This window comes from Bacillus sp. 103mf (genome assembly GCF_900116295.1).
In the GTDB taxonomy this organism is placed as follows: Bacteria; Bacillota; Bacilli; order Bacillales; family Bacillaceae_G; genus Bacillus_A; species Bacillus_A bruguierae.
The window spans coordinates 994269-1050827 of sequence record NZ_FPAF01000001.1 but is presented as its reverse complement, the minus strand read 5'-3'; the positions used below and the strand labels follow the sequence as shown (position 1 = coordinate 1050827).

Here is a 56559-nt window from a genome sequence, read left to right as displayed (position 1 = left end):
GGAGAAAGCCAAGATTCTGCGTGAAGAAGGTCGTTGGAATACGCCTAGCGGTGGTGTTGGTGATAAGTGGCAAGATGAAATGAAGAATCAGCAATAAAACAACGCATTTATCGAAACTTATTATAATTGGAAAGCCCGGCGATTTTACGAATTGTAGTAGCGTTTAAATACGGAAAAGTCATCGAGAAGTTTGCGTTTATTGAATGAAAGTAATGTAGAGTATTGTATTGTGTCGAAGTAATTACCAGTTGACTAATTGAAGGGGAAAAGCCGCATTAACACCACATTATTACGGACGCCACACGTAATAGAATCGTATAAATGCGCCATAGTATCGCTCACCACAAGCAATAACGACAATATGCTATAATACGAGCGGAAGATTATAGCAAGAGAAGGCGCAAGGACTAACCTCCCTGCGTCTCCTTTTTTTATACCTCTTACATCGTTTATTTAAACGATGTAAGAGGTTTTTATTTTGTTTAAAAGTTAAAGTAGGTTACTTTTTCTGCTAATGGAGCAGGGTATTTGAATAAGGAACAAAATATTTATTAGTAGCAGAAATATCAAATAGAAAAAATTGTAGTTGTAACAACGGTTATGATAATAGGGATTTTAGGACTTATAGGTTATATTCTTACAAGAGATGGGTTTGATATTAAGGTGAAAAATTAAACGAATAAAGAAGTATCGGGTGTATATTTGACCTATAATAATATTAAATCAGATATTAAGATACCTTTAATTGCATCTAGTAAAGAATATACACTCAACGTAAATCCAGTTGAGAACGCTACTAAAGATTTTGTTAAGGGCGCAATAAAACTTCAATATAAAGATACACAAGGGAATTTATACATAAAATACGTGATTGGATATTTTAAAAAAGGTTATTCTGGAAATGCTGTAATAACTATTAAATCTGTTGATGCAGATGGAAAACTTGATATAAAAATGAAAGGGAATACATCTTTGCATTAGAATGAGCAATTTTCCATTTGCTGAATAAAATAACCGTCTTCTCGTTGTGCAGATGTAGGATGATTGAACAAAGTTGTGATAACTTTTAGAGTATGACGACGGTGATTATTTATAAGGTAATCACTTTTGTTGTTATATCTAAATAGTCAAAGAAAGCGGTGGAACGAAAATATGCTAGGTAACTACGGTGGAATGTTAATAGAGCATGCGGATTTATTCTTAGTTTATTGTCCTAGATGTAATAGTTGTGCGAGGGTTTTTACCCCTGATAACGCAAAAGGAAAAGATGAGTCTAGATATATAGGTCATGAATCTAAACGGTTATTATGTGGTAAATGTGGATTAACAAAAGACATTCACCCTAAAAGAAGATGGGATAATTCATGGGCATTTAATCATGAATTATCTAATGAAAAACATGGTGTTGATTGGTACTTTGGTTTACCTTTATATTTGCAAAAGGAATGTTGTGGTCATACTCTTTGGTTCTTTAATCTTGAACATCTTCATCGTGTAGAAGATTATGTTCAGAAACGCTTAAGGCCATTTAGACCATATTATTTAAGTATTGAAAGTAGACTTCCGAAATGGATAAAACTTTCAAAGAATAGAAATGAGATTCTTAAGACAATAGAAAAGTTGAAGTATACGATTTAATTTAGATTGTGAGGAGAGACTGGTGTTTTAAATTGATTTTTCTGAAATGAAAAAGACACAAAAGAAACTTCCTTGAAAGCAGAATTTCAAGAAAAATTTAAACTACATAGTGAATAGTCTTTTTTGAATTATTCCAATTGTTGTTGTCAAGATGATACGTTTAGTGATATTTATGCCGAGTTAATCGAATATGATGATTTTGTAGCAGGGTTAGTATCGAGTTTCTTGGATGGAAGAAAGATTAAGTGGGATTTATTTAAAAAAGTACATTCAAAAACAGAGATAGTTGGCAAGAGCTTTTTGGCTACAGTAAGAGACTAGAGGGCCTTTTGGAAGTGCTTGAAGAAAACAATACTTAATACGTCTTATAGAACTGACAGATTAATATAGAAAAAAGAGGAAAGCGCCGCAAAGACTGCTTTCCTTTTTCGTAATGTACATTAATTGTTAATAAACTTCTCAAATACAAATCCGAAATCTTTTACATTGTATTGTTTCTTCGTATCAACAAGCCAGTTGAATGCAATCTGATTAATTTCTTTAAACTGTGCGGCAAGATCTAATTCAGCATTTCTTACATTACTTAATGTAGAAGATGCCATTTCCAGGCTTTTATGTGCGTATTGCGTTGCGATGTCATTTTCGTGAGTAATTTCAGCAATTTTTAGAAGTGCTTTATATAAATCTTTTACTTCTTCAATATGTTTTTTATGTATATCAATGGAGTAATGCTCCCCGCCCATAGTAAATTTAATTTCAATATCTAAATCGACAGTACCAGCCGTTTCGAGCAGGACGTTAGAAATTTTATGAGTGTTGTATTTATAACGGCGAAGTGTACGTTTCTTACTTACGGCACTCGTTCCGTCAACGTGAATAAGAGCTGTATTTGTAAAGCAATATTCGTCTGTTTTTGATTTGATTAAAAAATAAATTTTTTCATTTTCTTCATGCATGACATAATCATCAGCATCTACTTTATCGTAATCAGCAGGGGTAATGACGGTTCCAATATCACTTAAGCCAAGCATATCAGCTGCTACTTTTTTGAACATAGTGAATCATCCTTTCGTTATTAATTTCAGAATCATCGCAATAGTATTATATCATTTATGCAGAAAGAAATGTTAAATATAAGAAGGAAGAAACGAACAGTGAAATGAAACTTTATAGTGTATATTGTCCTCAAACCGATTTATGTTATTATTTCAATCCTAAAGTCTTTCAGAAATCAATTCGTTTAAGAGTTAAAGCTCCTAAAAATTATCAAGAAAAGAATATAAATTTTGTAGATGAATATAGAGAAATTTCATAGAACTCCCCCAGTGTATGTTAACTGAGGTGGTATTTTTTGAGGAATCTTACAATTCTGTAAGGTATATGTAAGGTAGTTCGATGGTAACTATTTTTAAACATTTTATAATAAAGGTAACAAAGACGAATCGAGGAGGAAAAAATGATGAAAGGATTAGCTGTAGCAGCTTTAACGATTGCTTTTGGAGTTATTGCGTATGATAAACTGACTCACATGATTGAGGTTGTAAAACAGTTAATAGCATAAATAAAGACTTAAGGGGACAGAGAATGGAATGGCTATTAGGAATGATTGGAGTTTGTAGTGTAATCTTATTATTCATGTTTCCAAGTGGATTATTAAGCTCAAGTGTAAGTATATTTTTCATCTGTTTAATCATCGGTACAATCATAATTATTATGTTGTTAATGAAGCGTAGTAAGCTTATTGTCTTTTTTAGCATCATCGTGATGACGTTTATTGTTCTTCAAATGATAACCCTCTTTATATACCCTACTATTATAAAAGCTTTCCATTAGACTCTCCGCATCGGCAGCAGAGAGTTTTTTGTTTTATTTATGAAATTTCTGCTTTCATATTTCCCGCTGATATGTTCAATTTTTTGTATAACAGAAATCGGCATTTTCTCAATAAAAACGAACAGATGTCAATTATTGTGTTCCGAACTGTCATTTGTTATATTAACTTTAAAGTGTATTGAAAATCTAAAAAAAGAGGCGAGCGTATGGATAAAAAAGAAAGTACGGTCGTATTGTTTCCGCAATTGTCAGCGCGATTTACCGATGAAGGATTTATTGCATTGCGCGAGCGTCGGTTTGAAGATGCGTTAAAAAACTTCGAAATGTTGCGCCAATACGGTGCGCAGACAGAGCAATCAGAATTAGCTTCAGTTATTTGTTTGCTAGAATTAAAGGAAATGAAAGAAGCAAAAGAGCGATGCGAGAAATTGCTTGAAACAGGTGAGTTCTTATTTCAAGATATTCTCGAAACGTATATTACGATTTTAGTGCAAATAAATGATTATGAAGGTATTATTGAAACGGTGCAGTCTGTTTTGCAAACGAAAGAAATAACAGTAGAGCAAAAGGAAAAATTAGCACAACTTGCTTTGTTTGCAAAGAGTATGCTAGAGAGTGAAGAAGTAGTAGAGATAGATGACGGTTTATCTTTTGATGAACCTGCGTTTGCGGATGCCTTGCTGACTGGTGACTACGGGGAGCAACTGCGCGCGGTGAATCGTCTTGCGACTAAACATGTCGAGAAGGCGTTGCCGACGTTGCGTACATTTTTATTAGATGAAACGAAACACCCGTATATTAAAACTTCTATCTTATACGCATTGATGGAATTTGGAATGCAAGAAAAGATAGATGTAGAAAAATTTGGTGAGATAATAACAGTTATACCGGCTAATTTGGCTTATAATCAATATGATACAGGAGAAGTGTTACATATATTATCTGAACGATTAGAGCATGATAATCCATCGATGTATGGGGCAATGATTACATATTGGAAAGAAATGCAGACAAGTCTCTTCCCGTTTCCTCTATTAACAGACAAAGACGAGTTATGGGCAGCTGTTTTAGAGAGAGTTGGAAGGAAGCGCTTTGGAATGCCAATCGATGAAGAGAAGCTTCTTCGTGAATATGATATTACACTGGAAGAATACCATATCGCATATCAGTGGTTTTTACGTATTGAGAAAGAAGGGTTTATGCCAGTATAATGAAAAAGAATGTTTCAGTTATTGAAACGAGAGTATTCTATGTTATAATGTAAGGGTTGCAAAAGGCTTAAATCTGCCTTTTTATAAGAGAATAGAAACAAATATTCTCTTACTTATATGTTTCATATTATTCTCGAACAAAATATACCGTATTTGTCTTTTGGGCAAATAGTAGATTGAGAAGTATATGTCCCAAGTTTTTTATAGTGGATAGAAGGCTGAATTTATCAGTTTGCGTTTGTTGTTTCTTTTTGAGAAACGATAAAGGCCTCGATCTCTAAAGGTATGTGCATACATTATTATAGTTGGAGGGAAAGAATAAATGGCTGCAAAATGGGAAAAATTAGAAGGAAACGTTGGCGTTTTAACAATTGAAGTTGATGCGAAAGAAGTAAACAACTCTTTAGACGCTGCGTTCAAAAAAGTAGTAAAAACAATTAATGTACCGGGCTTCCGTAAAGGGAAAATGCCTCGTCCGCTATTCGAACAACGCTTCGGTGTAGAATCTTTATACCAAGATGCTTTAGATATCATCTTACCAAAAGCATACGGAGAAGCAATCGATGAAACTGGTATCTTCCCAGTTGCTCATCCTGAAATCGACATCGAGAAATTCGAAAAAGGTCAAAACTTAATTTTCACTGCAAAAGTTACTGTAAAACCTGAAGTGAAATTAGGCGAATACAAAGGCTTAACAGTAGAGAAAATGGATGCTACTGTAACTGACGAAGATGTAGAGAATGAATTAACATCTTTACAAGAGCGTCAAGCTGAGCTTGTAGTGAAAGAAGAAGGTACTGTAGCAAACGGTGATACAGCTGTAATCGACTTCGAAGGTTTCGTTGATGGCGAAGCATTTGAAGGCGGACAAGGCGAAAACTACTCTTTAGCAATCGGTTCTGGCACATTCATTCCAGGCTTTGAAGAGCAATTAGTTGGTCTAAAAGCTGGCGAACAAAAAGACGTGGAAGTATCATTCCCAGAAGAATACCATGCAGCTGAACTAGCTGGTAAACCAGCTACATTTAAAGTAACAATTCATGAAATTAAAGTGAAAGAACTTCCTGCTTTAGATGATGAGTTCGCGAAAGATGCAAACGAAGAAGTTGCAACTCTTGATGAGTTAAAAGCAAAAATTCGTGAAAACTTAGAAGTAAGCAAAAAGCAAGAAGCTGAACACAAAGTTCGTGATGAAGTAGTAGAAAAAGCTTCTGCAAATGCAGAAATCGATATTCCAGAAGCTATGATCGAAACTGAGTTAGATCGTATGGTTCGCGAATTCGAACAACGCTTAAGCTACCAAGGCATGAACTTAGAACTTTACTACCAATTCACAGGTACTGATGAAGAGAAATTAAAAGGACAAATGAAAGAAGACGCTGCAAAACGCGTAACAACTAACCTTGTTCTTGAAGCAATCATCAAAGCTGAAAACATTGAAGCAACAGATGAAGAAGTAAATGCAGAAATTGAAAAAATGGCTGAAATGTACAACATGCCAGTAGACGCTGTGAAACAAGCTCTTGGTAACGTTGAAGGTGTAAAAGAAGATCTTCAAGTTCGTAAAGCAGTAGATTTCTTAGTAGATAACAGCAAGACTGCATAATAAAATAACAAGGCGCGACATTGCTCGTGCCTTGTTTTATAAATATAAATATATTTGTAAAACATTTTGTTATGAAGAAGGAAATGATTCTTCAAAAGTCGAATATACATATTTCAAAAGTTTTAAAAATTTTTATTTGTACATAACTAACTATATTATTTGTATTTCTCGCCACGTAGTGACATAATATGTATTTACATACGATACATTTATCGTGTACATACGAAGGCAAGGTTTTAGCACTTTGTAAGGGGTGTGAAAATATGTTTAAATTTAATGATGAGAAAGGACAATTAAAATGTTCTTTCTGTGGTAAAACACAAACGCAAGTTCGAAAACTTGTGGCAGGTCCTGGGGTTTACATTTGTGATGAATGTATAGAGCTTTGCACAGAAATCGTGCAAGAGGAGCTTGCAAAAGATGAAGAAGTAGAATTCAAAGATGTACCGAAGCCGGTAGAAATTCGTGAAATTTTGGATGAATACGTAATCGGACAAGATCAAGCGAAGAAAGCATTAGCGGTAGCGGTATATAACCATTACAAGCGCATTAATTCTAGCAGCAAAATTGATGATGTAGAATTAGCGAAAAGTAATATTTCTTTAATTGGGCCGACAGGTAGCGGTAAAACGTTATTAGCTCAAACATTAGCGCGTATTTTAAATGTTCCGTTTGCAATTGCTGATGCAACATCTTTAACGGAAGCTGGATACGTAGGGGAAGATGTAGAAAACATCTTATTAAAACTTATTCAAGCAGCTGATTATGATGTAGAGAAAGCGGAAAAAGGAATCATTTATATTGACGAAATTGATAAAGTGGCTCGTAAGTCAGAAAATCCGTCAATTACGCGTGACGTATCTGGTGAGGGTGTGCAACAGGCACTTCTTAAAATTTTAGAAGGAACTGTAGCGAGCGTTCCGCCTCAAGGTGGTCGTAAGCATCCACATCAAGAGTTTATTCAAATTGATACGACAAACATTTTATTCATTTGTGGCGGTGCATTTGATGGTATTGAACCAATCATTAAACGCCGTCTTGGTGAAAAAGTGATTGGCTTCGGTTCTGAGAAGAAAAATGCTGATGTAACAGAAAAGCATGTTTTATCGCATGTATTGCCAGAAGATTTATTGAAATTTGGATTAATTCCAGAATTTATTGGTCGTCTTCCGGTTATTGCGAACTTAGAGCCACTTGATGAAGACGCTCTTGTTGACATCTTAACAAAGCCGAAAAATGCACTTGTGAAGCAGTTCCAAAAGTTATTGGAGCTTGATGATGTTGCATTAGAGTTTGAAGAAGAAGCTCTTGTTGAAATTGCCAAAAAAGCAATTGAACGTAAAACAGGTGCACGTGGACTTCGTTCTATTATTGAAGGTCTTATGTTAGATGTGATGTTTGAACTTCCATCTCGTAAGGACATTGAAAAATGTGTAATTTCAAAAGAAACAGTAACAGAAAACGCTGCGCCAAAATTAGTGCTTCAAGATGGTACTGTACTTGAGCAAGATACAAAAACATCTGCATAAATAGTGGGGGCTTTGGCCCCCATTATTTATGCAATGGAATATAAACGATAGAAACAGCAATTATATAATTGCTGTTTCTTCTTATGTTTAGCGTGTTTCCTCCCAGGGGATACTAATGAGTAAAACATAGCGGGAGGAAATGAATATGAGCTGGACAAATATTTTTTTAATCGTTCAACTTGTCTTTGGTGTAATTGTCGGATTATATTTTTGGCACTTACTCCGAAACCAGCGAACGCAAAAAGTTTCAATCGATAGAGAATCAAAGAAAGAGCTAGAGCAGCTTCGGAAAATGCGGGAAATTTCGTTAACAGAACCACTTGCTGAAAAGGTTCGTCCGGCTTCGTTTGCCGATATTGTGGGGCAAGAAGATGGTATTAAATCATTAAAGGCAGCCTTATGCGGACCAAATCCGCAGCATGTCATTATATACGGACCACCAGGGGTCGGGAAAACAGCGGCGGCGCGGCTCGTATTAGAAGAAGCGAAGAAAAATATGAAGTCTCCATTTCGAATGAATGCAACATTTATTGAACTTGATGCCACAACAGCGCGGTTTGATGAACGAGGGATTGCTGATCCGTTAATCGGTTCTGTTCATGACCCGATTTATCAAGGGGCCGGTGCGATGGGACAAGCGGGTATTCCGCAACCGAAAAAAGGAGCGGTCACAGATGCGCATGGAGGTATTTTATTTATTGATGAGATTGGAGAGCTTCATCCAATTCAAATGAATAAGATGTTAAAAGTGCTTGAGGATCGCAAAGTGTTTTTGGAAAGTGCATATTATAGTGAAGAAAATTCTCTCATTCCAACGCATATACACGATATTTTCCAAAAGGGATTACCAGCGGATTTTCGTCTTGTTGGCGCGACAACACGTGCCCCGGAGGAAATTCCTCCAGCGATTCGCTCGCGTTGTTTAGAAGTCTTTTTTCGTGAATTAGATACAGAAGAGATTGAAGAGGTAGCCAAAAATGCTGCTGAAAAGGTAAGTATGGAGATGGGTAAACAAGGCGTAGAAATGATTGGAATGTACGCGCGAAATGGAAGAGAAGCCATTAACCTTGTGCAAATCTCTGCTGGAATGGCAATTAACGAAGGACGATCTTTTATAAGGGATGAAGATATTGAATGGGTGATTCATTCCAGTCAATTGACACCTAAATACGAAAAACGTATATATCCAATTCCGAGAATCGGCCTTGTAAATGGCTTAGCTGTGTATGGACCTAATACAGGGGTACTACTTGAAATAGAAGTAACAGCAATTGCGGCAAAAGAAAATGGGTCTGTTGTGGTAACGGGGATTGTTGAAGAGGAGAGTATCGGTAATCAAGCAAAATCGATTCGCCGTAAAAGTATGGCGAAAGGTTCTGTTGATAATGTTGTGACTGTCCTTCGTTCACTGGATTTATTACCAGAAGGATATGATATACATATTAACTTTCCAGGCGGTGTTCCTATTGATGGTCCATCTGCCGGCATTGCAATTGCAACAGGTGTATATTCTGCAGTTCATCGCATGTATGTCAATAATGAAGTAGCGATGACCGGAGAGATTAGTATTCACGGGGAAATAAAACCAGTCGGCGGCGTTTATGCAAAAGTAAAAGCAGCGAAAAAGGCCGGGGTAAAGAAAGTGCTCATCCCTGCAGAAAATATGCAGCCTCTTCTTTATACAATTAAAGGTATTGAAATTGTTCCTGTCCGAAAATTAAAAGAAGTATTTGCATTAGCGTGTATACAAGAAAAAATGGAGCGAACAGGCGATACGTTGCTCTCTTTTGAGGAAGATGATGCACAATCGATTTGAAAGAAAGTGTTAGCCGATCAATCGGACTTTTAGCGACAGTTTTCGCTAAGAAGAAAGTTAAATCATTGAGATATATTCTAGACTTCGCTTAAGTCGTCATATGCTTAAGGGAAGTCCTTTTTCTTGAACAAGAAACAGAGTATTGAGTCTCTGCGATTGCATAAGGCTTTATTGTAATATAAAATAGGGAAACAAAGATATTTATGGAGGTGCTATGTCTAATATGAATGCGAACGAAAGAATCGTGCCCCTCCTACCATTAAGAGGCGTTCTCGTATATCCGACGATGGTTCTGCATCTTGATGTAGGACGTGATAAATCGATCAAAGCGCTTGAGCAGGCGGCTATGGATGAAAATGTGATTTTTTTAGCGATGCAAAAAGACGTGAATATCGATGATCCGAAAGAAGATGATGTTTATAAAGTAGGTACGTTAGCAAAAGTGAAGCAAATGCTCAGATTGCCAAATGGGACAATGCGTATCCTTGTTGAAGGTTTACATAGAGTAGAAATGACAGAGTTCATTGAAGAAGATGATGTAATTACAGCTAACGTCCATACGTTAATTGAAGAAGAAGAAGGCGATTTAGAAGAAAAGGCGCTTATGCGTACATTAACTGAGTATTTTGAGCAATATATTAAGCTGTCCAAGAAAATTTCAGGTGAAACGTTTGCGACAGTTGTTGATGTTGATGAACCAGGTCGATTAGCTGATCTTGTATCATCTCATTTGCCGCTCAAAATGAAGCAAAAGCAACAAATTTTAGAAATTACTGTAGTGAAAGAACGATTACATACGCTTATTTCTTTTATTCAAGATGAAAAAGAGTTATTAAACTTAGAAAAGAAAATTGGTCAGCAAGTGAAACGTTCTATGGAGCGTACACAAAAGGAGTACTTCTTACGTGAACAAATGAAAGCTATTCAAACAGAGCTTGGTGATAAAGAAGGAAAAGGCGGCGAAGTAGAAGAACTTCGCGAAAAGATTGAAGAATCAGGAATGCCAGAAGAAACGAAAAAGGCAGCATTAAAAGAGCTAGATCGTTATGAGAAATTGCCGACAAGTTCAGCGGAGAGCGGTGTCATTCGCAATTATATTGATTGGTTATTATCTCTTCCTTGGATGGAGGCAACAGAAGATCGTATAGATATTGTACGTGCTGAAAATATTTTAAATGAAGAGCATTATGGACTTGAAAAAGTAAAAGAACGTGTGCTTGAATATTTAGCGGTGCAAAAGCTCACCAATTCGTTAAAAGGGCCTATTCTTTGTTTAGTTGGTCCTCCTGGGGTTGGAAAAACATCGTTAGCTCGTTCAATTGCGACATCAGTGAATCGCAATTTTGTTCGTGTATCACTTGGCGGTGTACGTGATGAATCGGAAATTCGTGGTCATCGTCGTACTTATGTCGGTGCGATGCCAGGCCGCATTATTCAGGGGATGAAAAAGGCAAAAACAATCAATCCTGTCTTTTTATTAGATGAGATTGATAAAATGTCCAATGATTTCCGCGGTGATCCTTCAGCGGCATTATTAGAGGTATTAGATCCAGAACAAAATCATAATTTTAGTGATCATTATATTGAAGAGTCGTACGATTTATCAAAAGTGATGTTTATTGCAACTGCTAATACGCTTGCAAGCATTCCAGGTCCGCTTCTTGACCGTATGGAGATCATTTCTATTGCTGGTTATACAGAACTTGAAAAAGTACATATTGCCCGTGAACATTTATTGCCGAAACAATTGAAAGAACATGGATTGAAAAAAGGAAATTTACAAGTGCGCGATGAAGCGCTTCTTGAAATCATTCGTTACTATACGCGTGAAGCGGGAGTTCGTACGTTAGAACGTCAGCTTGCGAAGCTTTGCCGGAAAGCAGCGAAGATTATTGTAACGGAAGAACGTAAGCGCGTCGTTGTAACGGAGAAGAATATTACAGAATTACTTGGAAAACGCATATACCGTTATGGTCAAGCAGAAACGAAAGATCAAGTAGGTATGGCAACAGGTTTAGCGTATACAGCAGCTGGAGGAGATACACTTGCAATTGAGGTATCTGTATCTCCGGGTAAAGGGAAATTGATTTTAACAGGAAAACTTGGGGATGTGATGAAAGAATCTGCACAAGCGGCATTTAGTTATATTCGTTCTCGTGCAGAAGAACTGCATATCGCCCCTGATTTCCACGAAAAACATGATATTCATATTCATGTTCCTGAAGGTGCGGTACCAAAAGACGGGCCATCAGCGGGGATTACAATGGCAACGGCTCTTATTTCAGCATTAACAGGTATTCCTGTTAGTAAAGAAGTGGGAATGACAGGTGAAATTACACTTCGTGGTCGCGTGTTACCGATTGGTGGATTGAAAGAGAAAACATTGAGCGCACATCGTGCAGGTTTAAAGAAAATCATTTTACCGGCAGAAAATGAAAGAGATTTAGAAGATATTCCAGAAAGCGTAAAGGAAAACCTTACGTTTGTGCCAGTCTCTCATTTAGATGAGGTATTAGAGCACGCATTAGTAGGAGTGAAAAAATGAAAGTAACAAAAGCTGAGATTGTTATAAGCGCAGTCAAACCAGAACAATATCCTGAGGGAGATTTACCGGAAATTGCATTAGCGGGTCGTTCAAATGTAGGAAAATCGTCCTTTATTAATAAAATTTTAAATCGAAAAAAATTAGTGCGCATTTCTTCTAAACCAGGAAAAACGCAAACATTAAACTTTTTCATCATTAATGATATGATGCATTTTGTGGATGTACCAGGTTATGGTTATGCGAAAGTATCTAAAACAGAACGAGCAGCATGGGGCAAGATGATTGAAACGTATTTCACAACAAGACAGCAGTTAGATGCAGCTGTTCTTGTGATTGATTTACGTCATAAGCCGACGAACGACGATGTGATGATGTATGATTTCTTAAAACATTATGAAATTCCCACAATCATTATTGCAACAAAAGCTGATAAAATTCCAAAAGGAAAATGGCAAAAGCATTTAAAAGTTGTCAAAGAAACGCTTGATGTAGATCCAGAAGATGAAGTTGTATTATTCTCTTCAGAAACAGGTCTTGGGAAAGAAGATGCGTGGAAAGCGATTCATAAGTTTACAAAAACAAAAAACGTGTGACATCCGTCACACGTTTTTTGTTTTATCCCGCTATTTGTGGGCAGTAAGACCCCCACCTCAAGGTTCAGAGAGAGTATTGTCCAGTTCCAGTGGCTAGAATGTTCGGTGGCTTCGCTTCTTCCTACGAGGTAAAATACACCTCTACGTCAGAAGCTCCATCCCCCCTCACATTCTGGACGAGCCACTGCCACTTTTCTTCATTGTCCAGCTCTAGCGGCTAGAATCTCCGGTTGTTTCTGAGCGAGCCGCTTCCGCTTTTCTAAAGAAGATAGGTGGGGGATAACTGCCCGTAAAAGCCCGATTGGTCGGGCTTTCCATCCGAGGGGAGGAAGAAAACCCCCTCGGATGGAAGTTTCACTTTATAGTACGTTTAATGTAACTTCTATATTTCCTCTTGTTGCCTTAGAGTATGGGCATACTCCGTGTGCAGCTTCGACTAATTGTTTTGCTTCTTCGCGAGATACGCCCGCTACACGTACATTTAATGTGGCAGCTAATCCAAATCCACCATCTGTATCTTTGCCAATCGATACGTGAGCGGTTACCTCTGTACTTTCTACTTTTACGCGTTTCGTACGAATGACAAGCTGCAATGCACTATCAAAACAAGCTGCATAACCTGCTGCAAATAATTGTTCAGGATTTGTTGCTGCGCCGCCCATACCGCCTAATGCTTTTGGCATTTTTACATCAAGGTTTAATACACCATCCTCGGAGATTACTTTTCCGTTTCGGCCACCTGTTGCTGTTACAGTAGCAGTATATAATGTTTCCATTGTTATTCCCCTTTTCTATCATTCATTGTTTTCATTGTTTCAATTAATTTATTTAATTGAATTAATAAAGTTGTATAATCTTCTGCTGTAATTCCTAAATGTGATGCCATTGTTTCTGGCAATGAACATGCTTTTTCTTTTAAAGCAGCTCCTTGTTCTGTTAGTTCAATACATACTTTTCGTTCATCTTCCTTTGAGCGAACACGCTTAACAAGCTGTAAACTTTCCATTCTTTTTAACATGGGTGTTAATGTTCCGGAATCTAAAAATAATCGCTCACCAATTTCTTTTACTGTAATTCCGTCTTGTTCCCACAATACTAACAAAGTAATGTACTGCGGATACGTAATGCCCATTTCCTCTAAATAAGGACGGTAAAAGCGTGTAACTTCTCTAGAACAAGCATAAATAGAAAAACAAAGTTGATTATCTAGATGTAAAGGATTCTCATGCATGAGTATCTCTCCTTTTTAAATTGTGCGCAATTTAATTTTGTAAAATTAATATAAAATAAAAAAAACGAGATGTCAAACAAAAAGAAAATATATCGTTTGGCATAATCATACATATTTTCATTCAATTGAAAGAAGCTAAGGAAAGTTAGCCTTTCTGTATGTATGGAATAGTTTCCATTACTTGATTCCGACATTTTTTTTTGGTAACGTACAGATAGAGTTATTATTTTATAATTATTATAAATTGAAGCGTGGTTTTTACTGTCCCTTTGAGAGAGGGAAGGCAAAATAATCGTCCTTTATGAAAAGTTTTCCTCACCTTTCTTCTTTCATTCTTTACTTATCACTGTGGATGTCTTATTGTCAGTTAAGTAAGGGAGAGAAGATGTTCACACGATTGTCAGATTTATAAGAGGAAAGTTGTATTATGATAGTAGATAAGATGAAAAATCGGTTGAAGGGGGACATGCTGCGTGCATATTCTTGTTGTTGGTGTTAACTATCGAACAGCCCCTGTAGAAATTCGTGAGAAACTAACGTTTCAGGCAACAGAATTAGAGAAAGCAATGACAACATTACAAAAACAAAAAAGTGTATTAGAAAATGTCATTGTATCAACGTGCAATCGAACGGAAATCTATGCTGTAGTAGACCAGTTACACACAGGACGCTATTATATTAAGAAATTTATGGCTGATTGGTTTCAGTTTGAAATAGAAGAAATTGCACCATACTTGTCTCTTTATGAACAAGATGGTGCTACAGATCATTTATTCCGCGTAACATGTGGATTAGATTCAATGGTAGTTGGAGAAACGCAAATTTTAGGTCAAATTCGTAGTAGCTTCTTACTTGCACAAGAGGTAAAAACGACAGGAACGATATTTAATGAATTGTTTAAACAAGTCGTTACACTAGCAAAACGTGCGCATTCAGAAACAACGATTGGCGGTAATGCGATGTCGGTAAGTTATGCCGCTGTTGAACTTGGAAAGAAAATTTTTGGTGATTTAAAAGATTGCCATGTTCTTATTCTTGGTGCAGGCAAAATGGGCGAATTAGCACTGCAGAACTTGTACGGGAGCGGTGCTCATAAAGTGACTGTTATGAATCGTACGTTTGCGAAAGCAGAAACGATGGCAGAAAAATATATGGGGCTTGCAAAGCCGTTGAATCAGTTGCAATGTGCACTGTTAGAAGCTGATATTGTAATTAGCTCAACAGGGGCTTCTGAATATGTGATTACGAAAGAAATGATGTCCAAAGTAGAAAGGATGCGTTGTGGTCGTCCGCTCTTTATGGTAGATATTGCAGTGCCGCGTGACATTGATCCAGCAATTGATGCGTTAGAAAGTGTTTTCTTATATGATATTGATGATTTACAAGGTGTTGTGGAAGCGAATCGTGCTGAGCGATTAAAAGAAGCTGAGAAAATTCAAATTATGATTGAAGAAGAAATGATTCTATTTAAGTCATGGCTGAATACGCTTGGTGTTGTACCGTTAATTTCGGAACTTCGCGATAAAGCATTAGCGATTCAAAGTGAAACAATGCAAAGTATTGAACGGAAAATTCCAACGTTAACAGAGCGGGAACGAAAAGTGATTAGTAAGCATACGAAAAGTATTATTAATCAATTATTAAAAGATCCAATTTTAATCGCGAAAGAGTTAGCGGCTGAAGAAGATGCGAAAGAAAAACTTGCGCTATTTGCGAAAATTTTCGATTTAAATGCGAAAGAAGTAGTGGAAGAGAGCGAAGCAGAATGGAAACGGGCAGAGAAGTGGACAGTATCCGCTCCATCTTTGTAATGGAAAGGATAAACGGATGGGTGTTTTAAACAATAGCATTATTTATCATATTGCCATTATTTTATATGCCTGTAGCGTTAGTTTATATTTCATAGATTATTTTCAAAGTAACCGAAGGGCAAATCGGATTGCCTTTTGGTTACTTTCTGTTGTATGGGTACTATATTCAATTTTTATGTTACTTCGGGCAACAGAAGCGGAAATTAATCCAATTTTAACGTTATTATCAGGTATTTATTTTTATGTATGGCTATTAATTACATTATCATTAATGATTAACCGATTCATGCGCATTGACTTTTTAGTCTTTTTCACAAATATGATTGCGTTTGGTGTAAGCGCTTTTTCTATTTTTACGCCGCTTGGAAAAATGTCGCCGGTATTAGCAAATCAATTAGTATCGGAGCTTGTTTATGTACATATTGGTATGGCGATTATTTCCTATGCAACATTTACAGTTTCTTTTATTTTTTCCATTATGTATTTAATTCAATATCGTTTATTAAAGCAAAAAAAGTGGAATGCAAGGTTAAGACGGTTAGGAAATTTACCGAAGCTGGACTCTATGTCATATGGTTTAAATTTATTTTCTGTACCTTTCTTTTTATTAGCCATTTTGCTTGGGTGTCTATGGGGATATACAAAGTTAGATAATTTTCATTGGTATGACGCGAAGGTAATCGGATCTTTCATCGTCTTATTTGTATACTGTGCAGGTATTTATTTACGCGGATCAGATACGTTACAGGGAAAGAGAATTGCGAGCTGGAATATTGGAGCATTTCTTATTATGTTAATTAATATTTTCTTATTTAGTAGTTTATCGAACTTCCATTTTTGGTACTTATAAGAGGAGAGAAAAATATGCGCAAAATTATTGTAGGATCAAGAAAAAGTAAATTGGCATTAACGCAAACAAATTGGTTTATCGATCAATTAAAGGCGCTAGGATTGCCATATGAATTTGAAGTGAAAGAAATTGTAACGAAAGGTGACGTTATTTTAGATGTGACACTTTCGAAAGTAGGCGGAAAAGGGTTGTTCGTAAAAGAGATCGAACATGCACTGTTTACAAAAGAAATTGATATGGCTGTCCATAGTATGAAAGATATGCCAGCAGTACTTCCTGAAGGACTAACAATTGGATGTATTCCAAAACGTGTAGATCCACGTGATGCGTTTATTTCTAAAAATGGAGAATCGTTTGATGAGTTACCAGAAGGAGCGGTGATTGGTACAAGCAGTTTACGCCGCAGTGCACAGTTGTTAGCTGCGCGTCCGGATTTACAAGTGAAATGGATTCGCGGAAATATTGATACGAGGCTACGTAAGTTAAAAGAAGAAGATTACGATGCGATTATTTTAGCAGCTGCAGGACTAAAGCGAATGGGCTGGGCAGATGATGTGATTACAGGGTATTTAGAAGAAACGGTATGTGTACCAGCTGTCGGCCAAGGGGCGCTATCGATTGAATGCCGCGAGGATGATGCGGATTTATTACAATTATTAAGTCATTTAAATGATAATGTAACAGCGAGAACAGTAGAAGCAGAGCGTGTATTTCTACATAAATTAGAAGGAGGCTGCCAAGTTCCGATTGCTGGATATGCAACGCTCAAAGAAGATGGCCAAATTGAATTAACAGCGCTTGTTGGATCGACAGATGGCACTGTCTTATTGAAAGAAGTTGTTGCTGGTGAACATGCAAAAGAAGTTGGAGAGCGAGCAGCAGACTTGTTAATTGGACAAGGAGCAAAGGAACTTATTGCCGCAGCAAATCAGGAGCAAAACTAGCAATATGACTTCTCTTTGCGGAAAAACAGTGCTAATTACAAGAGCCCAGCAACAAGCGAAGCAACTGAGTACAGCAGTGCAAAAACAGGGCGGAATTCCAATGGAAATTCCGCTTTTACATATAACAGCAGCTGCACGTGAGCAATTTCAACAAGTGCGTGAGGAATTAAGCACATATGATTGGATTATTTTCACAAGTAAAAATGGTGTGAATTTCTTTTTGGATGGTGCGGGGCAACCGTTGCCGCATACTATGAAAATTGCCGCAGTCGGCGTGAAGACAAAGCGAGAATTAGAGCGTCGCGGCTACAATGTTCATTTTGTACCAACTACATTTGTAGCTGAAGCATTTGCGAAAGAATTTGTGAATCATATTGGAAGCGGGACTCGTATATTACTGCCAAAAGGAAATCTAGCAAGAGATGTAATACGAGAAGCGCTGCGAAATCATGGTGCGATTGTACGCGAACTTGTTGTATATGAAACGGCAGTCCATCTACAAATGCGTGAACAACTTATCGAGGCACTGCGATCAAGAGCAATTGATGTGATCACCTTTACAAGCCCGTCTACTGTCCGGAGTTTTATTACATTGCTTGAAAGTGAAAACTGGAGAGAATGGGTAAAAGGATGTACAATTGCTTGTATAGGTCCTATTACAGAACGAGAAGCCCGTCAACATTTTCAAAACCTTCTCGTTCCGAAAGAATATACAATTGAATCTATGTTACAATGCATTTCAGAATATATATAAATCCATTTTGATTTTTCAACATATAAGTTGCTGTTATATAAAACAAAAAGTGACATGCACTTGTTTTCTCTCTTTTTTTACCAACGCACGTGGCAGGAAAAGGCCCTGACCGCTTCTATGTATGGCCAGACCCTCTCGCCGCTCACCCCTAAAAAGAAAAGGGCTTTTATGGCTGTTTTTCAACTTGTATTTATATATAATAAAGTGAAACTTTAAGAATTGGAGATGGGAAAGTTATGAATCCTTTACAATTTAACCGTCATCGTCGTTTACGACAAAGTGCAAATATGCGTGCTCTTGTACGTGAAACACATCTACATACAGAAGATTTCATTTATCCAATTTTTGTTTTAGAAGGAGAAAATAAGCGTAATGAAGTTCCTTCTATGCCAGGTGTATATCAAATTTCTTTAGACCATCTGCAAGCAGAAATGCAAGAAGTTGTTGATTTAGGCATTCGCTCTGTTATTGTGTTCGGTTTACCTGCTGAAAAAGATGAAGTTGGTTCTTCTGCATATTGTGAGCACGGTATTGTACAGCGAGCAATTACACAAATTAAAGAGAGATTCCCAGAATTAGTAGTAATCGCAGATACATGTTTATGTCAGTATACGAGTCATGGCCATTGCGGTGTAATTGAAGACGGAATTATTTTAAATGATGAATCGTTAGAGGTTCTTGCAAAAACAGCAGTAAGTCAAGCAAAAGCAGGTGCGGATATTATTGCACCATCTAATATGATGGATGGATTTGTAACATTTATTCGTCATGCGTTAGATGAAAATGGCTTTGCGCATGTCCCGGTTATGTCATATGCAGTGAAATATGCGTCGGCTTTTTATGGACCGTTTCGTGATGCTGCACATGGTGCACCTCAATTTGGTGATCGTAAAACATATCAAATGGATCCAGCGAATCGTTTAGAAGCATTCCGTGAAGCTGAGTCAGATGTGATGGAAGGAGCGGACTTCTTGATTGTGAAGCCAGCACTTTCTTATTTAGATATTATTCGTGATGTGAAAAATAACTTCAATCTTCCGGTTGTTGCGTATAATGTGAGTGGTGAATACTCGATGATTAAAGCGGCGGCACAAAATGGCTGGATTAATGAAAAAGATATTGTTCTTGAAAAATTATTAAGCATGAAGCGTGCTGGAGCAGATTTAATACTTACATATCATGCGAAAGATGCAGCGAGATGGTTACAAGAAGGGAGCGCACGATAATGAAAAGTTTTGATAAATCTATTGAAGCGTTTGAAACAGCAAAAGATTTAATGCCAGGCGGTGTAAATAGTCCAGTGCGTGCTTTTAAATCTGTCGGTATGAATCCACTATTTATGGAGCGAGGAAAAGGCTCTAAAGTTTATGATATTGATGGAAATGAATACATTGATTATGTATTGTCATGGGGACCGCTTATTCATGGTCATTCCAACGACCAGGTTGTAGAAGCGTTAAAAGCGGTAGTAGAAAAAGGAACGAGCTTTGGTGCGCCGACAGAAATTGAAAATAAACTAGCACAGCTTGTAATCGATCGTGTACCGTCTATTGAAATTGTCCGTATGGTTAACTCTGGAACAGAGGCGACAATGAGTGCGCTTCGCTTAGCGCGCGGTTACACAGGGCGTAATAAAATTTTGAAGTTTGAGGGCTGCTATCACGGGCATGGCGATTCTCTTTTAATTAAAGCTGGTTCTGGTGTTGCTACGCTTGGTTTACCAGATAGCCCTGGTGTACCAGAAGGCGTTGCGAAAAATACGATTACGGTTGCGTATAACGATTTAGAAAGCGTGAAATATGCGTTTGAACAGTTCGGTGATGATATTGCGTGTGTCATTGTAGAGCCAGTAGCTGGAAATATGGGGGTTGTACCACCGCTTGCGGGATTTTTACAAGGCCTTCGTGATGTTACAACAGAATATGGTGCGCTTCTTATTTTTGATGAAGTGATGACGGGTTTCCGCGTAGCTTACAATTGCGGACAAGGATATTTTGGAGTAACACCTGATTTAACATGTTTAGGAAAAGTAATTGGAGGCGGGCTTCCTGTTGGGGCATATGGTGGTAAAGCTGAAATTATGAAGCAAGTAGCACCAAGTGGCCCAATTTATCAAGCTGGTACACTATCTGGTAATCCATTAGCGATGACAGCAGGATATGAAACGCTTGTTCAGTTAACACCAGAAAGCTATAAAGAATTTGAACGTAAAGCGGAAATGCTTGAAAAAGGTTTACATGAAGCGGCGGTAAAATATGATATTCCACATTGTATTAACCGCGCTGGTTCTATGGTTGGTATTTTCTTTACAGATGAAAAGGTTATTAACTACGAAACAGCAAAAACGTCCAATTTAGAATATTTTGCAGCGTATTATCGTGAAATGGTAGAACAAGGTGTATTCTTACCGCCTTCTCAATTTGAAGGGTTGTTCTTATCAACAGCGCATAGTGATGTTGACATTGAAGCAACCATTGCTGCTGCAGAAATTGCTATGTCTAAACTAAAAGGGTAAAAAATCCTTTTCTTTAGGGGGAGCGAGAGGACCTGGCCGTGCATAGAAGCGGTCGGGTCCTTTTTCTACCACGTTCATTGTGAAAACAAAGAGAGGAAGCAAGCGGGGATTACATTTTATTATGGATGGCAGTGATTTGTAAGTTGGAAAAGCAAAATGGATTTATATATAAATACCAGTTGAAATCCTAGCATTCCCCCTTTTTTAGGGAAGGTAAGAGGACCTGGCCGTGCATAGAAGCGGTTAGGTCCTTTTTCTGTCGTGTTCGGTGTGAAAACAAAGAGAGAAAGTAAGTGAGGATCACTTTTGGTTTTGTGCCCCAGTAATGTATGTGTTGAAAAATAAAAAAATCGCTCTTATCGGAGAGCAATTTTTTTATTCATAAAGTCTCCGTTCCTCACATAAACCTGTAATGACATATAGTTTGAGAGGGGGAATACGAAGTGGCAGCAGATCAACAAACTTCATTGCGGTTTTCGTTAAAAGAGTCTGTATGGTTTCAAAAAGGACAGGAAGTCAATGAATTACTTTCTATTTCATTAGATCCTGATGTTGCTATAGAAGAACGTGAGTATGAAATTGTTGTGTGCGGGCAACTTGATTTAACAGGGGAGTATATCCCAAAGGAAGAAACAGAGGCGTTCTCATTGCGAGAGTTATCTCCAGTACGTACGATAGATTATGTGGAGACGCGTGATGATGGGATAAATGAATTGGTACATTCGTTTCCACTGGAGATTTCGATTCCACGTGGCCGCGTGAAACAAGTTGAAGATTTATATGTAGATATTGAAGAATTCGATTATGTGCTGTTAGAAAATGGCTGTTTGCAGCTTTTAGCGGATATTTCAATTCATGGATTATGTGATGAAGAGCGTGAAGTGGAAGAAACGGTGGAAGAAGAGATAGTAGAAGAAGAGATAGTAGAGAAAGAAGTGATAGAGACTGATGAATGGGAAGATTATGCTTTTGAGCCATTTCAGCTAGAGGCTCGTCAAGAACCGGAGCTTGAACTAGAAGAAGAGAAAGAAATCGAAGAAGAGGAACAAAGACAAGAGGAAGAGCAAGGACAAGAAGAAGTCGTCGCACCTCAGCTGTTCTTCGGACGCAAAGAAACAAAAGGACAGGATGTCGATGAGAAAGAAGAAATTTCATACTCACAGCGGGATGAAAATGCGCTATATTTAACAAAATTGTTTTCAAAGCAACCAGAAGATGAATTTACAAAGCTGCGACTTTATTTTGTGCAAGAAGGCGATACGATTGAATCTGTTGCAGAGCGTTATGACACTTCCGTACAACATTTACATCGTGTAAATCAAACTGATGATTTGTATTTAACAGCAGGACAAATTTTATATATACCAGTGCCCAAGATGAAAGCAAAGTGAGTGAAGAGAAATCTTCCTCACCTCTTTTCTTTTTCACGCTCCTGTAGAAAGGGTCGTTGTTCGTATGGACATGGAATTACGAGAGCGTTATGCTTCTATTTTGCAGCTATATCAATTAGCTCCTGAGCATATTGAGGAATATGGGAATGTAATAAAAATTTATACGAGCCAAGGTCCATATGCGTTAAAAAAATTGCCACCTCAAAAATTAGAACGAAGTAATCTTATGTATTATGTTCAGTTTTTACGAGAAAAAGGATTTACGAATTTTGCTCCTATTTATCATGCGAAAGATGGAAGGCACATTTTAAGTGATGGTGAGCATAGTTATTATTTAATGCCTTGGCTCGGAAACGCAGAAAGTCAAGGTGAAGAGAACGATCAGTATCATAAAATGTTTCAAACACTTGCTATGATGCACAAAAAAACAGTGCGAGAAGAAGAAGTGACAGAAGAAGCAATTCAAGGACATTTTGATAATATTTCAAATCGATGGGAACAAGATGGCGTGTTATTAGAGGAGTTTTTAGTTGAATCAGAAGCGAAATGGTATATGTCTCCGTTTGAATTGCAATATTGCACTTACTTTCATCAAGCGATGCGTGCTCGTGAATTTGCGAAGAAACAATTTACAGAATGGCATGAAGCAATGAAAGAAAAAGAAAAAACACGTATTTCATTTATTCATGGCAATGTTTCAATGAATCATTTTTTATTCGATTATCAGCGGAACGGTTATTTTATTAGTTTAGAAGATGCGCAGTTTGCTACCCCGGTTCAAGATATCGTTCAATTTTACTCGCGTTCCTTCAACACATATCCAATTGCAAGAAATGATCGATATGAATGGTACCAAATATACGAAAAGAATTTTACGTTTACGAAAGAAGAGAAGCTGCTTATGCTTGCGTATTTAGCGTATCCCAAAACATTTATTAAGCAAGTGCATGCATATACAAATGCTCGAAATGCCCGTAATGAAACAAAGGAGTTACAGGATGTGAAAATGCTTCAACAAGCACATTGGCTTATAAGTAATATTGAATATTTCGTGGCGCAGCTTCAAGCCGCTGAGCACCAAGCGCAGTAAAAGGAAAAATAAAATTAGCCGTAGCTTCAAGAAGAAGTTACGGCTGATAATGTAAGCGAATTGTTGCTGCTATAAAAATAGTAAGGATGACAAAATCTAAAAACGTAGGAAGTAGTAAAGTACGAATGCCTTGGAAAATCGTGAGCGGAATTGCAAAATCAGAAAACATCGTTTGTAAATTTCTTAACCAAGAAGGGGCTGAAAAGTTGTATGTGCGTCGATAGCGTCGCATAATCGTCCTCCGTATTAGAAACTTCTCTAGTATGGAACGATAAGAGAAGTGGAAATGTGATACTACAATATGCAGGATAAGCACCTAATGTGCTTGTGCTGCACTTTTTTCATTTTCTTTGCATATGTTATAAAAAACTTGGTTAAGCTTATTGGAAATAGAATGTAATAATTATAGACGTAAGTCGAAAAATATTTTTATCTTGACGAATATGGTTTCGTTTTTTACACTATTGTATATAATAAATAACAATTATATAAATGCGTTGAAGGGGAAGAGTATGACATTAAACGTCTGCAGAGAGGAGAATTATTAGCTGTGAGATTCTCTAGATAGTCATGTTAGAAGGTAGCCCTGGAGCATCTTTTCTGAACGGATTCATTCTCATTAGGAAAAGACGGATTTGTCCGTTATCAAATCAAGAGTATAAGCAAATTTTAAATTTGTTTGTAAATAAAGGTGGTACCACGATGTCCCTCGTCCTTTTTGGATGAGGGGCATTTTTTATTTTGAAGGAGGGAAAAATATGTCAAACACGGAAAAGAATTTACCAACAAAATACGATCATATATCCGTAGAAGAAGGCCGTTATAAATGGTGGCTTGAAGGCAAATATTTCGAAGCAAAAGGAGAAGCTGATAAGCAGCCGTATACAATTGTAATTCCGCCTCCGAACGTAACTGGTAAGCTGCACTTAGGTCATGCTTGGGATACAACACTTCAAGATATTTTAACACGTACAAAGCGTATGCAAGGATACGATGTATTATGGCTTCCTGGTATGGACCATGCAGGTATCGCAACGCAAGCGAAAGTAGAAGGGAAACTTCGTGAAGAAGGTATTTCACGTTACGATCTTGGCCGTGAGAAATTCCTTGAAAAAGCATGGGAATGGAAAGAAGAATATGCTTCTCACATTCGCGAGCAATGGGGAAAAGTTGGTCTAGGATTAGATTACACTCGTGAGCGATTCACATTAGATAAAGGCTTATCTGATGCGGTTAATAAAGTATTCGTTCAATTGTACGAAAAAGGTTTAATTTACCGCGGTGAATATATCATTAACTGGGACCCTGCGACACGCACTGCCCTTTCTGATATTGAAGTAATTCATAAAGATGTGCAAGGTGCATTCTATCATATGAATTACCCATTAACAGACGGTTCTGGTCACATTCGTCTTGCGACAACTCGTCCAGAAACAATGCTTGGTGATACAGCAGTAGCAGTTCACCCAGAAGATGATCGTTACAAGCATTTAATCGGAAAAACGGTTACACTTCCAATCGTAGAGCGTGAAATACCGATTATTGCTGATGAGTATGTAGAGAAAGATTTCGGAACAGGTGTTGTAAAAATCACACCAGCTCATGATCCGAATGACTTTGAAGTAGGTAACCGTCATGACTTACCACGCATTTTAGTAATGAACGAAGATGGAACAATGAACGAAAAAGCTGGTAAGTATAACGGTATGGATCGCTTTGAATGCCGTAAGCAATTAGTAAAAGACTTGCAAGAAGCGGGCGTATTGGTAGAAATCGAGCCTCATATGCATGCGGTAGGTCATAGTGAGCGTAGCGGGGCAGTTGTTGAGCCGTATTTATCAACACAATGGTTCGTAAAAATGGCACCACTTGCAGAAAAGGCTGTTGCTCTGCAACAAAAAGAAGAAGAAAAAGTAACGTTCGTACCAGATCGTTTTGAGAACACATACTTACGCTGGATGGAAAACATTCATGACTGGTGTATTTCTCGTCAATTATGGTGGGGACACCGCATCCCAGCTTGGTATCATAAAGAAACTGGTGAAGTATACGTAGGTACAGAAGCTCCAGCTGATATCGAAAACTGGAACCAAGATAACGACGTACTTGATACATGGTTTAGCTCAGCGTTATGGCCATTCTCAACACTTGGTTGGCCAAATGAAAATGATGAAGACTTCAAACGCTACTATTCAACAGATGCACTTGTAACAGGATATGATATCATCTTCTTCTGGGTATCTCGTATGATTTTCCAAGGTCTAGAGTTTACAGGAGAGCGTCCATTTAAAGACGTATTAATTCATGGTCTTGTTCGTGACGAGCAAGGACGTAAAATGAGTAAATCTCTTGGTAACGGTATTGATCCAATGGAAGTTATTGAGAAGTACGGTGCAGATGCAATGCGCTTCTTCTTATCAACAGGAAGTGCACCAGGTCAAGATTTACGCTTTAGCATGGAGAAAGTAGAATCTACTTGGAACTTCATCAATAAAATTTGGAATGCATCTCGTTTCGTATTAATGAACATGGAAGATATGCAATACGAAGATATTGATTTAACTGGTGAAAAATCAGTTGCAGATAAGTGGATTTTAACTCGTTTAAATGAAACAATTGAAAGTGTAACGCGTAACATGGATAAATATGAATTTGGTGAAGCTGGTCGCGCATTATACAACTTCATTTGGGATGATTTCTGTGACTGGTACATTGAAATGGCGAAGCTTCCATTATACGGCGAAGATGAAGCAGCGAAGAAAACAACTCGTTCTGTTTTAGCATACGTACTAGATCAAACAATGCGCCTGTTACATCCGTTCATGCCATTCGTAACAGAGAAAATTTGGCAACATTTACCTCATGAAGGTGAATCTATTACAGTAGCAGCATGGCCAACAGTTCGCGAAGATTTACAAGATAAAGAAGCAGCGGCAGAAATGCATCTTCTTGTTGATATCATTCGCTCTGTTCGTAACATTCGTGCAGAAGTAAATACGCCAATGAGCAAAAAAGTTCAATTGCAAATTAAAGCAAAAGATGAAGCAGTACTAGCGCAGCTTACGAAAAACAGCTCTTACATTGAGCGCTTCTGTAATCCAAGTGAATTAACAATTCAAACGGATTTACAAGCACCGGAAAAAGCGATGACTGCAATTGTATCAGGTGCAGAGCTATTCTTACCACTAGCTGATCTGATCAACCTTGATGAAGAAAAAGCACGTCTTGAAAAAGAACTTGAGAAGTTTGATAAAGAAGTAGAACGTGTACAGAAGAAACTTGCAAATCAAGGATTCGTAGCAAAAGCTCCGGAAGCAGTTATTGAAGGAGAACGCGCGAAAGAGAAAGATTACCTAGAAAAACGCGAAGCAGTTCGCCAACGTCTAGCGGATCTACAAAAATAAAGTGAAACTTTAATCAGTGGGAGTATTACCGCCCACAAATAGCGGGATAAAATATTTTCAATAGCGAACCACGGCAAAGATTGTTCTATTTGAGTATAATAGGGCTAGAGCAATCTTTTGCTTTGGTTCGTTTTTTTGATGGAAAGGGGAATGGCATACGTGATACATACATATGAAGAAGCAATCGGCTGGATTCATAGCCGTTTAAAATTTGGTATAAAACCAGGGTTAGAACGTATGGAGTGGATGTTAGGGGAACTTGGAAATCCGGAGCGTCATATCAAGTGTGTTCATCTTGCGGGAACAAATGGAAAAGGTTCCACTCTCACATATATGCGTTATATGTTACAGGGGGCAGAGTACAAAGTAGGGACATTTACTTCTCCGTACATTGAAACATTTAATGAACGGATTAGTATTGATGGTATACCAATTACAGATCAAGAAATTACAGATCTCGTAAATATGGTCAAACCTGTTGTAGAAAAGTTAGATGAAACGAATTTAGGCGAAGCGACAGAATTTGAAATCATTACCGTTATGGCGCTTTATTATTTTGGAAAGATGAATATGTGTGACATCGTCTTATTTGAGACAGGGCTTGGAGGACGCTTCGATTCAACGAATGTCATTCATCCTGTACTTACAATTATTACAAATATTGGCCGTGATCATATGCATATTTTAGGTGATACGTTAGAAGCAATCGCATTTGAAAAGGCAGGGATTATAAAATCAGGGGTTCCTGTTATAACTGGTGTACAGCAAAATGAGGCATTAGAAGTCATCCGTACGATTGCCAATGAAAAACGTTCTAACTTATATGAACTAGGAAATCAAATTCAAGTAGAACATCTTTCTTCAGAGAAAGAAGGAGAACGATTTACATTTTCGTCTCCATTCCGTACGTATGAAGATCTTTTTATTTCTATGAAAGGCCAGCATCAAGTGCAAAATGCGGCGCTGGCGCTTATGGCGATGTCATACTTAAACGTGTATCAAGCATTTTTAATTGATGAAGAGCATATCCGCAAAGGATTAGCTGAAGCATATTGGATTGGACGTTTTGAGCAACTTTCTACTCATCCTCATGTCATTATTGATGGGGCACACAATCCAGAAGGTGTAAATAGTCTTGTGGAAACTGTTCGTGCACACTACAGTGAAAACCGAATTGTTATTTTATTTACAGCACTTGGGGATAAGCAACTCGATGAAATGGTTGGACAATTAGAAACAATTGCAGATGAAATGATTTTTACAACGTTCACGTTTGATCGTGCTATCTCTGCCGAGGCTCTTGCTGCTCATTCAAAACGAGAATCGAAACATATTTTTGAAAATTGGCAGGAAGCGATTAGTAGGACAATGGATTCTTTACAAGAAGATGATATTTTCTTACTAACAGGTTCTCTTTACTTCATATCAGAAGCTCGTAAATATGTGGTTCAAAAAACTAGACAGAAATAAGCTGTCTAGTTTTTTGTTCTACAAATAAAGACGCAAGCATACATATAAGATAACAATATAGGATAATTTGGCGAATCCCTTTGACAAGTATCTCGTTTTTTTTTGAAACGAGTATGATACGATGCTGGCAATGATAAGAAGTAAGGAGTGGGGGTATGGACAAACAATCGCGACCAATTTCAATTAAAGTGAATGGAACGGAAGCAAATTATATAGAGAAGAAAGAAGAGGAAGCAAAAAAAGAAGAGTTTGAGTGGGTGCTCCCGGAGAATACGGTGACAAATAATGTTGTGTCGTTTCAAAAACATGCAGCATCAATACGTAAAGGAAAAAAAGGCTGGAGTAATAGATTTATTCTCACGGTATCTACAGCAATTGTAATTGGGACAGGGTTTGGAATGGGAATGCTGCACTTGCTAACGGGACAAGAAACTGTTCGTGAAAAGACAGCTCCAGCAGCAAATGTTACAGGGCAAAATGAAACAAAAAAACCGACAAATGAGAAAACAGAAGAAAAGAAAACAGCCCCAGCCCCTTTATCACCGCTGACGATTTATTTTGTACAGGGCGGGGTGTTCTCTTCGAAAGAAAAGGGACAGGCATCATTAAAAGAGTTACAAGAAAACGGAGTCCCTGGAGCAGTTATGCAGTCAGGAGATAAATATTTACTTGTTCTTGGAATGGCACATGATGAACAATCTGTCACGCAGATGATCACGCAATATAAACAAAAAGATATATCAGTTGTGAAAAAGAAATGGGAGATTACAGATCAAGCGCTTTTAAAACAGGATCAAGAGTATGGAGCGTTTTTGGAAAAGTTACAATCATTGTATGGGAAATTATTGAAACAAGCCGCTGTGATGCAGTCCGGAAACAAAATAAGTAAAACAGATATAGAACAGATTGAAAATGAATGGAAATCAGTAAAAAAAGAAGAGGCAGCACTAAAGCGGGATGATATAAAAAAGTTGTTTACGTATGCATCAGTGGCTGTGCAAACAATACAAGAGGGAAAACAAGATATGGAAACGATGACGAAATTGCAGCAAGTGTTAGCGGATAGCTTTCTTTCTTATGAAAAAATAGTTTCACAAAAAAACAAAAACGTATAATAATTAGATAATGTTTAACTCATAATCATTATGTAGTTGCTTTTTTCTATTACTTATTAGCACTGAAGAAAGGGAAAGTGAGTTTGTGCTTTTTCCTTTCTTTTGTATTTTTTTAAAAAGAAAAACGATATTTTTAAAATTTGAGGAGAATCTATACATTTAGTATGGTTATGCTGTATCTTCCTGCTAATTTTAAAAATGAAAGGAGAACGTATGAAAAAACTTATTTTAGCGTCGGGTTCACCAAGGCGTAAAGAATTACTTGAGCTAGTAGATATACCATTTGAGGTTGTAGTTAGCGATGTAGAAGAAACGATTGGAGCATATTCATCACCGCATGATATCGTGATGTCACTTGCATTGCAAAAAGCATCTGCTGTAGCAAAGGATTATGAAGACTATGTTGTGCTTGGTGCTGATACAATTGTTACTTATGAGTCGCGTATTCTAGGAAAACCAGAGGATGAGAGTGAAGCGAAAGAAATGTTGCAGCTCTTATCAGGGAAAACACATGAGGTGTATACAGGGGTTGCTCTTATTTCAAAAGAAAAAACAGTGACATTCTATGAGCGTGCAGAAGTAACGTTTTGGGAATTAACTGAAGAAGAAATTCATGCATATGTAAAAACGAAAGAACCGCTTGATAAAGCTGGGAGTTATGGGATACAGGGAAAAGGTGCTATTTTTGTTCAGCATATACAAGGTGATTATTATGCGATTGTTGGCTTACCGATTGCACGTGTTGTGCGCGAGTTGAAACAATTTAATATGTAAAGGAGGCTGGAATATGAGCTGCATTCGTGATGTTGTGAAAGAAGATCAACCACGGGAACGTTTATTGCTAGAAGGAGCAAGCAGCTTATCAAACACAGAACTTCTCGCTATATTACTTCGAACTGGTTCAAAAGAGGAGTCAGTTTTAACATTAGCAAATCAAATTTTGCATCATTTTGACGGATTACGAATGTTAAAAGATGCAACAATTGAAGAAATGACAAGCATTCATGGCGTTGGGGTGGCAAAAGCATCCCAACTTATTGCTGCTTTTGAACTCGGACGAAGAATGGTACGCTTAGAGTATCAAAATAGATATAGCATTCGTAATCCGGAAGATTGCGCACGTTATATGATGGAGGAGATGCGCTTTTTACAACAAGAACATTTTGTATGTTTATATTTAAATACGAAAAATCAAGTGATGCATCGACAAACGGTATTTATTGGAAGTTTGAATGCCTCGATTGTACATCCGCGCGAGGTGTTCAAGGAAGCTTTTCGCCGCGCTGCTGCTTCTATTATATGTCTTCATAATCACCCTTCAGGCGACCCCACGCCAAGCCGAGAGGATATTGAAGTCACGAAAAGACTTGTAGAGTGCGGGAAAATTATTGGGATTGAAATTCTCGATCATATTATTATTGGTGACCATAAATTTGTTAGTTTAAAAGATAAAGGTCATATTTAAGACTATTTTTTTTCTTTATTTTGTTTTATAATGTGAGTTATGAGTTTTTTGTAGGCTTTCGTCTACACTATAACAAAGAACATGTAAAAACGTTATGTTTTATATAAATATAATAATATTTAAAGCAAAAAGTGAGCATTTTTGTTAAAATTAGAAAGGAAGATATATAATATGTTTGGATTTGGTGGTTTTACTCGTGACCTTGGAATAGACTTAGGAACAGCGAATACGCTTGTATATGTAAAAGGGAAAGGTGTCGTTGTACGTGAGCCATCTGTTGTGGCATTGCAAACAGATACAAAGCAAATTGTTGCAGTTGGTAACGATGCAAAACAAATGATTGGTCGTACACCTGGAAATGTTGTGGCACTTCGTCCGATGAAAGACGGTGTTATCGCTGATTATGAAACAACAGCAACAATGATGAAATACTATATTCAACAAGCACAGAAATCAAATGGCTTCTTCTCTCGTAAGCCTTACGTAATGGTATGTGTGCCATCTGGTATTACGGCGGTTGAAAAACGTGCGGTAATCGATGCAACTCGTCAAGCAGGTGCACGCGATGCATACCCAATTGAAGAACCATTTGCAGCTGCAATTGGTGCGAACTTACCTGTTTGGGAACCAACAGGAAGTATGGTTGTAGATATAGGCGGTGGTACAACAGAAGTTGCCATTATTTCTCTTGGCGGTATTGTAACAAGCCAATCTGTTCGTGTTGCTGGTGATGAAATGGACGATGCAATTATTCAGTACATTAAGAAAAACTACAATTTAATGATTGGGGAACGAACTTCAGAAGCATTAAAATTAGAAATTGGTTCTGCTGGCGAACCAGAAGGTGTTGAACCAATGGATATTCGTGGTCGTGATTTAGTGACTGGATTACCAAAAACGGTATCGATTCGTCCAGAAGAAATTGCATCAGCCTTAAAAGATACTGTAGATGCAATTGTTGAGTCTGTAAAAAACACATTAGAAAAAACTCCGCCAGAATTAGCAGCGGATATTATGGATCGTGGAATTGTTTTAACAGGTGGCGGTGCTTTGCTTCGTAATTTAGATAAAGTAATTAGCGAAGAAACAAGAATGCCAGTGCTTGTTGCAGAAAACCCATTAGATTGCGTAGCAATTGGAACAGGTAAAGCGTTAGACAATATCGATCTTTTCAAAAGTGCTCGATAAAATCCATTATTTCAACATAAAAAATTAGTGAATTTAAGAGGGTGTGAACGTGCCACAGTTTTTCTTAAACAAAAGATTAATTGTTTTATTAGTTAGTATTATTCTTCTCGTGGCATTGATCGGAATCTCATTGAAAGAACGGAAAAATCTAACGTGGCCAGAGCAGTTTGTAAAGGATACCGTAGGAGTTGTAGAACGTGTATTTCAAAAGCCAGCGAATTATGTTGCCGGATTCTTTGAGAACATAGAAGATGTAAAGCGCACGTATGAAGAAAATAAAGAATTAAAAGCAAAATTGGACAAGTATGCAGAGTTGTCCGTAAAGGTAAAAGAATTAGAAAAAACAAATGAAGAACTTCGTGATATTCTTGGGAAAAAAGATACACTTCGTGATTTTAACCCTGTTCACGCAACTGTCATTAATCGTAATCCAGATAAATGGAATGACATAATTGGTATTGATAAAGGTGCACAGGAAGGCATTCAAAAAGATGCGGCTGTTATTACATCAAAAGGTTTAATTGGAAAAGTAAAAAGCGTTTCACAGTTCACTTCCACAGTTGAGCTCATAAGCTCATTAAATCGAACAAATCGTATTTCAGCTGTTGTCCGAGGAGATAGCAATGTTTTCGGATTAATTGAAGGGTACGATAAAGAAAAGCAGCAGCTTGTTTTCACAAAAATTCCATCTGGTGTAAAAGTAGAGAAGGATCAAACGGTCGTAACTTCAGGCCTTGGCGGTGTGTTCCCAGATGGATTGGTTATTGGACAAATCGTTGAGGTAACAGCTGATGAGTATGGATTAACACAAACAGCTTATATCAAGCCTGCAGCAGATTTAAATGATGTCAACAATGTTATGGTTGCAAAACGAACTATGCCGACAGTGGATATAGGGAAATAGGAGGGGGAAGAGATGGAGATTATAAAAAAAGCGATTCTTCCTCTTCTACTTCTTTTCGCATTTGTATTGGAGAGTATGTTTTCTACTATTGTTCCAACGGGTCTTTTTTGGAAGCATACAATTGTAGCACCGCATTTTTTAATGATTGTTTTATGTTTTATTACGATTTACTTTAATTCTGTACAAGGTGTTTACTACGGACTACTATTTGGATTTTTATTCGATATAGTACATACCGAGCTAGTTGGTGTGTATATATTTGCTTATCCGATCTTAGCTTATCTTGTCTATCAGGCAATGCGAATTTTACAAGTGAACCTTTTTATTGTGTTCTTTATTGTATTAGCAAGCATTGCTGCGCTAGAGTATTATGTGTATGGATTTTTGACGCTAATTGGTCGTGTTCATATGTCAGCACATATCTTTTTTACAGATCGTCTTCTTCCGACATTGTTATTGAACGGAATTTTTTTACTACTGTTTTGTTTCCCACTGAAACGATATATTTTACGTCTTTCAGATGCCATGGAAGAAAAAGAAAAAAGGATTTTCTAATTTTATGTCGAATTAAACCGGTGGGGTGAGCATTGGTGACAGAAAAAAAGCAACAAAATGTGACTATAAAAGGGACGAAGGATGGTTTAGCATTACATCTGGAGGATTCCTGTTCATTTCGCGAATTGTTACAAGAACTTGACGAAAAGCTTTCAACCCATTATTACGAGGGTGATGGACGCTCTTTAATTGAAGTACAGGTCAAAGTTGGGAATCGTTATGTAACAGAAGTGCAACAAGAAGAGTTGCGCACGCTAATTCGTAATAAAAAGAATTTAGTTGTAGATTCTATTGAGAGTGATGTTGTAACGAAAGAACAAGCGTTAGCATGGAAAGAAGAAACAGAAATTGTTTCTGTTTCAAAAATTGTTCGCTCAGGTCAAATATTGCGTGTAAAAGGCGATTTATTATTGATTGGAGATGTGAATCCAGGCGGTACGGTTATCGCCGGAGGAAATATTTTTATTATGGGAACATTACGAGGAATTGCACATGCTGGATATTATGGGGATGCAGAAGCTGTTATAGCAGCTTCTGTTATGAATCCAATGCAGCTTCGGATTAGCGACGTGACAACGCGCGCTCCTGAGGAGAAAGAAGACGGGGCGGAAGGGGCAGAATGTGCCTACATTAATGAGAACAATCACATTGTTGTCGATCGCATTCAACTTCTCACTCATCTTAGACCTAATTTAACAAGGTTAGAAAGGGGAATTGTATAGCTGTGGGAGAGGCAATAGTTATTACATCTGGAAAAGGCGGAGTAGGTAAAACTACAACGTCTGCAAATATTGGTACAGCCTTGGCGTTATCTGGGAAAAAAATATGTTTGATTGATACAGATATTGGCTTGCGAAATTTAGACGTAGTAATGGGGTTGGAAAACCGTATTGTATATGATCTCGTTGATGTTGTTGAAGGGCGTTGTCGTTTACCTCAAGCTCTTATTAGAGATAAGCGCTTTGATGAACTCTATTTATTACCTGCAGCACAAACGAGTGACAAATCAGCGGTAACACCTGAACAAATGGAAGAATTAATACAGCAACTACGTCAAGATTATGATTACATATTAATTGATTGCCCAGCAGGTATTGAACAAGGCTTTAAAAACGCTGTGGCAGGTGCTGATAAAGCGATTGTTGTGACAACACCAGAAGTATCTTCAATGCGTGACGCTGATCGGATTATCGGACTATTGGAAAAAGAAGATATCGAGCCACCGAAGTTAATTATCAATCGTGTGCGTGGTCATATGCTACATGAACAAGATATGTTGGATGTAGATGAAATTGTACGTACCTTGTCAATTGAATTGCTTGGGGTCGTAGAAGATGATGATGAGGTGATTCGAGCAACAAATACAGGAGAGCCTGTAGCGTTGCAACCGAATGGAAAAGCATCAATTGCTTATCGAAATATTGCAAGACGTTTGCTTGGAGAAAATGTGCCATTGCAACCGCTTGAAAATGGAAAAGAATCAGTATTTACGAAAATGAAAAAATTCTTCGGGATACGTTAAGAGCACTTCGTATATATGCGGGGTGCTTTTTTTTTGTATTCCTGCTAAAAATGTAGCAGAAGGTAGGAATGCTAAGTGCTGGCATACGTGAAATTACTTTAATTAACCTTCTAGGAGAAAAGCATTCCCATGAATATCTTTCTCGGACAACTCATACATATGTACAAACTGATGGAAAGAGGAAGGGGTCAGGATGAGAAATAAGCGAGTAGAAGAAATAAAAAAACGTATTGCTAAGAGGAAAGCAGAGCAGGAAAAAAGAGAAGAAGATAAGTTGTTTTCATTTGAAGAACAAGAATATACACCGCTTTTTGCTGAAGAAGGAGAAGAAGCACATCCTCTCTTCCGCAAGGAAATATTTCTCTTTAAGTTACTACTATCCGCTATTCTTGTTCTTGTCGTAGCCATCTTATTTAAAAACACAACAAATTCTTTTGAAGGAGCACGTACAGTTGTTAAACAAACAATGAAAGAAGAGTTTCAATTTGCATTTGTTTCAAAGTGGTATGAATCACAGTTTGGAAAACCACTATCTTTTTTTCCTTCTAGTGAAAAGAAAACAACTCAGAAAGAAAAGAATTATGCTGTTCCTGCCTCAGGAAAAGTAATGCAAAGTTTTCAGGCAAACGGACAAGGTGTGTTTGTACAAACAGCTACGAATGCCGTTGTGGAATCAGTTAATGAAGGAATTGTTGTCTCGATCGATCAAAAAGAGGAGTTTGGAAATACAGTTGAAATCCAACATGCAGATGGTACGGAATCTTGGTACGGAAACTTAGGAGAAACATCAGTTAAGTTATATGATTATGTAGCGAAAAAGCAAAAAGTTGGAACAGTTGCAAATGGAAAATTTTATTTTGCATTTAAAAAGAATGAAAAATTTATTGATCCAATTCAGGTGATTTCATTTGAATAAATATAGTGAGGTTTTTTCAAAGATTACCATTCATCCATTGTTTTGGGGAATTATAGCAATTGCGGTTTTTACAGCTCGTTTTAAAGAGGTTCTCATTTTATTTTTCATTGTCTTTATTCATGAATTAGGTCATGCGATAGCAGCTGCCCATTTTAAATGGCGCATTAAGCGAATTCAGCTATTGCCATTTGGCGGGGTAGCTGAGCTTGATGAGCATGGGAATAAGCCGTTAAAAGAAGAGGCAATCGTTATTATAGCAGGGCCTGTTCAACACGTATGGATGGTAGCCGCAGCCTACTTATTGTACACAGTAGGCTGGATGGGAGAGAACTTTTATCATTTTTTCATGTGGAACAATATGCTTATTTTGTGCTTCAATTTATTACCGATTTGGCCTCTTGATGGGGGGAAGATTGTACTGAATATATTGTCGCATCGCTTTCCATTTTTACAAGCACATAATATTATGATGAGAATATCAATTGTTTGCCTGAGCGTTGTATTAGGATTGCAGCTTTTCTGGAATGGAAAGAATATGATGATGTGGGCGTTACTTCTTTTTTTAGCATTTTCCTTATTCCAAGAATGGAAACAGCGCCGCTATGCATTTATGCGCTTTTTATTGGAGCGTTATTATGGGAAAAAACAAGAAATTATAAAGGTAGCAGCTATTACAGTTGGGAAAGAAGCGAGTTTGTATCATATTTTCACGCAGTTTCGAAGGGGCTATAAGCATTCGATTATTATTCAAGGAGATCATAAAAATCAATACACGCTAGATGAAAATGAATTGCTTTACGCATATTTTACAGAAAAAAGAACAACATCATCCATAGAAGAGTTAATTGGTTAGTGTTGACGGTAACACTAACCTTTTATTATTGTATAAAAAAGGATAATTACTCAGTCACTCTGTGAAAAAAGGAAGAAAAGCATTTTTTTTAAATAGTCGAGAGGGACTGGCTATGTATAGGAGCGGTCAGGACCTTTTCCTGCCACGTACAAAGTTTTAAAACAAAGAAAGGCAGCAAGGTGTAGGTCCATTTTTATCTTCGTGGCAGCAACCTATATGCTGAAAAATGAAAATAACTTTCTATAGGTAATAAGGAGCGTATTTTCACTGGAATCATACCTCTTACCAAATTTCTAAATGAAATGTATAGCTGAGTAGTTACAAAAAAAGGATAAAAGAGAGGAATAGACTTTGAAAACGTTATACATAAATTACATCGGTTCGGAAAAACGAGTTGCTGTTGAAGAAGAGCAAGAGATTGTAGAACTCTTATGGCAACGAAATGAACAAAAACAAATTGTTGGAAATATATATATTGGTCGTGTCATGCGAACAATCGCGGGGATGAACGCTGCTTTTGTCAATATTGGTTTAGAGAAGCATGCCTATTTGTCCTATGAAAACGTACCATCAGCTATGCGGTTACATGAAGGACAAGCAATCCTTGTACAAGTAGTGAAAGAGGCGATTGATACGAAAGGGCCAAAAATAACCGCGAATATAGAATTCACCGGGAAATATGTTGTATATATGCCCTATGACACAGTTTTTGCCGTTTCCCGGAAAATAAAGGATGCGAAAAAACGAGAACAACTTCTTGCGCTAGAAAAAACAGGAGGATTTATTTTCCGTTCTGCATGTGAGAAAGTTCAGATAGAAGAAATACAAGCGGAGATGCATCGTCTTCAGTTGCAATTTGAACTTGTGAAAAAACAAGAACAGCGAGGAAAAGCCCCACTTCTTGTTCATTCTTCTTCTAATTTTTTAGATCGAATCTTTCAAGAGATACCAGTAGAGACGGTTTCACAGGTGATTGTAGATCAGCGCAGTATGATACAGGAATTAGGAGAGAGAATAGGTGCAGAAAAAGTTACTTTCTTTCATGAAAAGACGCCATTATTTGCCCGCTATGGAATTGACCGTGAAATTGAAAAGGCACTGCAAAAGGTAGTGTGGCTTCCAAACGGAGCATATTTACTCATTGAACAAATGGAAACGATGACTGTAATTGATGTAAACACTGGTAAATTCACCGGGAAACAAAATTTACAAGATACAGTGTTACGCACAAATGAACTAGCAGCAAAAGAAATTGCACGGCAGCTGCGACTTCGTGATATTGGTGGGATGATTTTAATCGATTTTATTAATATGAAGCGCCGCGAAGAAAAAGAAAAAATAAGAGACATCGTAAAGTTGCACTTAGAAAAAGACCACACTTATACGAGAGTGTTAGGATTTACAGAGCTTGGTATTTTAGAAATAACAAGAAAACGAAAAAAACAATCGCTTCGTGATACGCTATTAACAGATTGCATGATTTGTCAAAGCAGTGGTTATGTGTTATCGCATGAAACGGTAGCATATGAGTTAGAGAGAGAACTAATCGCTTATAATGGAACAGATGACGAAGCTGTTTTAATCGCTGCTCATCCCAATGTGCAGCAAATCTTTTTTGAAAAAGAACTGCAGCGCAATATATCTTTTCAAATTTATTTTATTGATGATGAAGCAGCATGTTACACGATTCAACGCTTTGGAACAAAGGAAGAGATACGCACGCGGAAAAAATAGTTAGTAGAAGATTCATTGACAATGGGCTATGTTTCGTGATAACATCTCTATGTTATAGTTTATAGCACCTAAACGGCTATATACTACAACCGCGCAGGACAGGTTCCTAAAAGACATTGTATGTCTACCTCGTTTTGGCGAGTCTTAGTAATTATGAGGAGGTGCAATTATGTACGCAATTATCGAAACAGGTGGAAAACAAATTAAAGTTGAAGCTGGTCAAGCAATCTACGTAGAGAAATTAGACGTAGAAGCTGGTGAAACTGTTACTTTTGACAAAGTTCTTTTCGTTGGTGGCGAAACTGTTAAAGTTGGTAGCCCAGTTGTAGAAGGTGCAACGGTTACTGCGAAAGTTGAAAAACAAGGTCGCGCTAAGAAAATCATCGTTTTCAAATACAAAGCGAAAAAGAACAATCGTAAAAAACAAGGTCACCGTCAACCATACACGAAATTAGTGATTGAAGCAATCAACGCTTAATTCGGGTTGTCATGATTAAAATTACGATTAACCGCACGAAATTAGGAAGTATCCAATCATTTAAAATGACCGGGCATGCGAACTTCGCTCCGCATGGACAAGATCTTGTCTGTGCTGCAACGACAGCGGTTGTGTTTGGTGCAATAAATGCAGTGGAATCACTTTGTAGTGTGCAAGCAACTATTGAACTTGGAAAAGATGGTGGATTCTTGATGTATGAATTGCCTAGTGATCTAGATGATTCTACAAAAGAAAAAGCATGTTTTCTGTTAGAGGGCATGGTTGTTTCGCTTAAAACGATTGAACTTGATTACGGAAAATATATCCGATTAATAGAAAAAGTGCAGGAGGTGTAACGTATGTTAAGATTAGATCTTCAGTTTTTCGCATCTAAGAAAGGTGTAGGTAGCACAAAGAACGGTCGTGACTCTATCTCAAAACGTCTTGGTGCTAAGCGTGCAGACGGTCAATTCGTAACAGGTGGATCAATCCTTTACCGTCAACGCGGTACAAAAATTTATCCAGGTGTTAACGTTGGTCGTGGTGGCGATGACACATTATACGCGAAAGTTGACGGCGTAGTACGCTTCGAGCGTCTTGGCCGTGACCGCAAACAAGTGAGCGTATATCCTGTTGCTCAAGAAGCATAAGAAACTCACGGAAAACTCTAACCTGAGTGCAGGTTAGAGTTTTTCTATATTAAAGGGGTATATGAATGAAAGAAAAATGGACAATTATAGATGCGTTGCGTCATTCAAGACATGATTGGCTTAATCGTATGCAGATGATTAAAGGAAATCTTTCGCTTGGAAGAGTGGAAGAAATTCATGGACTCATCGATCGTTTTGTCCAAGAAGCGAGACAAGAATCGAATCTGATGGGGCTTTCTATGCCCAAGTTTTCAGAATGGATTTTAACATATAATTGGAAACAGCACCCGTGCTTGTTGGAGTACGAAGTATTAGGAAAAATACATAACTTATCTCATCTAGATGAAAAAGTATCTATATGGACGGCTCAATTTTTCCAAATGCTTGAGCATAGTTTAGACATTTATGTTGAAAATTATGTTTGTATCACAGTTGAATGTGAAGGTGAGGATGCTCGTTTCTTTTTTGATTTTCGTGGCAAGCTAACAAGTGTACAAGAAATAGAAGAGTGGCTTGCTCATCAATATAATAAATGGTTTTCCATTTCTTATACAGTGCGAGATGAAGAAATCTCGGTTATATTGCAATTACTAGAAAAAAGTGTGGTGAGATAATGTTTGTAGATCAGGTCAAGATATATGTAAAAGGCGGCGATGGTGGAAACGGAATGGTTGCGTATCGTCGTGAGAAATATGTTCCAAAAGGTGGCCCAGCAGGCGGTGACGGTGGTAAAGGTGCCGATGTTGTTTTCGTGGTAGACGAAGGGTTACGTACATTAATGGATTTCCGCTATCAGCGTCATTTTAAAGCAGATCGCGGTCAACATGGAATGAGTAAAAACCAACATGGCCGTAAAGCGGATGATTTAATTGTAAAGGTTCCGCCGGGAACAGTTGTAAAAGATGTAGCTACTGGTCAAATTCTTGCGGATTTAGTAACGCATGAGCAATCAGCAGTTATCGCAAAAGGTGGCCGTGGTGGTCGTGGTAACTCACGTTTTGCAACGCCAACGAACCCAGCTCCAGAAATTGCTGAGAACGGGGAACCAGGTCAAGAGCGTGAAGTAGTACTAGAATTGAAAGTGTTAGCTGATGTAGGGCTTGTGGGATTCCCAAGTGTCGGTAAATCAACATTATTATCTGTTGTATCATCAGCACGTCCAAAAATTGCTGAATATCACTTCACAACAATTGTTCCAAACCTTGGAGTAGTTGAAACAGGTGATGGACGCAGCTTCGTTATGGCAGACCTTCCAGGATTGATTGAAGGAGCACACGCAGGTGTTGGACTTGGACATCAATTCTTACGTCATATTGAGCGTACACGTGTTATTATTCATGTGATTGATATGTCTGGTTTAGAAGGACGTGATCCATATGAGGATTACGTAACAATTAATAATGAATTAAAAGAATACAATCTGCGTCTAACAGAGCGTCCACAAGTTGTTGTTGCAAACAAAATGGATATGCCAGAGGCAGAAGAAAATTTACAAGCGTTCAAAGAAAAAGTGGGCGATGAAGTGAAAATCTTCCCAATTTCTGCAGTAACGCGTCAAGGTGTTCGTGATTTACTATTTGAAGTAGCAAATCTTATCGAAACAACACCAGAATTCCCAATACACGAAGTTGTAGATGAATCTGAAGCAAGTGTAATGTACAAATTTGAGGGTGAAGGCTCTAAATTTGAAATTACACGTGAAAGCGATGGTACATTTGTGATTTCTGGTTATGATATTGAGAAAACATTCAAGATGACAGACTTTACTCGTGATGAGTCTGTACGTAGATTTGCTCGTCAAATGCGCGGTATGGGTATTGATGAAGCACTTCGCGCACGCGGTGCAAAAGACGGCGATATTGTAAAAATCCTTGAATATGAATTTGAATTTATCGATTAAGACTGCCGAAATGAGGCAGTCTTTTTTGTCCCGCTATTTGCGGGCAGTAATACTCCCACCTCAAAATTCAGCGAAAGCATTGTCCAGCTCCAGTGGCTAGAATGTTCGGTGGTTTCGCTTCTTCCTATGAGGTAAAAAACCCCCACTGATTAAAGTTTCACTTTATGCCGAAATAAAAACTCTCCTCAAATGGGAATTTACCCTTATAATGGAAAAGGGTAGGTGTAGGGCAGATAGTAATGGTGTCTACATGTACTTCTTATAAGGGAGTGGGAATGATATGTATAAAATATTAATTGTAGAAGATGATTTGAAAATTGCTGATATTTTAGAAGGGCATCTCGATAAATACGGTTATCGGTCATTCCGTGTACAAGATTTTCGTCATATAAAAGATGAATTTGCAAAAGTGAACCCACATTTAGTTTTACTTGATATTAATTTACCGTATTTTGATGGGTTCTATTGGTGCCGCCAAATTCGTACTGTTTCCAATGCGCCGATTATTTTTGTATCTGCACGTACAGGAGAGATGGATCAAGTAATGGCGATTGAAAATGGTGGTGATGATTATATTACGAAGCCGTTTCATTTAGATATTGTTATGGCAAAAGTGAAAAGTGCGCTGCGCCGTGTGTATGGTGAATATGCATCAGGGGCAGAGAGCGATTATTTTGGCGTGAATGGGTTACTTTTATATCCAGCGCAGCACATGGCAGAGTGGCAAGGAAAGCAAATAGAACTTACAAAAAATGAGTACTATTTATTAGAATGCTTAATGAAGCAAGCGGATCAATATGTAACGAGAGAAGAGTTACTAGAAGCATTATGGGATGAGATTGCTTTTGTTGATGATAATACATTAACTGTAAATGTAAAGCGTGTCCGTAAAAAGTTAGAAGAGATAGGGATTACTGATGCAATTGTTACGAAGCGGAGCTATGGATATGCGCTTTTGACGAATTGGGTGAACGAACATGAATCTTAAAAAATATGTGATGGATCGCATTGCATTACTTGTTTCCTACATGATGAGTATCGTTTTATTTGGTCTTGTCTTGCAGTTGCAAGCTTTTTTACAGAAGCAATCTATAAATTGGAGTACATGGCTATATGGATTTTTATTATCAATCGTTGTTTTCGTTTTCTTTCTGATGCATGATTACCGGAAAAGACAAGCCTTTTTACAAAAGGTGGAACATTACATTGCAGAGGGACATGAGTTGCATCATTCTTTATCTGTCAGTTCGTCCTATTCATACGAACAAGAAGTAATTGTGGAAGCTTTTTCGCTCTTAAGGCAACAGTATATGAATGAAATGCATGAACAACAGGCAAAAGGGGAACAGCAAACAATCTTTATGAATCAGTGGATTCACCAAATGAAAACACCGGTATCTGTCATTGAATTATTGCTGCAAAAACTTGGACAAACGCACCGCGAGGCAAGAGATACGATTGAAAGTATCCGTGAAGAAAATAATCGTATTTTACATGGGTTAGATTTAGCGCTTCATATGGCACGCCTCGAACAGTTTGGAAAAGATTATAAAATAGAAGAAGTTAATGTGGTGGATATTGTTCGTGATAGTATTAATCAGCATAAAAAAACATTTATTCAGTATGCTGTATATCCAAAGGTTCTGTTTGAGAAAGAACAGTATGTGGTAGCTTCGGATCAAAAATGGCTCAGCATTGCAATGAATCAAATTGTGATGAATGCCCTGAAGTATACAAGAATTACAGAGAAAGAGAAAAAAGAAATTACATTTCAAATCGAAGAAACAGAAAGTGTTATTGTATTACATATCCGTGATAATGGAATAGGTATTCCAAAGCAAGATATAAAACGAATTTTTGAACCGTTTTTTACAGGAGTGAATGGACGGAAAACGAGGGAAGCAACAGGGATGGGGTTATATATTACAAAGCAAATTTGTGATCATCTTAGCCATGGAATTTCTGTACAATCAATAGAGAAGGAAGGAACAACGTTTACGTTCCAATTCTCAAAAGATAAAGGATATCATCAAATGATGAGGAAAATGACAAAATTGTAAGATAACAAACTGTTTTGTAAGAGAAATCACTCGTTACTTTCCCTCGTTTTTTCTATAGTAAAAGTAAGGAGACAACATATAGGGGGATTCGAAATGAGCGTTCTTGAAGTAAAAGGTTTGACAAAGGTGTATCAATCAAAAGGTTCGGTAACGACAACAGCGCTGAATAATATTAACTTTAAAATTGAAGAAGGTGAATTTGTCGGCATTATGGGGCCATCAGGAAGTGGGAAAACAACGCTTCTAAATTTATTAGCAACCATTGATAAGCCAACATCAGGTCACGTTTATATGAACGGTGAAGAGATTAGTCAAATGCGTGCTGTTAAACTTGCGGCGTTTCGCCGTACACATTTAGGATTTATTTTCCAAGATTTTAATTTGCTTGATACGTTATCAATTAAGGAAAATATCATTTTGCCGCTTGTAATGGCAAATCGGCCTGTGAAAGAAATTGATGCAAAAGTATTAGAAATTGCAAAGTTTCTAAACATAGAGGGAATTTTACATAAAAAAGTGTATGAAGTATCAGGTGGTCAGCAGCAACGTGCGGCAGCAGCACGGGCGATTATTCATCAGCCGACTTTAATTTTAGCTGATGAACCGACAGGAAACTTAGACTCCAAATCAGCAAAATCATTGATGGGTGCTCTGCAGGAACTTCATGAAGAGAAGAAAGTGACGATTGCGATGGTAACGCATGATCCTGTTGCGGCGAGCTATTGTGAACGCATTTTATTTATTCGTGACGGTGAAATTTTCTCAGAGATTCATAAAGGAGAAACAAAGCAAGCCTTCTTCCAAGAAATATTAGACGTACTGGCGATGCTAGGAGGAGAGTACCATGAACTTTCGCCAGCTCGCGTTTAATAATGTCAAAGGGAATTGGCGTAATTATAAAGCGTTTTTAATTAGTAGTTGTTTATCGGATTCTTTATAACAGTACTCTTTTTCTTCTTCGCTTGCAGCATGACATACTTTAAGTGGTTTAATGATAAAGAACAAGACCGTATTCAATTTTATTCTTTAAAACGAATCGGTATGACGGATCAAGAAATTCGTAAAATTGCAGTTCGGCAAATGGGAGCGATTTTCTTTATTTCGATTTTGATAGGTGTTTTGCATAGTGGATTTACATTATATACGTTAGGGAACATGTTGTATTTAGACTTATGGAAATCAGGAGCGGTTATTATTACAGTATATGTACTAGCATCCGCATTATATTTTGCGATTGCACAAAGAGGATATTTAAAACATGTAAAAAGCTAGGACTTCCTAGCTTTTTACATATGTAACGGTTTTTAGAGGAGGTGGGGGCGGTGAAGTTTTATCAACTTACATTTCAAAATGTTAGAGGGAATTGGCACAACTACAAAATATTTTTCTTAAGTAGTTGTTTCTCAGTTTTTGCTTTTTTTATGTATACATCCATTATTATGCATCCTAATATGAGAACGGATCATCTGTATGAGGGGATACAGGCAGGTCTAATTGTATGCGATGTAATTGTAATTGCTTTCTCAATTCTATTTATTCTGTATTCTAGTTCGATCTTTATACAGTCTCGAAAAAAAGAATTTGGGTTATTCATATTAATGGGAGCTACGAAAGTAAATATTATATGGATGATGATCATGGAGCAAATGGCGGTAGGCTTCTTTGCGAGCTTTTTCGGCATTGGGATTGGGACGTTATTTTTAAAGCTATTTTTTATGATTTTTAGTTTATTACTTAATATGCCGACTGAATTGCCGTTTGTGCTCAGTTCAAAAGCGATTGTGATAACGATGATGACATATGGTGCCATATTTCTTCTTTTAGCCATTTTTAGTGCGCTGCGCATATGGAAAATAGAAGTTATTCATCTATTAAAAGAAATGCAAGAAGGAAAAAAAGAAACGAGAAGTAAGAAGTGGCTATGTTGGTTCGGCTTCGCCTGTATAGGTATCAGTTATTGGTTAACAACAAAAGTGACGATGGAGAACATTGCTCTTTATTTTATACCTGTTTCTATTTTAACAACAGTTGGAACGTATTTTGTATGTATACATAGCATGATTCAAGTATTACAAGGAATCAAAAATAGAAAGAGTGTCATGTATCGTTATCCGTATTTATTCGTTGTCAATCAGTTGTTGCATACAGTGAAAGATAATCGACGCTTTTTCTTTATTTTATCTATGCTAACAACGATCGTAGTAACGGCGACAGGCTCTGTTTATTTGTTTTTTTCCAATACGAGAGAACTATTTCGCTATGAACAGCCGCATGCTTTTTCATATGTCGAAAAAGGGATCGGTTCTAAAGAAGTAATGGAAAAAGAAACGGTTGAAAAGTTGTTTCGTAAGCATGGTGTCAATGATTTTCGTTACGTAACGTTTATTGGAATCCCAGCAACATTTCAATTGGATTCCGGTAAAGAGTCTTATGCAACTGTGATTGGAGAAGATGAATATAATAGAGAAGCAAAAAGGCAGTCGAAGAAGCAAATTCATCCAAAAGAGGGAACAGTGACGTTTATTTATTATAGTAATTATGATTTTCTTCCTAAGTATCCTAAGAAATATATACATTTTAAAGTACTAGGGGAAACATATCGTTTTACATATAACGGAGCATATGAAGGGAATGCCTTTAATAGTGATACAAGTCAGCGGAGCGGAAGATTCCTCGTTATGCACAATCAAGATTTTCAGAAGCTTTCTCGTCAAGTTCCTAATCACGAAAAATATGTATATAACGGATATGATTTACGAGATTGGAACAATACAGAAAGATTAGGTGAAGAATTACAATCTCACATTTTAAAAGGGACAGAATCAGTAATTCGTAATAATATGTACATATATAAGGCAACGAAAGACGGAGGGAATCTAGTATTATTTGTCGGCTCGTTCATTAGTATCCTCTTTTTTCTAGCGTCTTGTAGCACAGTCTATTTTAAATGGTTTCATAATATTGAATATGACCGCTTGCAATATCGAGCTCTTTTGAAAATCGGAATGACAAAACAAGAAATAGATAAAATTTCACGTTGGCAATTAGGGATTCTATTCTTTTTCCCAGTTTTATTAGGAAGCGTACATAGTGCAGTTGCTTTACATACGTGCCAAAAGGCCTTTTTTATGAAATCATCTTGGCTCGTTTTAGAGGTTATTGCTATTTATCTCATCGCATGTATATGCTATTTCTTCTTTGCGCAAAAAGAATACATGAAACATATCGGCTAGCTCTTGCTAGTCTTTTTTTGTTGTAATTTTCGAAAAACAAGTAGAAGAATAGAGGTGTTTATGATATAACAGTAAGAAAACGAAAAAGAGGGGAAAAGATGACGATTCGAGTTGGCTATTTAGGACCAGAAGCAACATTTACAAATATGGCGGTGAGTCGCTTCTTTCCTGAGGCTGAACATGTACCATATCGAACCATTCCAGATTGTATAGATGCAGCAGCAAATGATGTTGTTGATTTTGCGGTTGTACCGCTTGAAAATGCAATTGAAGGCTCTGTCAATATTACGATTGATTATCTTGTACATGAGCAAACGCTGCCGATTGTTGGCGAAATTACAGTGCCTGTTCAGCAACATTTGCTCGTTCATCCGCAGTACGTACAATGTTGGCAAGATGTATATGCGGTGCATTCTCATCCACATGCGATTGCGCAGTGTCATAAGTTTTTAAATCAAAAATTAAAAGGTGTGACAGTGCGTGATATGACATCAACGAGTGCTGCTGCGCAGTTTGTGATGGAACATCCAGAAGAAAAAATTGCGGCAATTGCTAATGAGGCTGCGGCAGAAAAGTATGGATTATCCATTGTTCAGCGTGATATTCATACGCATAAAAATAATCATACACGTTTTCTCGTATTGCATAAGCATGAACAAGTGAAATTACCGAGAAATGGAGAGCGCCGTGGAAAGAAAACAACGCTTATGATAACGTTACCTTTAGACTATGCAGGAGTATTATATCAAGTGTTATCAGCATTTGCATGGAGGAAATTAAATCTTTCCAAAATTGAGTCTCGTCCAATGAAAACAGGGCTTGGCAATTATTTTTTCTTAATTGATGTCGAAAACGAGTATGATGATGTTCTGCTTCCAGGAGTGAGAATGGAATTAGAAGCACTTGGTTTTTCGGTTACATTACTTGGGAGTTATTCTTCTTATTGGGTGTGAAAAAAGAATCTCATTTCGTATTTTATCCCGCATTAACGGGCAGTAAGACCCCCACCTCAAGATTCAGAGAGAAACGTTGTCCAGCTCTAGCGGCTAGAATCTCCGGTCGTTTCGTCCCCTCCGACGTCCTGCGTTTCTGAGCGAGCCGCTTCCGCTTTTCTAAAGAAGATAGGTGGGGGATAACTGCCCGTAAAAGCCCGATTGGGCGGACTTTCCATCAGTGGGAGATGAAAAAACTCTCCACTGATGGAAGTTTCACTTTATCAAGATTTAAATGTTAAAAACAAAACACGCTAATATATTATATACGAGTAATATGTTTCGCTCATTTCAGTACAATAAACAAGTTACTTTAGAAACAATATTTTCCCTAAATTTTGTTTCTAACAATCTACTACTATTTTTCTTTATGTTCATTGTATACAATAGTAAGGTTTCGTTTGTATCCATCGACACCTGTCCAGTTGGCATATTCTTTAGGAATATTAGTTGATAAGAGTTGTTCTAAGGATTCTCCCTTTTCTAAAGAAGATGCTACTCTCATGTTAAGGTGCTGCAAATATTGTGATATAACTCCAATTTGATCTTTTGTCACTATATTACCATGACCAGGAATGATTGTTTGTATATCAATCGCATCAACTTTAGATAAGTTGTCAATAAATTGCTGGGAATTAAAAATAGGAGGATGTAGATTCTCTAAGACTAGATCGCCCATAAATGCAATTTTCTCCTCTGGTAAATATAGAAATGCATCACTTGGAGTATGACCACCTCCGTAGCAATATAATTCAATTGTTCGGCAAGTTCCGTGAATTACAAGTTTATCATTAAAGGTCAAACTTGGAAGTACAATTCGTAATTCAGGTAATGATGCGTGTACTTTTGACATTTCTTTAAATTGACTATCAAGGCTTTCTAATAAGACTGGATCACTTTCAGTCATTATTCTTTGTTCTAGTTGATTCAAGTATAGTTGCATTTCTACTTGCTCTTTATTTAAATCTATAATAACGTTTTGCTCTGCATGTAAATCTCTTGTAAGTGAAGTTGAAATGATTGTTACGTCTTCAAAAATTTGATTACCAAAAGTGTGATCTCCGTGGTAATGGCTATTAAAAACATATTTAATTTTTTTTTGAGTAATATCTTCTGTTACTTTTCGCAAATCTCTAGCAGCTTTAGGAGTTACAAATGTATCAAATATAAGAACCTCGTCCCCTAAATCAATGAAACCAGCATTACTCATTGCCCCTTCACCTTTTTTGGCGATTGCAGCATACACACCTTCAGAAAGTTTTGCTATTGAAAAATAAGATGATGTTGTGTTAATAATTTGCATAGGTGATCACCTCCAAATAATTTGAACGTTTCTCTATTTCATAAATATTATTTTCAACTTACTAGAGTGATTAAGTATTAAACGTAACCTTACCATATTTAAAGAAAGTATGCTCTTATATCTCTAACTATATATACAAGTTAAAAAACTGATGTAAAACCCCCTTTCTTTTTAGGGAGGCGAGAGTATCTGGCCGCGCATAGAAACGGTCAGGGCCTTTTTCTACCACATGCCAGGTTTAAAACAAAAGAAGAAAGCGATTGCAGGTCATATTGTATTCTGCATAGCAGCGACTTATATGTTGAAAAATCAAAATGGATTTATATACTATTGTATATTGAACAGATGTAATGGGATTTCTATTCCACACAAACGAGCAGTAAGACTTCGGTTGGTGAAGTGACCATCAGTGAAGATGAAGAAATCTCTCATGAGTTGAAGTCTTATACTATTTTAATTTCTCAAGCCGTGCGGTTAATGATTTTCGCCACTCTTCTGCTAGTTCAGGAACGGCGACAATTTTTTCCATACTCTCTACATCTTTTTGCCCTCGGAAATAGATTTCGTTCGCAAATAGAATGGAAACTTGATGTGGATGACGTTCGAGTAATGTAATTGGTGAATCTTTACGAACCGTTCCTTCTTGCAAAACACGACATAAATATCCTGTATAGCCAGTTTCAACAATGCGAGGTAAAATGCTAGGAATGCCGAGTCGTTTCGAAATTGTACTGCATGGAACTCTTCCTTGCGTCACTTGAACAATTGCATCTCCGAGCTGATAAATGTCGCCAATACAAACATCTTGCTCTACCATATTTGTAACTGTTACATTCTCTCCAAATGCAGATGAAGGAAGTGATGTATGAAACTCGTTTTCCCACAAATCATAATGTTCATAGGGATAAACACAAACGGCACGATCAGGCCCACCGTGAAAGCGTAAGTCCGCAACACCGTCTCCTTGAAATCCATCTTTTGATAAAAAAGCATCCTTAACAAGCTGTTTACATATACCGCTTGTCATTTCTTTATTTTCTGCATATTGAATCGTTTTTGGTTTCCCGATGCTAAAATGAATGAGTTCAATTACCATATATTTTCTCCTTTCCCATTATTTTTTCTATTGTAGCATGATGAAAATAAAAAACGCACAGAGAAAGTAAAATTCTCTGTACGTTTTTTAATGAACAAGAAATCCTGCCCGGTCTAATGCCTCGCAAGCAGCATTTAACTTTTCAAGCGAATCTGCTTCAATTGTATGCAAATGAATTCCATTTGTAAGCTGTGATAAGTAAGTTGCGTTTGTTTTTTCAATCTTGTTTAAATACTGCTCGACTTCAAAGCGATTACTTACCATAATGGAAGCTGTTAAATCTCCATATACTGGATGCTCCACTTTTACATCTTTAATTGTAACGCCATGGTCGACAAGTAGCGTGAGTTCTTTACGAACTTCATTGGGCTGATGCTGACAAACGATGATACGTTCAAATGTATGTTGTTTTTCTGTCGGTTTTAAATATAAATATCCTTGCGCCGTTGCAATAATGGGTTCGTTTCGTGCTTTTAATAAAGAAATATCTTGTACGATAACTTGACGGCTTACATTTGTTTTCTTTGCTAATTCACTACCGGACAATGGTTTATTTGCAGCGAGGAGCCACTCTAAAATGAGCTGTCTTCTTTCCTCGCCTAAAATCTTTTTTTGTTCATTTTGATTCATGTTCTATTAACCCCTCTATTGAATTGATTTCTAACTGTTGCAATTGCATGAATCGCTGCATCGATATGTTCTGTTGTTGTTTGCTGTCCAAGTGAAAAACGAACATATTGCTTCGCCTCGTCATGTTCTTTTCCAATCGCAAGCATCGTTTTAGAAGGCTCTTGTTTCCCAATTTGACAAGCACTTCCTGTTGAAATAGCAATACCACGACGATTGCACTCTAGCATCGTATACTGACCTTCTATTCCTTTTATTGTAACCCCAATGATATGCGGTAAACAAGAAATAGAATGACCTTCAATTTGTATTTCGGGTGAAAGAGCTTGTAATTGCTTGATAAAGTATGTTCGTAATTCTTGTAAACGTCCCATTTCCTCTTGGCGGTTCTGTAGTATATGCTGCGCTGCTGTAATAAATGAAGCGACGCCAGGGACATTCACGGTGCCGGGGCGAAACCCTCTTTCATGAGAGGTTCCTGGAAACACTTCTCCCCAACGAACTTGCGGGTTTATATAGCATGCGCCGACTCCTTTTGGTCCATAAATTTTATGCGCTGAAACAGAGAGGCTATCAATATTCATTTCTTCTACATCAATCGGCATTTTTCCAAATGATTGTACGCAATCTGTATGAAATAAGACGTTATATTTTTGGAGAATGGCTCCAATTTCAGCAATTGGTTGCAGCGTGCCAATTTCAGAGTTTCCATGTTGAATGCTTGCAAGTACAGTTTGTTTTGTAATGGAACGCTCAAGTATTTCGAGTTGAATCATGCCAAATCGATCCACAGGTATTTCAGTAATTTCATAGCCCTGCTTTTGAAGAAGGCGAAAATAATTTCGGATCGATGCATGTTCAATAGGTGTTGTAATGATATGCGTACCGTTTCGAGTATTTAGTAATGATTGAATCGCAAGATAGTTTGATTCAGATCCGCCGCTCGTAAAAAAAACGCCTTGTTCTTTTCCTTCGATCATCGCAGCAAATGTTTGGCGGCAAGATTGTAACAAAGAGGAGGCAGTCCCACCAATATCGTGTAAGCTTTGCTCGTTTCCAAAATAACGTTCAGCGGCTTTCGTGTATGTTTCTAGCGCTTCTTTACTCATAGGTGTTGTTGCAGCATAATCCATATATATCATAGAACATAGCCCTTTCTGTATAAGATTTTCTTGTCGTTTTCTAAAAAGTTCTTGTTATTATTTTAAATATATGTAAATATAGGTGTCAAGACAGTTGAAAAGTGTAAAGTAGGGGGCAATGAAAATGCCAAATGCAGATGTCTTAATTATTGGAAGCGGGGTTGCAGCGCTGCGCGTTGCACAAACCATTTGCCACGAAAAGAATGTGATGATTATCACAAAGAAAACAGGGCGAAATAACAATACAAATTTAGCACAAGGTGGGATTGCAGCTGCAGTTGCTTCATTTGATCATCCAGACGATCATTATGAAGATACGCTTACAGCAGGCTGCCATTATAACAATACGGAAGCTGTTCGTTATTTAGTAGAGCAAGGGCCGAAAGAAATGAAAATATTATTAGATAACGGTATGAGTTTTGACGGCGATGAACGAGGGCTACACTTTGGAAAAGAAGGGGCGCATCGAAAACGACGTATTTTACATGCAGGCGGGGATGCAACCGGAAAAAATTTATTAGCGCATCTTGCAGAGCAAGTACTTCCATACGTGACAATTGTTGAACAAGAAATGGTCTTGGATTTTATAATAGAAAATCAGACTTGCCACGGTGTTGTAGCGCGTGATAGTGAAGGGAATATACAACAGTATGACGCGCAGAGTGTTGTACTAGCAACAGGCGGTATTGGAGGATTATATGCGTTTACCTCCAATGATTGTACTGTTACAGGTGATGGCTTAGCGATGGTATATCGAGCCGGGGGAGAGCTTGTTGATTTAGAATTTGTACAGTTTCATCCAACGATGTTATACGTAAATGGTGCTTGCTGCGGCCTTGTATCAGAAGCGGTGCGCGGAGAAGGAGCTATTCTTCGAAATGGAAAAGGAGAGCGCTTTATGACGAATGTTCATGAACAACAAGACCTTGCGCCGCGTGATGTGGTCGCGCGTGCTATTCATGAACAAATGCTAGCTGGTGAAAAAGTGCACTTAGATATATCATCTATTACAAATTTTGAAGAACGTTTTCCAACCGTCTCTTTTTTATGTGAAAAAAGTGGCGTTAACGTGGAAAGTAAGTGCATTCCAGTAGTGCCAGGTGCGCATTTTCATATGGGCGGCGTAAAAACAAATTGTAACGGGGAAACATCGATCAATCGTCTATATGCAGTTGGCGAAGTGGCATGTAATGGTGTACATGGTGCCAATCGCCTTGCGAGTAATTCATTATTAGAAGGTCTTGTATTTGGAAAACGTGTCGGGGAACACATTTTAGCGAATAGTAGGCCACGAATAGTGAGCAACAATGAAATAATGAAAGGTGATTTACAGCAAATAAAATTACCAAAAAAAGAAGAACTACAAGAGATGATGATGAAATACGTTGGAATTGTCCGCACAGAAGAAGGCTTATTGTATGCGAAGCAATGGTTAGAGCAGTATGGAACCTATAATAAAATGCTTCTATATAAAAATTTTACAAATGAGGATATAACAATTATCAATATGTTAACGGTTTGTCAGCTGCTAACAAAAGCTGCACTGCAAAGAAAAGAGAGTATTGGCGGTCATTATCGCAGTGACTTTCCAAATCGTAGTAATAAGACACACGAAATTGTAATGAGAAGAAATATGTTGCGATTCGCGTAAGAAAAGAGGGGTACTATGAATGCATTAAAAGTAAAAGAGGCATTAAAACAATTTTTTCTAGAAGATATCGGGGAGCGAGACGTAACATCGCAGCTTATTTTTCCAAACGACCAGCAAGCAAAGGGAACGTTACTTGTTAAAGATACAGGTGTGTTTGCAGGAGCTGATGTGATTAAGGAAGGTTTTGCATTATTAGATAATCGAATTGAAGTTATACTTCATAAAAAAGATGGGGACATGGTAACAAACGGAGACATCCTTGCTACTATACAAGGGCCGATTGCTTCTTTATTAACAGCAGAGCGTGTTGTGTTAAATGTTATTCAGCGTATGAGCGGCGTAGCGACGATGACAAGAAAAGCAGTTACTGCACTCGGAAGCGATCATACACGCATTTGTGATACGAGAAAAACGATGCCAGGGCTTCGTATGTTTGATAAATATGCCGTTGTATGTGGCGGCGGTTATAATCATCGTTTCGGATTATACGATGGTGTCATGATTAAAGATAATCATATTGCATTTGCTGGATCGATTACAAAAGCGGTAACAGTGGTGAAAGAACAGCTGGGACATATGGTGAAAGTAGAAGTAGAAACAGAGACGGAAGAACAAGTATTAGAAGCAATTTCTGCCGGAGCAGACATTATTATGTTTGATAATCGTACATCAGAAGAAGTACGTGAATATTGTAAGCTCGTTCCAAGCGCAATTGTTACAGAAGCTTCAGGTGGGATTACGATGGAAAATATAGCGAAGTATGGCCAAACAGGTGTGGATTACATTTCGTTAGGATTGTTAACGCATTCTGTTAAAGCGTTAGATATTAGTTTCAATATTGAAGTGTGATTGAGAGAAGAGGGGGACTTCACTGATGGATATTTTAGAGATAGTGCAACCGATTGAAACGATGTTACCAGATCGTTATGAAACAATGTCAATTGAAGAGATGGAAGCGCGTGTTCGTGAAATTAAAGAAAAGTTAGGGGGGAAGCTTTTCATTCCAGGGCATCATTATCAAAAAGATGAGGTTGTCCAATTTTCAGATTCCACGGGAGATTCCTTGCAGCTTGCACAAGTAGCAGCGCGTAATAAAGAGGCAAAGTATATTGTATTTTGTGGTGTTCACTTTATGGCAGAAACAGCTGATATGCTAACAACAGATGAACAAATTGTTATTCTTCCTGATATGCGAGCTGGTTGTTCTATGGCTGATATGGCTGATATTGAACAAACGGAGCGAGCTTGGAAAGAATTGCAGCAATTATTTGGAGATACAATGCTTCCGTTAACCTATGTAAATTCAACTGCTGCGATTAAAGCATTTTGCGGCCGAAATGGCGGCGCGACAGTTACATCTTCTAATGCGAAAAAGATGGTAAAATGGGCGTTTACACAAAAAGAGCGGATTTTATTCTTACCAGATCAGCATTTAGGACGTAATACAGCATATGACCTAGGTGTACCACTAGAAAAAATGGCAGTTTGGGACCCACACACAGATTCATTGGAATATGACGGGAACATGGAAGATGTTCAAGTTATTTTATGGAAAGGACATTGTTCTGTCCATCAAAATTTTACTGTGAAAAATATTGAAAGTGTAAGGAGAAATCATCCGGATATGAATATTATTGTTCATCCGGAGTGTTGCTATGAAGTTGTTACAGCTTCTGATTATGCAGGCTCAACAAAATATATTATTGATATGATTGAAAAAGCTCCGTCTGGAAGTAAGTGGGCAATCGGTACAGAAATGAACTTAGTTAATCGTATTATTCAGCAGCACCCAGATAAAGAAATTATTTCGTTAAATCCATTTATGTGCCCATGCTTAACGATGAATCGTATCGATTTACCACATTTACTATGGGTACTGGAAGCAACCTTGCGCGGCGAGCATGTAAATGTAATTGAAGTAGATAAAAAAGTAACGGAAGAAGCGGTACTTGCATTAAACAGAATGTTAGAGCGAGTATAAAAGCGGCGGATTTTCGTTGCTTTTTCTTTTGTACATAATTTTGCTTTTATGAGCATACATTGTGGTGAAGCAATCATTGTGTTTATATTCGTTTTTATCCCGCTATTTGTGGACAGTAAGACCGTACCTCAAGATTTAGAGAAAAGCGAATAAGATAAGCGGGGGATGAAGAAAATCTCCACTGATGGAAGTTTCACTTTATTATAGATAAGTTATACAGGAGGGGGAAAATTTGAAAATTCATATCGTACAAAAAGGGGATACCCTTTGGAAAATTGCGAAAAAGTACGGGGTAGATTTTGAAACATTAAAAAAAGCGAATGCACAGCTCAGTAATCCTGACTTAATTATGCCTGGCATGAAAATTAAAGTACCATCCAATAGCATTCCAATTAAAAAAAATCCAGGTGCTGGTTCAGTCCCTCCAAAAGAATATGTAAAAGAAGTACAGCAAAAAGAATTCCCTGTAGCACCGAAAACTCTTGGTATAGAGGAAGAGGAAGAAATGGCTCCACAAGCTGGACCAATTACAGAAAAGCCAGCAGCACAAATGGGACAGAAGGAAATGCAGATAAAACCCCAAAAAGAAGTGCAAAAAGAACAGCCTATACAAAAAGAAGTGCAAAAAGAACAGCCTATACAAAAAGAAGTGCAAAAGGAGCAACCGATACAAAAAGAGAAGCCGGTGGAAAAACAACCTATTGTTGAAAAACAACCTATTGTTGAAAAGCAACCGACTGTTAGTAAAGTGGAAAAACAAAAGGAGAGCACAAAATTTTCCGTAAACATTTTACCACAACCACCGCAACCGCCAGTCAAATCAGCGAAAGAATATAAAATTGCAGATATTATAAAAAAAGGAAACGATTTAATTGCTCCGCAAGTAAATAAAATGAAAGGAAGCAATGTCGTTGCACCAGAAGTGAAGAAAGAAAATGTAAGCAACATTGTTGCACCGGAAGT

53 protein-coding genes, 1 pseudogene and 2 other annotated features are annotated in these 56559 nt (G+C 37.5%); of the genes and pseudogenes, 46 read left to right on the top strand and 8 right to left on the bottom strand.

Going from position 1 to position 56559, the window contains the following annotated elements; genetic code table 11:
- Positions 1–702: 702 nt before the first annotated feature.
- A complete protein-coding gene (locus BM350_RS05345) occupies positions 703–981 on the top strand; it encodes a hypothetical protein (RefSeq protein WP_090920302.1) in 279 nt (92 codons plus the stop codon).
- Between the two features lie 171 nt (positions 982–1152).
- Positions 1153–1638: a hypothetical protein gene (locus tag BM350_RS05340; protein ID WP_090920305.1), complete on the top strand. Its 486-nt coding sequence runs from the start codon at positions 1153–1155 to the stop codon at positions 1636–1638.
- Between the two features lie 440 nt (positions 1639–2078).
- Here BM350_RS05340 and BM350_RS05335 read toward each other — a convergent pair whose 3' ends face one another.
- On the bottom strand, positions 2079–2693 hold the full coding sequence (locus tag BM350_RS05335) for a PH domain-containing protein (RefSeq protein ID WP_090920308.1): 615 nt from the start codon (positions 2691–2693) through the stop codon (positions 2079–2081).
- A gap of 50 nt (positions 2694–2743) precedes the next feature.
- Between BM350_RS05335 and BM350_RS26780 the strand changes: the two genes are divergently transcribed.
- The 8 genes from BM350_RS26780 to yihA all read left to right on the top strand — a co-directional run bounded on the left by BM350_RS26780 (position 2744) and on the right by yihA (position 12771).
- Complete coding sequence (locus BM350_RS26780; protein WP_170857658.1) at positions 2744–2953, top strand: group I intron-associated PD-(D/E)XK endonuclease; 210 nt, start codon at positions 2744–2746, stop codon at positions 2951–2953.
- A 269-nt stretch (positions 2954–3222) separates the two neighbouring features.
- Positions 3223–3471 (top strand): hypothetical protein, encoded by a 249-nt coding sequence (locus BM350_RS05325; protein ID WP_090920311.1) that lies wholly within the window; start codon positions 3223–3225, stop codon positions 3469–3471.
- A gap of 206 nt (positions 3472–3677) precedes the next feature.
- Positions 3678–4682 carry a hypothetical protein gene (locus tag BM350_RS05320; protein ID WP_090920314.1) on the top strand — a complete coding sequence of 335 codons (1005 nt, stop codon included), beginning with the start codon at positions 3678–3680 and terminating at the stop codon, positions 4680–4682.
- A 322-nt stretch (positions 4683–5004) separates the two neighbouring features.
- Positions 5005–6288 (top strand): trigger factor, encoded by a 1284-nt coding sequence (tig, locus tag BM350_RS05315; RefSeq protein ID WP_090920317.1) that lies wholly within the window; start codon positions 5005–5007, stop codon positions 6286–6288.
- A 263-nt stretch (positions 6289–6551) separates the two neighbouring features.
- The gene (clpX, locus tag BM350_RS05310; RefSeq protein WP_090920322.1) at positions 6552–7817 is read left to right on the top strand and encodes an ATP-dependent protease ATP-binding subunit ClpX; all 1266 of its coding nucleotides are present in this window, start codon (positions 6552–6554) and stop codon (positions 7815–7817) included.
- A 145-nt stretch (positions 7818–7962) separates the two neighbouring features.
- Positions 7963–9633 carry an ATP-dependent protease LonB gene (gene lonB, locus BM350_RS05305; RefSeq protein ID WP_090920325.1) on the top strand — a complete coding sequence of 557 codons (1671 nt, stop codon included), beginning with the start codon at positions 7963–7965 and terminating at the stop codon, positions 9631–9633.
- A 214-nt stretch (positions 9634–9847) separates the two neighbouring features.
- Positions 9848–12178, top strand: a complete 2331-nt coding sequence (gene lon, locus BM350_RS05300) for an endopeptidase La (protein WP_090920328.1) — start codon at positions 9848–9850, stop codon at positions 12176–12178.
- Positions 12175–12771 carry a ribosome biogenesis GTP-binding protein YihA/YsxC gene (gene yihA, locus BM350_RS05295; protein ID WP_090920332.1) on the top strand — a complete coding sequence of 199 codons (597 nt, stop codon included), beginning with the start codon at positions 12175–12177 and terminating at the stop codon, positions 12769–12771. Before lon ends, yihA begins: the two co-directional genes overlap by 4 nt.
- Positions 12772–13130: 359 nt before the next feature.
- On the opposite strand, the gene BM350_RS05290 is transcribed toward yihA, so the two are convergent.
- On the bottom strand, positions 13131–13547 hold the full coding sequence (locus BM350_RS05290) for an organic hydroperoxide resistance protein (RefSeq protein WP_090918692.1): 417 nt from the start codon (positions 13545–13547) through the stop codon (positions 13131–13133).
- A gap of 2 nt (positions 13548–13549) precedes the next feature.
- Positions 13550–14002 carry a MarR family winged helix-turn-helix transcriptional regulator gene (locus tag BM350_RS05285; RefSeq protein ID WP_090918691.1) on the bottom strand — a complete coding sequence of 151 codons (453 nt, stop codon included), beginning with the start codon at positions 14000–14002 and terminating at the stop codon, positions 13550–13552.
- A 473-nt stretch (positions 14003–14475) separates the two neighbouring features.
- On the opposite strand from BM350_RS05285, the gene hemA reads away from it, so the two are divergent.
- The 8 genes from hemA to ysxE all read left to right on the top strand — a co-directional run bounded on the left by hemA (position 14476) and on the right by ysxE (position 23357).
- The gene (gene hemA / locus BM350_RS05280) at positions 14476–15813 is read left to right on the top strand and encodes a glutamyl-tRNA reductase (protein WP_090918689.1); all 1338 of its coding nucleotides are present in this window, start codon (positions 14476–14478) and stop codon (positions 15811–15813) included.
- A gap of 16 nt (positions 15814–15829) precedes the next feature.
- Positions 15830–16663, top strand: coding sequence for a cytochrome c biogenesis protein (gene ccsA / locus BM350_RS05275; RefSeq protein ID WP_090918687.1), 834 nt, complete (start codon positions 15830–15832; stop codon positions 16661–16663).
- 14 nt (positions 16664–16677) lie between these two features.
- A complete protein-coding gene (gene hemC / locus BM350_RS05270) occupies positions 16678–17607 on the top strand; it encodes a hydroxymethylbilane synthase (RefSeq protein WP_090918686.1) in 930 nt (309 codons plus the stop codon).
- A 4-nt stretch (positions 17608–17611) separates the two neighbouring features.
- Positions 17612–18361, top strand: coding sequence for a uroporphyrinogen-III synthase (locus BM350_RS05265; RefSeq protein WP_090918684.1), 750 nt, complete (start codon positions 17612–17614; stop codon positions 18359–18361).
- A gap of 236 nt (positions 18362–18597) precedes the next feature.
- Positions 18598–19587, top strand: coding sequence for a porphobilinogen synthase (hemB, locus tag BM350_RS05260; protein ID WP_090918682.1), 990 nt, complete (start codon positions 18598–18600; stop codon positions 19585–19587).
- Positions 19587–20876 (top strand): glutamate-1-semialdehyde 2,1-aminomutase, encoded by a 1290-nt coding sequence (hemL, locus tag BM350_RS05255; protein ID WP_090918680.1) that lies wholly within the window; start codon positions 19587–19589, stop codon positions 20874–20876. The genes hemB and hemL overlap by 1 nt, the downstream gene beginning before the upstream one ends.
- 443 nt (positions 20877–21319) lie before the next feature.
- The gene (gene spoVID, locus BM350_RS05250) at positions 21320–22267 is read left to right on the top strand and encodes a stage VI sporulation protein D (protein WP_090918678.1); all 948 of its coding nucleotides are present in this window, start codon (positions 21320–21322) and stop codon (positions 22265–22267) included.
- 64 nt (positions 22268–22331) lie between these two features.
- Positions 22332–23357, top strand: coding sequence for a spore coat protein YsxE (gene ysxE / locus BM350_RS05245; protein WP_139207735.1), 1026 nt, complete (start codon positions 22332–22334; stop codon positions 23355–23357).
- Positions 23358–23394: 37 nt separating this feature from the next.
- Here the strand turns inward: ysxE and BM350_RS05240 are convergent, their stop codons facing one another.
- Complete coding sequence (locus BM350_RS05240) at positions 23395–23589, bottom strand: hypothetical protein (protein ID WP_090918676.1); 195 nt, start codon at positions 23587–23589, stop codon at positions 23395–23397.
- Between the two features lie 256 nt (positions 23590–23845).
- Positions 23846–24077, top strand: a binding site (T-box leader).
- A 38-nt stretch (positions 24078–24115) separates the two neighbouring features.
- On the opposite strand from BM350_RS05240, the gene BM350_RS05235 reads away from it, so the two are divergent.
- The 24 genes and pseudogenes from BM350_RS05235 (at position 24116) to pheA (ending at position 47757) form a co-directional block, all read left to right on the top strand.
- Positions 24116–26761, top strand: a complete 2646-nt coding sequence (locus BM350_RS05235) for a valine--tRNA ligase (protein WP_090918674.1) — start codon at positions 24116–24118, stop codon at positions 26759–26761.
- A gap of 159 nt (positions 26762–26920) precedes the next feature.
- On the top strand, positions 26921–28231 hold the full coding sequence (locus BM350_RS05230; RefSeq protein WP_090918672.1) for a bifunctional folylpolyglutamate synthase/dihydrofolate synthase: 1311 nt from the start codon (positions 26921–26923) through the stop codon (positions 28229–28231).
- 155 nt (positions 28232–28386) lie between these two features.
- On the top strand, positions 28387–29346 hold the full coding sequence (locus BM350_RS05225) for a stage II sporulation protein B (protein WP_090918671.1): 960 nt from the start codon (positions 28387–28389) through the stop codon (positions 29344–29346).
- A gap of 213 nt (positions 29347–29559) precedes the next feature.
- Positions 29560–30120 carry a Maf family protein gene (locus BM350_RS05220; RefSeq protein ID WP_090918669.1) on the top strand — a complete coding sequence of 187 codons (561 nt, stop codon included), beginning with the start codon at positions 29560–29562 and terminating at the stop codon, positions 30118–30120.
- Positions 30121–30133: 13 nt separating this feature from the next.
- Positions 30134–30811 (top strand): RadC family protein, encoded by a 678-nt coding sequence (gene radC / locus BM350_RS05215; RefSeq protein ID WP_090918667.1) that lies wholly within the window; start codon positions 30134–30136, stop codon positions 30809–30811.
- Between the two features lie 171 nt (positions 30812–30982).
- The gene (gene mreB, locus BM350_RS05210; protein ID WP_090918665.1) at positions 30983–31999 is read left to right on the top strand and encodes a cell shape-determining protein MreB; all 1017 of its coding nucleotides are present in this window, start codon (positions 30983–30985) and stop codon (positions 31997–31999) included.
- 49 nt (positions 32000–32048) lie between these two features.
- Complete coding sequence (gene mreC, locus BM350_RS05205) at positions 32049–32903, top strand: rod shape-determining protein MreC (RefSeq protein WP_090918663.1); 855 nt, start codon at positions 32049–32051, stop codon at positions 32901–32903.
- A gap of 12 nt (positions 32904–32915) precedes the next feature.
- Positions 32916–33458 carry a rod shape-determining protein MreD gene (gene mreD, locus BM350_RS05200; RefSeq protein WP_090918661.1) on the top strand — a complete coding sequence of 181 codons (543 nt, stop codon included), beginning with the start codon at positions 32916–32918 and terminating at the stop codon, positions 33456–33458.
- A gap of 35 nt (positions 33459–33493) precedes the next feature.
- Positions 33494–34180 carry a septum site-determining protein MinC gene (gene minC / locus BM350_RS05195; protein ID WP_090918659.1) on the top strand — a complete coding sequence of 229 codons (687 nt, stop codon included), beginning with the start codon at positions 33494–33496 and terminating at the stop codon, positions 34178–34180.
- A gap of 2 nt (positions 34181–34182) precedes the next feature.
- Positions 34183–34980 carry a septum site-determining protein MinD gene (gene minD / locus BM350_RS05190; RefSeq protein ID WP_090918658.1) on the top strand — a complete coding sequence of 266 codons (798 nt, stop codon included), beginning with the start codon at positions 34183–34185 and terminating at the stop codon, positions 34978–34980.
- 193 nt (positions 34981–35173) lie between these two features.
- Positions 35174–35896: a M23 family metallopeptidase gene (locus BM350_RS05185; protein WP_090918656.1), complete on the top strand. Its 723-nt coding sequence runs from the start codon at positions 35174–35176 to the stop codon at positions 35894–35896.
- The gene (locus BM350_RS05180) at positions 35889–36749 is read left to right on the top strand and encodes a M50 family metallopeptidase (RefSeq protein WP_090918655.1); all 861 of its coding nucleotides are present in this window, start codon (positions 35889–35891) and stop codon (positions 36747–36749) included. The genes BM350_RS05185 and BM350_RS05180 overlap by 8 nt, the downstream gene beginning before the upstream one ends.
- A gap of 351 nt (positions 36750–37100) precedes the next feature.
- Complete coding sequence (locus BM350_RS05175) at positions 37101–38483, top strand: Rne/Rng family ribonuclease (RefSeq protein WP_090918653.1); 1383 nt, start codon at positions 37101–37103, stop codon at positions 38481–38483.
- Positions 38484–38560: 77 nt separating this feature from the next.
- Positions 38561–38638 (top strand) — a sequence feature (ribosomal protein L21 leader region).
- A 14-nt stretch (positions 38639–38652) separates the two neighbouring features.
- Positions 38653–38961, top strand: a complete 309-nt coding sequence (rplU, locus tag BM350_RS05170) for a 50S ribosomal protein L21 (protein WP_020059958.1) — start codon at positions 38653–38655, stop codon at positions 38959–38961.
- Positions 38962–38972: 11 nt separating this feature from the next.
- Positions 38973–39317 (top strand): ribosomal-processing cysteine protease Prp, encoded by a 345-nt coding sequence (locus tag BM350_RS27220; RefSeq protein ID WP_175483393.1) that lies wholly within the window; start codon positions 38973–38975, stop codon positions 39315–39317.
- Positions 39318–39320: 3 nt separating this feature from the next.
- On the top strand, positions 39321–39611 hold the full coding sequence (rpmA, locus tag BM350_RS27215) for a 50S ribosomal protein L27 (protein WP_175483392.1): 291 nt from the start codon (positions 39321–39323) through the stop codon (positions 39609–39611).
- A 65-nt stretch (positions 39612–39676) separates the two neighbouring features.
- Positions 39677–40225, top strand: a complete 549-nt coding sequence (locus BM350_RS05160; protein WP_090918651.1) for a sporulation initiation phosphotransferase B — start codon at positions 39677–39679, stop codon at positions 40223–40225.
- A complete protein-coding gene (gene obgE / locus BM350_RS05155; protein ID WP_090918649.1) occupies positions 40225–41511 on the top strand; it encodes a GTPase ObgE in 1287 nt (428 codons plus the stop codon). The genes BM350_RS05160 and obgE overlap by 1 nt, the downstream gene beginning before the upstream one ends.
- Before the next feature lie 280 nt (positions 41512–41791).
- Positions 41792–42499, top strand: coding sequence for a response regulator transcription factor (locus BM350_RS05150; RefSeq protein WP_090918647.1), 708 nt, complete (start codon positions 41792–41794; stop codon positions 42497–42499).
- On the top strand, positions 42489–43571 hold the full coding sequence (locus tag BM350_RS05145) for a sensor histidine kinase (RefSeq protein WP_090918645.1): 1083 nt from the start codon (positions 42489–42491) through the stop codon (positions 43569–43571). Before BM350_RS05150 ends, BM350_RS05145 begins: the two co-directional genes overlap by 11 nt.
- Positions 43572–43664: 93 nt before the next feature.
- On the top strand, positions 43665–44441 hold the full coding sequence (locus BM350_RS05140) for an ABC transporter ATP-binding protein (RefSeq protein ID WP_090918643.1): 777 nt from the start codon (positions 43665–43667) through the stop codon (positions 44439–44441).
- 48 nt (positions 44442–44489) lie between these two features.
- Positions 44490–44843 (top strand): annotated as a pseudogene (locus BM350_RS05135) (FtsX-like permease family protein); the annotation flags it as partial.
- A gap of 50 nt (positions 44844–44893) precedes the next feature.
- On the top strand, positions 44894–46804 hold the full coding sequence (locus tag BM350_RS05130) for an ABC transporter permease (RefSeq protein WP_090918641.1): 1911 nt from the start codon (positions 44894–44896) through the stop codon (positions 46802–46804).
- A 98-nt stretch (positions 46805–46902) separates the two neighbouring features.
- Complete coding sequence (gene pheA / locus BM350_RS05125) at positions 46903–47757, top strand: prephenate dehydratase (RefSeq protein ID WP_090918639.1); 855 nt, start codon at positions 46903–46905, stop codon at positions 47755–47757.
- A gap of 397 nt (positions 47758–48154) precedes the next feature.
- On the opposite strand, the gene BM350_RS05120 is transcribed toward pheA, so the two are convergent.
- From BM350_RS05120 to BM350_RS05105, 4 genes are all read right to left on the bottom strand, one after another.
- The gene (locus tag BM350_RS05120; RefSeq protein ID WP_090918637.1) at positions 48155–49099 is read right to left on the bottom strand and encodes an MBL fold metallo-hydrolase; all 945 of its coding nucleotides are present in this window, start codon (positions 49097–49099) and stop codon (positions 48155–48157) included.
- A gap of 448 nt (positions 49100–49547) precedes the next feature.
- On the bottom strand, positions 49548–50195 hold the full coding sequence (locus BM350_RS05115) for an MOSC domain-containing protein (protein WP_090918635.1): 648 nt from the start codon (positions 50193–50195) through the stop codon (positions 49548–49550).
- An 87-nt stretch (positions 50196–50282) separates the two neighbouring features.
- Positions 50283–50825 carry a transcription repressor NadR gene (locus tag BM350_RS05110; protein ID WP_090918633.1) on the bottom strand — a complete coding sequence of 181 codons (543 nt, stop codon included), beginning with the start codon at positions 50823–50825 and terminating at the stop codon, positions 50283–50285.
- On the bottom strand, positions 50822–51964 hold the full coding sequence (locus tag BM350_RS05105) for an IscS subfamily cysteine desulfurase (RefSeq protein ID WP_090918631.1): 1143 nt from the start codon (positions 51962–51964) through the stop codon (positions 50822–50824). The genes BM350_RS05110 and BM350_RS05105 overlap by 4 nt, the downstream gene beginning before the upstream one ends.
- 124 nt (positions 51965–52088) lie before the next feature.
- Between BM350_RS05105 and nadB the strand changes: the two genes are divergently transcribed.
- From nadB to safA, 4 genes are all read left to right on the top strand, one after another.
- Positions 52089–53615 (top strand): L-aspartate oxidase, encoded by a 1527-nt coding sequence (nadB, locus tag BM350_RS05100; protein WP_090918629.1) that lies wholly within the window; start codon positions 52089–52091, stop codon positions 53613–53615.
- A gap of 15 nt (positions 53616–53630) precedes the next feature.
- Positions 53631–54464 carry a carboxylating nicotinate-nucleotide diphosphorylase gene (gene nadC, locus BM350_RS05095; RefSeq protein WP_090918627.1) on the top strand — a complete coding sequence of 278 codons (834 nt, stop codon included), beginning with the start codon at positions 53631–53633 and terminating at the stop codon, positions 54462–54464.
- Positions 54465–54489: 25 nt separating this feature from the next.
- Positions 54490–55596: a quinolinate synthase NadA gene (nadA, locus tag BM350_RS05090; protein ID WP_090918625.1), complete on the top strand. Its 1107-nt coding sequence runs from the start codon at positions 54490–54492 to the stop codon at positions 55594–55596.
- Positions 55597–55828: 232 nt separating this feature from the next.
- Positions 55829–56559, top strand: a 731-nt coding sequence (safA, locus tag BM350_RS05085) for a SafA/ExsA family spore coat assembly protein (RefSeq protein ID WP_139232924.1), incomplete at its 3' end; no start/stop codon positions are given.

Excerpts from the sequence above, each read along its gene's own strand:
- BM350_RS05340 (WP_090920305.1), top strand. The coding sequence starts at position 1,153 with ATGCTAGGTAACTACGGTGGAATGTTAATAGAGCATGCGGATTTATTC.
- BM350_RS05335 (WP_090920308.1), bottom strand. The coding sequence starts at position 2,693 with ATGTTCAAAAAAGTAGCAGCTGATATGCTTGGCTTAAGTGATATTGGA.
- BM350_RS05325 (WP_090920311.1), top strand. The coding sequence starts at position 3,223 with ATGGAATGGCTATTAGGAATGATTGGAGTTTGTAGTGTAATCTTATTA.
- BM350_RS05320 (WP_090920314.1), top strand. The coding sequence starts at position 3,678 with ATGGATAAAAAAGAAAGTACGGTCGTATTGTTTCCGCAATTGTCAGCG.
- tig (WP_090920317.1), top strand. The coding sequence starts at position 5,005 with ATGGCTGCAAAATGGGAAAAATTAGAAGGAAACGTTGGCGTTTTAACA.
- clpX (WP_090920322.1), top strand. The coding sequence starts at position 6,552 with ATGTTTAAATTTAATGATGAGAAAGGACAATTAAAATGTTCTTTCTGT.
- lonB (WP_090920325.1), top strand. The coding sequence starts at position 7,963 with ATGAGCTGGACAAATATTTTTTTAATCGTTCAACTTGTCTTTGGTGTA.
- lon (WP_090920328.1), top strand. The coding sequence starts at position 9,848 with ATGTCTAATATGAATGCGAACGAAAGAATCGTGCCCCTCCTACCATTA.
- yihA (WP_090920332.1), top strand. The coding sequence starts at position 12,175 with ATGAAAGTAACAAAAGCTGAGATTGTTATAAGCGCAGTCAAACCAGAA.
- BM350_RS05290 (WP_090918692.1), bottom strand. The coding sequence starts at position 13,547 with ATGGAAACATTATATACTGCTACTGTAACAGCAACAGGTGGCCGAAAC.
- BM350_RS05285 (WP_090918691.1), bottom strand. The coding sequence starts at position 14,002 with ATGCATGAGAATCCTTTACATCTAGATAATCAACTTTGTTTTTCTATT.
- ccsA (WP_090918687.1), top strand. The coding sequence starts at position 15,830 with ATGGGTGTTTTAAACAATAGCATTATTTATCATATTGCCATTATTTTA.
- hemC (WP_090918686.1), top strand. The coding sequence starts at position 16,678 with ATGCGCAAAATTATTGTAGGATCAAGAAAAAGTAAATTGGCATTAACG.
- BM350_RS05265 (WP_090918684.1), top strand. The coding sequence starts at position 17,612 with ATGACTTCTCTTTGCGGAAAAACAGTGCTAATTACAAGAGCCCAGCAA.
- hemB (WP_090918682.1), top strand. The coding sequence starts at position 18,598 with ATGAATCCTTTACAATTTAACCGTCATCGTCGTTTACGACAAAGTGCA.
- hemL (WP_090918680.1), top strand. The coding sequence starts at position 19,587 with ATGAAAAGTTTTGATAAATCTATTGAAGCGTTTGAAACAGCAAAAGAT.
- ysxE (WP_139207735.1), top strand. The coding sequence starts at position 22,332 with ATGGACATGGAATTACGAGAGCGTTATGCTTCTATTTTGCAGCTATAT.
- BM350_RS05240 (WP_090918676.1), bottom strand. The coding sequence starts at position 23,589 with ATGCGACGCTATCGACGCACATACAACTTTTCAGCCCCTTCTTGGTTA.
- BM350_RS05235 (WP_090918674.1), top strand. The coding sequence starts at position 24,116 with ATGTCAAACACGGAAAAGAATTTACCAACAAAATACGATCATATATCC.
- BM350_RS05225 (WP_090918671.1), top strand. The coding sequence starts at position 28,387 with ATGGACAAACAATCGCGACCAATTTCAATTAAAGTGAATGGAACGGAA.
- BM350_RS05220 (WP_090918669.1), top strand. The coding sequence starts at position 29,560 with ATGAAAAAACTTATTTTAGCGTCGGGTTCACCAAGGCGTAAAGAATTA.
- radC (WP_090918667.1), top strand. The coding sequence starts at position 30,134 with ATGAGCTGCATTCGTGATGTTGTGAAAGAAGATCAACCACGGGAACGT.
- mreB (WP_090918665.1), top strand. The coding sequence starts at position 30,983 with ATGTTTGGATTTGGTGGTTTTACTCGTGACCTTGGAATAGACTTAGGA.
- mreD (WP_090918661.1), top strand. The coding sequence starts at position 32,916 with ATGGAGATTATAAAAAAAGCGATTCTTCCTCTTCTACTTCTTTTCGCA.
- BM350_RS05185 (WP_090918656.1), top strand. The coding sequence starts at position 35,174 with ATGAGAAATAAGCGAGTAGAAGAAATAAAAAAACGTATTGCTAAGAGG.
- rplU (WP_020059958.1), top strand. The coding sequence starts at position 38,653 with ATGTACGCAATTATCGAAACAGGTGGAAAACAAATTAAAGTTGAAGCT.
- BM350_RS27220 (WP_175483393.1), top strand. The coding sequence starts at position 38,973 with ATGATTAAAATTACGATTAACCGCACGAAATTAGGAAGTATCCAATCA.
- rpmA (WP_175483392.1), top strand. The coding sequence starts at position 39,321 with ATGTTAAGATTAGATCTTCAGTTTTTCGCATCTAAGAAAGGTGTAGGT.
- BM350_RS05160 (WP_090918651.1), top strand. The coding sequence starts at position 39,677 with ATGAAAGAAAAATGGACAATTATAGATGCGTTGCGTCATTCAAGACAT.
- obgE (WP_090918649.1), top strand. The coding sequence starts at position 40,225 with ATGTTTGTAGATCAGGTCAAGATATATGTAAAAGGCGGCGATGGTGGA.
- BM350_RS05150 (WP_090918647.1), top strand. The coding sequence starts at position 41,792 with ATGTATAAAATATTAATTGTAGAAGATGATTTGAAAATTGCTGATATT.
- BM350_RS05145 (WP_090918645.1), top strand. The coding sequence starts at position 42,489 with ATGAATCTTAAAAAATATGTGATGGATCGCATTGCATTACTTGTTTCC.
- BM350_RS05140 (WP_090918643.1), top strand. The coding sequence starts at position 43,665 with ATGAGCGTTCTTGAAGTAAAAGGTTTGACAAAGGTGTATCAATCAAAA.
- pheA (WP_090918639.1), top strand. The coding sequence starts at position 46,903 with ATGACGATTCGAGTTGGCTATTTAGGACCAGAAGCAACATTTACAAAT.
- BM350_RS05120 (WP_090918637.1), bottom strand. The coding sequence starts at position 49,099 with ATGCAAATTATTAACACAACATCATCTTATTTTTCAATAGCAAAACTT.
- BM350_RS05115 (WP_090918635.1), bottom strand. The coding sequence starts at position 50,195 with ATGGTAATTGAACTCATTCATTTTAGCATCGGGAAACCAAAAACGATT.
- BM350_RS05110 (WP_090918633.1), bottom strand. The coding sequence starts at position 50,825 with ATGAATCAAAATGAACAAAAAAAGATTTTAGGCGAGGAAAGAAGACAG.
- BM350_RS05105 (WP_090918631.1), bottom strand. The coding sequence starts at position 51,964 with ATGATATATATGGATTATGCTGCAACAACACCTATGAGTAAAGAAGCG.
- nadB (WP_090918629.1), top strand. The coding sequence starts at position 52,089 with ATGCCAAATGCAGATGTCTTAATTATTGGAAGCGGGGTTGCAGCGCTG.
- nadC (WP_090918627.1), top strand. The coding sequence starts at position 53,631 with ATGAATGCATTAAAAGTAAAAGAGGCATTAAAACAATTTTTTCTAGAA.
- nadA (WP_090918625.1), top strand. The coding sequence starts at position 54,490 with ATGGATATTTTAGAGATAGTGCAACCGATTGAAACGATGTTACCAGAT.